Annotated in this window: 42 protein-coding genes (1 of these 42 cut by a window edge); 22 read left to right on the forward strand and 20 right to left on the reverse strand. The window is 54.9% G+C overall.

Annotation, left to right across the window (positions count from 1 at the left end):
* The 3 genes in view from B4A77_RS09685 to B4A77_RS09695 are tightly spaced (at most 25 nt apart) and all read left to right on the forward strand, a layout consistent with a single transcriptional unit that may run on beyond the window.
* Positions 1-428: the 3' end of a DEAD/DEAH box helicase gene (locus B4A77_RS09685; protein WP_173380894.1), read on the forward strand. 964 nt of this gene lie to the left of the window's left edge; 428 of the gene's 1,392 nt are visible here — the last part of the coding sequence; its start codon lies off the left edge, out of view; its stop codon occupies positions 426-428.
* Positions 429-453: 25 nt separating this feature from the next.
* Positions 454-1,215, forward strand: a complete 762-nt coding sequence (gene map / locus B4A77_RS09690; RefSeq protein ID WP_290740261.1) for a type I methionyl aminopeptidase — start codon at positions 454-456, stop codon at positions 1,213-1,215.
* A gap of 25 nt (positions 1,216-1,240) precedes the next feature.
* Positions 1,241-1,600, forward strand: coding sequence for a hypothetical protein (locus B4A77_RS09695; protein WP_290740265.1), 360 nt, complete (start codon positions 1,241-1,243; stop codon positions 1,598-1,600).
* On the opposite strand, the gene B4A77_RS09700 is transcribed toward B4A77_RS09695, so the two are convergent.
* Positions 1,597-3,534 (reverse strand): PEGA domain-containing protein, encoded by a 1,938-nt coding sequence (locus B4A77_RS09700; RefSeq protein ID WP_290740268.1) that lies wholly within the window; start codon positions 3,532-3,534, stop codon positions 1,597-1,599. The two genes, B4A77_RS09695 and B4A77_RS09700, sit on opposite strands and share 4 nt — an antisense overlap.
* Before the next feature lie 142 nt (positions 3,535-3,676).
* Here B4A77_RS09700 and B4A77_RS09705 point away from each other — a divergent pair, with 142 nt between their 5' ends.
* The 5 genes from B4A77_RS09705 to B4A77_RS09725 all read left to right on the forward strand — a co-directional run bounded on the left by B4A77_RS09705 (position 3,677) and on the right by B4A77_RS09725 (position 9,682).
* Positions 3,677-4,354 carry an EcsC family protein gene (locus tag B4A77_RS09705; RefSeq protein ID WP_173380890.1) on the forward strand — a complete coding sequence of 226 codons (678 nt, stop codon included), beginning with the start codon at positions 3,677-3,679 and terminating at the stop codon, positions 4,352-4,354.
* Entirely contained in the window at positions 4,351-5,862 is a 1,512-nt protein-coding gene (locus B4A77_RS09710; protein WP_290740272.1) for a hypothetical protein, read from the forward strand. The genes B4A77_RS09705 and B4A77_RS09710 overlap by 4 nt, the downstream gene beginning before the upstream one ends.
* A gap of 75 nt (positions 5,863-5,937) precedes the next feature.
* A complete protein-coding gene (gene fusA, locus B4A77_RS09715) occupies positions 5,938-8,067 on the forward strand; it encodes an elongation factor G (protein ID WP_290724310.1) in 2,130 nt (709 codons plus the stop codon).
* A gap of 351 nt (positions 8,068-8,418) precedes the next feature.
* Positions 8,419-9,111, forward strand: a complete 693-nt coding sequence (locus B4A77_RS09720) for a hypothetical protein (protein ID WP_290730825.1) — start codon at positions 8,419-8,421, stop codon at positions 9,109-9,111.
* A complete protein-coding gene (locus B4A77_RS09725; RefSeq protein WP_290740276.1) occupies positions 9,104-9,682 on the forward strand; it encodes a hypothetical protein in 579 nt (192 codons plus the stop codon). The genes B4A77_RS09720 and B4A77_RS09725 overlap by 8 nt, the downstream gene beginning before the upstream one ends.
* On the opposite strand, the gene mazG is transcribed toward B4A77_RS09725, so the two are convergent.
* Positions 9,663-10,463 carry a nucleoside triphosphate pyrophosphohydrolase gene (gene mazG, locus B4A77_RS09730; RefSeq protein ID WP_290740279.1) on the reverse strand — a complete coding sequence of 267 codons (801 nt, stop codon included), beginning with the start codon at positions 10,461-10,463 and terminating at the stop codon, positions 9,663-9,665. The genes B4A77_RS09725 and mazG overlap by 20 nt on opposite strands.
* Before the next feature lie 106 nt (positions 10,464-10,569).
* Between mazG and B4A77_RS09735 the strand changes: the two genes are divergently transcribed.
* Both B4A77_RS09735 and B4A77_RS09740 read left to right on the forward strand, forming a co-directional pair.
* The gene (locus B4A77_RS09735) at positions 10,570-11,490 is read left to right on the forward strand and encodes a DNA-processing protein DprA (RefSeq protein WP_290740282.1); all 921 of its coding nucleotides are present in this window, start codon (positions 10,570-10,572) and stop codon (positions 11,488-11,490) included.
* Positions 11,490-11,771, forward strand: coding sequence for an FtsB family cell division protein (locus B4A77_RS09740; protein ID WP_173365959.1), 282 nt, complete (start codon positions 11,490-11,492; stop codon positions 11,769-11,771). Before B4A77_RS09735 ends, B4A77_RS09740 begins: the two co-directional genes overlap by 1 nt.
* Here the strand turns inward: B4A77_RS09740 and B4A77_RS09745 are convergent, their stop codons facing one another.
* From B4A77_RS09745 to B4A77_RS09770, 6 genes are all read right to left on the reverse strand, one after another.
* Complete coding sequence (locus B4A77_RS09745; protein WP_173381575.1) at positions 11,772-12,983, reverse strand: PD40 domain-containing protein; 1,212 nt, start codon at positions 12,981-12,983, stop codon at positions 11,772-11,774.
* An 85-nt stretch (positions 12,984-13,068) separates the two neighbouring features.
* A complete protein-coding gene (locus B4A77_RS09750; protein ID WP_290740286.1) occupies positions 13,069-14,544 on the reverse strand; it encodes a glycosyl hydrolase family 8 in 1,476 nt (491 codons plus the stop codon).
* Positions 14,545-14,697: 153 nt separating this feature from the next.
* Positions 14,698-17,430, reverse strand: a complete 2,733-nt coding sequence (locus B4A77_RS09755) for a TIGR02171 family lipoprotein (RefSeq protein ID WP_290740290.1) — start codon at positions 17,428-17,430, stop codon at positions 14,698-14,700.
* 3 nt (positions 17,431-17,433) lie between these two features.
* The gene (locus tag B4A77_RS09760; RefSeq protein WP_290740293.1) at positions 17,434-20,163 is read right to left on the reverse strand and encodes a TIGR02171 family lipoprotein; all 2,730 of its coding nucleotides are present in this window, start codon (positions 20,161-20,163) and stop codon (positions 17,434-17,436) included.
* A 40-nt stretch (positions 20,164-20,203) separates the two neighbouring features.
* Positions 20,204-20,971 carry a transglutaminase family protein gene (locus B4A77_RS09765; protein ID WP_290740296.1) on the reverse strand — a complete coding sequence of 256 codons (768 nt, stop codon included), beginning with the start codon at positions 20,969-20,971 and terminating at the stop codon, positions 20,204-20,206.
* A 1-nt stretch (position 20,972) separates the two neighbouring features.
* Positions 20,973-22,967 carry an alginate O-acetyltransferase AlgX-related protein gene (locus B4A77_RS09770; protein WP_290740300.1) on the reverse strand — a complete coding sequence of 665 codons (1,995 nt, stop codon included), beginning with the start codon at positions 22,965-22,967 and terminating at the stop codon, positions 20,973-20,975.
* 86 nt (positions 22,968-23,053) lie between these two features.
* Between B4A77_RS09770 and rdgB the strand changes: the two genes are divergently transcribed.
* The 4 genes from rdgB to B4A77_RS09790 are packed head-to-tail and all read left to right on the forward strand — an operon-like array spanning position 23,054 to position 26,445.
* Positions 23,054-23,680 carry an RdgB/HAM1 family non-canonical purine NTP pyrophosphatase gene (rdgB, locus tag B4A77_RS09775; protein WP_290733532.1) on the forward strand — a complete coding sequence of 209 codons (627 nt, stop codon included), beginning with the start codon at positions 23,054-23,056 and terminating at the stop codon, positions 23,678-23,680.
* Between the two features lie 57 nt (positions 23,681-23,737).
* Positions 23,738-24,697: a tRNA-dihydrouridine synthase family protein gene (locus tag B4A77_RS09780; RefSeq protein WP_290730855.1), complete on the forward strand. Its 960-nt coding sequence runs from the start codon at positions 23,738-23,740 to the stop codon at positions 24,695-24,697.
* Positions 24,690-25,622 carry a radical SAM/SPASM domain-containing protein gene (locus tag B4A77_RS09785; protein ID WP_290740304.1) on the forward strand — a complete coding sequence of 311 codons (933 nt, stop codon included), beginning with the start codon at positions 24,690-24,692 and terminating at the stop codon, positions 25,620-25,622. The genes B4A77_RS09780 and B4A77_RS09785 overlap by 8 nt, the downstream gene beginning before the upstream one ends.
* Positions 25,623-25,674: 52 nt before the next feature.
* A complete protein-coding gene (locus B4A77_RS09790; RefSeq protein WP_290740309.1) occupies positions 25,675-26,445 on the forward strand; it encodes an FISUMP domain-containing protein in 771 nt (256 codons plus the stop codon).
* 47 nt (positions 26,446-26,492) lie between these two features.
* Here the strand turns inward: B4A77_RS09790 and B4A77_RS09795 are convergent, their stop codons facing one another.
* The gene (locus B4A77_RS09795; protein WP_290740313.1) at positions 26,493-27,641 is read right to left on the reverse strand and encodes a tetratricopeptide repeat protein; all 1,149 of its coding nucleotides are present in this window, start codon (positions 27,639-27,641) and stop codon (positions 26,493-26,495) included.
* Positions 27,642-27,722: 81 nt separating this feature from the next.
* On the opposite strand from B4A77_RS09795, the gene B4A77_RS09800 reads away from it, so the two are divergent.
* Together B4A77_RS09800 and B4A77_RS09805 are read left to right on the forward strand one after the other, a co-directional pair.
* Positions 27,723-28,553, forward strand: coding sequence for an arginase family protein (locus B4A77_RS09800; protein ID WP_290740315.1), 831 nt, complete (start codon positions 27,723-27,725; stop codon positions 28,551-28,553).
* Positions 28,554-28,880: 327 nt separating this feature from the next.
* Positions 28,881-31,613 carry a hypothetical protein gene (locus tag B4A77_RS09805; protein ID WP_290740318.1) on the forward strand — a complete coding sequence of 911 codons (2,733 nt, stop codon included), beginning with the start codon at positions 28,881-28,883 and terminating at the stop codon, positions 31,611-31,613.
* Between the two features lie 11 nt (positions 31,614-31,624).
* On the opposite strand, the gene B4A77_RS09810 is transcribed toward B4A77_RS09805, so the two are convergent.
* Entirely contained in the window at positions 31,625-32,422 is a 798-nt protein-coding gene (locus B4A77_RS09810) for an HAD-IIA family hydrolase (RefSeq protein ID WP_290730872.1), read from the reverse strand.
* Between the two features lie 49 nt (positions 32,423-32,471).
* Between B4A77_RS09810 and B4A77_RS09815 the strand changes: the two genes are divergently transcribed.
* Positions 32,472-33,182: an RsmE family RNA methyltransferase gene (locus tag B4A77_RS09815; RefSeq protein WP_290730874.1), complete on the forward strand. Its 711-nt coding sequence runs from the start codon at positions 32,472-32,474 to the stop codon at positions 33,180-33,182.
* Between the two features lie 159 nt (positions 33,183-33,341).
* On the forward strand, positions 33,342-33,884 hold the full coding sequence (locus B4A77_RS09820) for an LPP20 family lipoprotein (protein WP_173365842.1): 543 nt from the start codon (positions 33,342-33,344) through the stop codon (positions 33,882-33,884).
* Positions 33,885-34,006: 122 nt separating this feature from the next.
* Here the strand turns inward: B4A77_RS09820 and B4A77_RS09825 are convergent, their stop codons facing one another.
* The 5 genes from B4A77_RS09825 to B4A77_RS09845 all read right to left on the reverse strand — a co-directional run bounded on the left by B4A77_RS09825 (position 34,007) and on the right by B4A77_RS09845 (position 39,735).
* Positions 34,007-35,185: a hypothetical protein gene (locus tag B4A77_RS09825; RefSeq protein ID WP_290724357.1), complete on the reverse strand. Its 1,179-nt coding sequence runs from the start codon at positions 35,183-35,185 to the stop codon at positions 34,007-34,009.
* Positions 35,186-35,199: 14 nt separating this feature from the next.
* The gene (locus B4A77_RS09830; protein ID WP_290740321.1) at positions 35,200-36,183 is read right to left on the reverse strand and encodes a DUF6175 family protein; all 984 of its coding nucleotides are present in this window, start codon (positions 36,181-36,183) and stop codon (positions 35,200-35,202) included.
* 29 nt (positions 36,184-36,212) lie between these two features.
* Entirely contained in the window at positions 36,213-37,748 is a 1,536-nt protein-coding gene (locus tag B4A77_RS09835) for a FecR family protein (RefSeq protein ID WP_290740324.1), read from the reverse strand.
* Between the two features lie 175 nt (positions 37,749-37,923).
* Positions 37,924-38,460 (reverse strand): DUF4416 family protein, encoded by a 537-nt coding sequence (locus B4A77_RS09840; protein WP_173381561.1) that lies wholly within the window; start codon positions 38,458-38,460, stop codon positions 37,924-37,926.
* A 36-nt stretch (positions 38,461-38,496) separates the two neighbouring features.
* Entirely contained in the window at positions 38,497-39,735 is a 1,239-nt protein-coding gene (locus tag B4A77_RS09845) for a hypothetical protein (protein WP_290740327.1), read from the reverse strand.
* Between the two features lie 156 nt (positions 39,736-39,891).
* Between B4A77_RS09845 and B4A77_RS09850 the strand changes: the two genes are divergently transcribed.
* Positions 39,892-42,195: a DNA internalization-related competence protein ComEC/Rec2 gene (locus tag B4A77_RS09850; RefSeq protein ID WP_290740330.1), complete on the forward strand. Its 2,304-nt coding sequence runs from the start codon at positions 39,892-39,894 to the stop codon at positions 42,193-42,195.
* A gap of 25 nt (positions 42,196-42,220) precedes the next feature.
* On the opposite strand, the gene hisN is transcribed toward B4A77_RS09850, so the two are convergent.
* Positions 42,221-43,027 (reverse strand): histidinol-phosphatase, encoded by an 807-nt coding sequence (gene hisN / locus B4A77_RS09855; RefSeq protein ID WP_173381558.1) that lies wholly within the window; start codon positions 43,025-43,027, stop codon positions 42,221-42,223.
* Position 43,028: 1 nt separating this feature from the next.
* Positions 43,029-44,117, reverse strand: a complete 1,089-nt coding sequence (gene hisC / locus B4A77_RS09860; protein ID WP_173381557.1) for a histidinol-phosphate transaminase — start codon at positions 44,115-44,117, stop codon at positions 43,029-43,031.
* Positions 44,118-44,180: 63 nt separating this feature from the next.
* Between hisC and B4A77_RS09865 the strand changes: the two genes are divergently transcribed.
* A complete protein-coding gene (locus tag B4A77_RS09865) occupies positions 44,181-44,879 on the forward strand; it encodes a hypothetical protein (protein ID WP_290740333.1) in 699 nt (232 codons plus the stop codon).
* A gap of 77 nt (positions 44,880-44,956) precedes the next feature.
* On the opposite strand, the gene B4A77_RS09870 is transcribed toward B4A77_RS09865, so the two are convergent.
* The 3 genes from B4A77_RS09870 to B4A77_RS09880 form a co-directional block, all read right to left on the reverse strand.
* Positions 44,957-47,509, reverse strand: coding sequence for an ATP-dependent Clp protease ATP-binding subunit (locus B4A77_RS09870; protein ID WP_290740335.1), 2,553 nt, complete (start codon positions 47,507-47,509; stop codon positions 44,957-44,959).
* Positions 47,510-47,762: 253 nt separating this feature from the next.
* Entirely contained in the window at positions 47,763-48,179 is a 417-nt protein-coding gene (locus B4A77_RS09875; protein WP_290740338.1) for a putative toxin-antitoxin system toxin component, PIN family, read from the reverse strand.
* The gene (locus B4A77_RS09880; protein WP_290740342.1) at positions 48,176-48,430 is read right to left on the reverse strand and encodes an AbrB/MazE/SpoVT family DNA-binding domain-containing protein; all 255 of its coding nucleotides are present in this window, start codon (positions 48,428-48,430) and stop codon (positions 48,176-48,178) included. The genes B4A77_RS09875 and B4A77_RS09880 overlap by 4 nt, the downstream gene beginning before the upstream one ends.
* Before the next feature lie 178 nt (positions 48,431-48,608).
* On the opposite strand from B4A77_RS09880, the gene cas1 reads away from it, so the two are divergent.
* Positions 48,609-49,505, forward strand: coding sequence for a type II CRISPR-associated endonuclease Cas1 (gene cas1, locus B4A77_RS09885; protein WP_290740345.1), 897 nt, complete (start codon positions 48,609-48,611; stop codon positions 49,503-49,505).
* Positions 49,506-49,549: 44 nt separating this feature from the next.
* Positions 49,550-49,804 carry a CRISPR-associated endonuclease Cas2 gene (gene cas2, locus B4A77_RS12890; protein WP_414654948.1) on the forward strand — a complete coding sequence of 85 codons (255 nt, stop codon included), beginning with the start codon at positions 49,550-49,552 and terminating at the stop codon, positions 49,802-49,804.
* The last annotated feature ends 117 nt before the right edge of the window (positions 49,805-49,921 follow it).

The following is a 49,921-nucleotide window of genomic DNA, read 5'->3' on the forward strand; positions in this document are numbered from 1 at the left end:
TCCTCATCTGCACCGACGTTGCCGCCCGCGGCATCGACGTGGACCACGTGACCCACGTGATTGTCTACGACCACCCGGCCGACCACGAAGTGTACGTGCACCGTAGCGGGCGCACCGCCCGTGCGGGCAGGAGTGGCCTCTGCATCTCGCTCATCACGCCTGTCGAAGAAATCGAAATCCGGCAGACCGCGGCGGACTTCGGCATCAACTTCATCAAGAAAGAAATCCCGTCCAACGAAGACATTGCAAGGCGCGTCAGCGACCGCGCGCGCACCTCGCTGGAACAGGAACGCAGGCACTTCGGCGGCCAGAAGGCGACCGAACGCATCAGCCGCATGCTCCCGCTCGTGAAAGATTTGGCAAACGGCCCCGTCGAAGACCAGATGCTTCTAGCCTACCTCGTCGACCGCTACATTTGGAAAAATTAAGTTAGACTGGTTTTAGGTAAGCAAAATGGCAAAGATAAAGGTAAAATCCGCAAAGGAAATCGAACTCATCCGTGATGCCGGAGCGCTCGCCGCCGAGACGCTCATCCGCGCAGGCGAAATGTGCAAGCCGGGAGTCTCGACACTCGAAATTGACGAATTCATCGGCGACTACACGCGCGCCCACAAGGGCATCTCCGCCTGCATGGGCTACCACGGCTACCCGCGTTACGCCTGCATCAGCATCAACGAGGTCGTGTGCCACGGCATTCCGCGTGCCGACACCATTCTCAAGGATGGCGACATCGTGAACATCGACATCACGACTATCCTTTCGGGCTACCACGGAGACACATCTGCCATGTTCTGCGTCGGCAAGGTTTCTAGCCTCGCGCAGGAACTGGTCGATACCGCAAAGTTCTGCATGGAAGAAGGCATCCGCGCCGCCGGAGAACCGTGCGCCCGCTTCTCGGATATCGGATGCGCCATCCAGGACATCGCCGACGAACACGGATTCAGCGTAGTGGAAGACTACTGCGGACACGGCATCGGCCGCGGGTTCCACGAGGAACCGACCGTGCTCCACTTCCGCAACTCCGAACGCACCCCCTTCATCGAGATCGGCAACGTGTTCACCGTGGAGCCGATGATCAACGTCGGACGCCCGGGCACCAAGACGCTCAAGGATGGTTGGACTGCCGTGACCCGAGACGGAAGCCTCAGCGCCCAGTGGGAACACACCATCGTCAAGACGAAGAACGGAATCGAGATTCTCACTCTGCCCCGCTAAGGCAGGACTCCGGGAGTAAAGCGCGATGTCGTTTCTAGGGAACCTCCGGGACAGGGCGGTCGAATCTATCATCCGCAAGAACGAGACGGTTCTCCGCTTCGGCGAAATCCAGGAAGTTTCCATCGACTCCGAAGCGAGGATTGCCGAGGTCCGCATTATATTGCGTGGCGAAACCGAGCCCACGATGTTCCGCGGCTACTACGGCTTTGACGACGGCGACAAGGGCACCGAGCTCACCGTCGACAAGATCACCTGCGAAAGGACATGGATAAACGAAGCGCTCAGGATGGCGATGGACGGGCGCACGCTGCGATTCGCGATTGCCGACTACAGCGGTGACAAACTCGCGGGTATCGCCGGCGGAATTGCGAAAATCCTGTTCTAGTTCTTTTTCTTTGTATCTTTAAGCAATTCAGTGAGGTTCCCGCGCGTAGGGGCCCTGAGATAAACTGAAATGAAGAAATTCGTTCCCAGGCCTTCTGTATTCGTTCCACCCAATTCAATTCCGAACACATTCAGCCATTCAAAAAAGCCCGACATCCTAGTACTCGGCCAACGGGGTTCAAAGACGTACATGTAGCGGGCACCAAACGTATATTCCGTCCCCAAGGAGACCTCGAAGAATATGTTCGGAGCAAAATTCGCACCGGGGAGATCTTCATCAAGATTTTTGTCGTCCGTCGAGGACAACGTGTAGACTCCGATTCCTGCTCCCGCTCCAATTGTGAGGAAGCGGGCGAATTCCAGTCCAAGGAACAAATCAATATATCCATATAAGCCATCAATACTAGCTGTATCGGAATAGCCAGAGCATCGACCATAATAATCATCCCAGTAATCACAGCCGCCATTCATATTATCATAGAACGTCAGAACTTCTTCATCTTCAACGCCATCCTCGCGAAGAGCTTCGAGTCCAAATCCCATCAAGCCCTGAATAATGAATCTAACGGGTCCCTCGCTGTCCGAAGAAGAAACCACTTCATTGATGGAATAAGAACTTGAACTTTCGGAGCGCCTACGCGAGGAACTGCTATAGAACCCGGACTGATTGAATGTATATTCGCTGGAACTGGAATATTCATAACTGTCGTAAGATTCCTCTTCCTCGGGAATTTCGTAGACCCATTCCGTTTCCGCATGCGCCTGGATTGCATAGGGGAATCCCGCCTGTTCATCGCCCACCGTAACGGTAGCGCAGACAGAGACATCCTCGTCAAAGGGCGTCATCCCGGCCTTCTTGCCGTTGACATACACAGGCACCCTCTGGGGAGAGTCTCCCTGACGGGCGCGAATCGACACATGCCCATTCTTGGGAACAAGTTTCTTATCGAACCGGAATTCCTGACCTCGGGCTATATTTACATTAAAGAGCACATCCTCGTAGCACGCGTGTTTCAGTTCGACGCGATACCATCCCGGCGAAAGCGTATTTTCCAGACTTCCGTCTTCGTTATCAACTTGTACCGAGAGTCCATCCGCGCTCCCTAGACGATCGGGAAATTTCGGGTCAATGACAAGCGTTCCAAAATTCGGTTTCATCCGCACACCGAGACTAGTAGTATTGCCATTCACGTTCACGAGCGTATCAAGGTCGAAGTAACGGTCCAGCACAAATGTAAACTTATGATTTCCTTCAGTAAGTTCCACATTGCAGGGCGTACTCTGGCAGTTCGACTGCGGACGACCATCCACGCTTAGCAACGCACCCACAGGATTTGAGGAGACTTCTATCAGCCGTTTTTTTATTCTGGACGACGACCAGTGACTTCCCATCGACACGCTTGTGAATCCGCCATGACCACCGCCGTCTTTTTCCGCGTTTACCGTAATGGCTCCCGGAATGGTCCCGAACAGCATCGCCGAGCGGCTCTCGATTTCGGAGAGGAGTTCATCCACGGAAGAATTCCGGCTCGTATAGCTGGAAAGCATCCTGCCGCTCGCCGTCTCGTAGAGTTCGACCGTGAGGGTCAAGTCCGAACCGAACTGCCCCACGCGGGCCTGCGCCACGTAGTCCGCCGCGATATTCTTGCCCGTCTGCACGAGACATCCGCCTTCGCATTCCTCCAGCGACTTGTCGGGCGGCAAAAATGCGAGGATGTTTTCACGCGTCATGACGACAAAGTCCTTATACGAGGGCAGGACTTCCACCGCCTGGGACCGGAGCTTGTCCGTCAGGAACACCTTCTCGGCCCTGGACACGGAACTTCCCATGGTGACCGTCTCGAGAACCGCCACGAATACGTTTTTCGCAAGAGACGGCACAGCGAGAACCGCGACCACGGAAACCAGGAATATGATAGAACGGAACAGTCTCATTTCGCAACCAAAAAATAAACATTTTTTTACCTAAATGCAATCTTCGGCAATACCGACACGCTGTCAAGGGACATTTACCAAACATCCCCTGCCACCCCCCGCAGGATTTATTAAAATAGTCTCATCATTACAGGAGTCCCGAATGACCGAAGAAACCGAGAATACCAAGAAAAAGCTCAAGGAAAAGGCGACCAACATCCTTTTCGACCTCATCACGAATATTCCCGACTCCCTGTACGCCGAAAACCGGGAACCGGAAAAGAGGGCGAACCAGCTTATCCAGCAGGCGGCGTTCAAGGCGGCCACCATAAGCGCCACGCTCTCTATCCCTGCAGGAATCACGGGCATCCTCACCGCCATCCCGGACATCGCCGCCATCTGGCGCATCCAGGCGCAGCTCGTCGCCGACATCGCGGCAAGCTACGGCAAGCTCGCCCTACTAAGCCGCGAGGCCATGGTCTGGTGCCTGTTCCGCCATAGCGCGGCCCAGCTCATCCGCGACATCGCCGTGCGCACCGGCAGCCGCATCGTGGTACAGAAGCTCTCCACCACCGCGCTCAAGGCGCTCATCCAGAAAATCGGCATCAAGATTTCCTCGAAGTTCCTGAGCAAGTCGCTGCTCCGCGCCATTCCGGTCGTGGGGGCAGTGGGCAACGGAGCCTACACCTACTACGACACGTTCGAAGTCGGCAAGACGGCAACGGCCTACTTCAAGGCGCTCGCCGACCAGGACGGCAAGGCTGTGACCGACGCCGAGATCGTAGACGCGGAAGGCGCCGGACCTAGCAACAAAGAAGATTCCAGCTCCGAAGCGAAGTGAACGACTCCACGCATAAGCATTTGGCAGTCCGCACCGTCTACGGGCTCCTGTCAGCAATTCTCCTCGCCCTATTCGCCCTATCTGTCTGTGGCGAGACCATCCCGGTTAACGAAGGCGCGGGATTCGACGGGGAATTCTACCGCGAGGTCTTCCGCAACTTTTCCGCAGATTTCTTCGCCACCGGCTATGACAGCTTCCGCATCCAGCGCATCTTCCCGTTCTGCCTGATGAACGTTGTCTACAATCTGGCCGGCATTCCGCTCGACAATGCGCACATGATGGCCGGGATGTACGTGCTCCATTTTGTAAACCTCGCCCTCCAGCTCCTGCTGTTCTTCAAGCTGGCACGGTTGCAGGGATGGAAACCCGCCACAACGGTCGTCCTCTTTTCGCTATTCTTCTTCAATTACGCAACCCTGAAAAACTGCGGCTACGTTCCGTTCCAGACGGACGCCTTCGCCGTGACTGTCGCGCTCGCCTCCTACTACGCGATCCTCAAGGGCAGGGAGGCCTCGGGATTCGCGCTCTCGCTCCTCGGGCTTGTCACCTGGCCCACCCTCACCTACGTGATGACGCTGCTTCTTTTGTTCCCGCTCCGACCAGGCGTGAGCAAGTCCGCAGGCGCGCTCCCGGAACTTTTCGAAAAACCGGTTCCCAAGTTTTTCCTGGTTCTCCCGTTTGTCTACGGGCTTGCCGCCGGGACTCTCGTCATCCTGTTCCATGTCATGCACAAGCAGGAAATCCTCGACAACCTCCTGATGGGAAACTTCGGCACCGGGCACATCATCTTCTGCCTTATTGCATTCTCGGGCTGCGCCTGGGTTATCGCCTTGCTCCGAAAAGTCCCCGGCATTCCCTATTCCGCAGTGGATTTCGCCCGGTCTTTCCGCCCCAGGGTCTTCATCGGCATCGTGCTCTGCATCGCAGCCGTATCCCTGCTCCTCCGCATGCACACGAACAACGACTACTTCTTCGACGGCAAGGTGTTCCTGCTCCAGGTCCTCATCCGTCCCTTAAAGTACCCCCTCGTCACCCTGGCGGGGCACGTCGTCTACTGGGGTGCCCTTCCCGCCTTCCTGGTCTTGTTCGCGAGGGATTTCGTAAAGGTTTCCACAGCAAGGTCGCCCGGGCATACGCTAGTGCTTCTCGCCTTCCTCTTTTTTGCCCTCGACAGCGAATCGAGGCACATCGCTCCGTTCCTGCCGCTCCTGCTGGTGCCGCTGGGCCATGCCCTCGACAAGGCGGACCCTGCACCCAAATTTGCCATTTTCACCGTTATTTTGCAGCTTGTGCTTTCGCATTTTTACATTCCCATCAACGTGGATGGTTTTTCCGAGAGCCTCGAGGCGGGCAAATTCCTCACCCCGGAAGCACAGCGCCATTTCATGAATTACGGCCCCTGGATGACCGGAAGCAGCTATCGGGACTGGATTGCGGTTGCCATAGCCGCCCTTATCGGCACAAACGAAGTTTTCAAGCGCTCCAAACGCCCCCAAAGCGGCAAATAGCCCTTGAATACCCCCCGAAATTTTCTATCTTTGGGCGCAAACTTCAAAACATCAACTCCATTTGTGGAATAAAAAATGAAAAACATCCAAAATCACAGAAACATCGGTATTTCTGCCCACATCGACTCGGGCAAGACTACCCTTACCGAACGCATCCTCTACTTCACAAAGCGTATCCACGCTATCCACGAAGTTCGTGGTAAAGACGGCGTCGGCGCCACGATGGACTCCATGGAACTTGAACGCGAACGCGGCATCACGATTCAGTCTGCCGCCACGTTTGCAAACTGGACCCACACCAAGAGCGGTGAACAGGACTCCATCAACATCATCGATACCCCGGGGCACGTGGACTTCACGATCGAAGTGGAACGTTCCCTCCGCGTGCTCGACGGTGCTATCCTCGTGCTCACCGGCGTCGAAGGCGTCCAGTCCCAGTCTATTACCGTTGACCGCCAGATGAAGCGCTACCATGTGCCGCGCGTGGTGTTCGTCAACAAGTGCGACCGCTCCGGTGCAAACCCGCTCCGCGTTGCCGAAATGCTCAAGGAAAAGCTCAACCACAAGCCCTGCGTGATGCAGATTCCTATCGGTCTCGAAGACCAACTGAAGGGCGTGGTCGACCTCGTCGAAATGAAGGCCTACTACTTCGAAGGCGCCAACGGCGACGACATGATCGAAAAGGAAATCCCGGCCGAACTCGTCGACCAGGCCAACGAATACCGCACCAGGCTCGTTGACTGCTGCGCCGACTACTCTGACGAAATCATGGAAAAGGCCATGGAAGGCCAGTACGGCGTCGACGAAATCGACAAGGCCCTCATCAAGAAGACCATCCGCGAAGCCACCATCCGCCTCGACATCACTCCGGTGTTCATGGGTTCCGCCCACAAGAACATTGGCGTGCAGAAGCTCCTCGACGGTGTCATCGACTACCTCCCGTGCCCGACCGACGTTGAAAACAAGGCCCTCGACCTCGACAACAACGAAGCCGAAGTCATCCTCAAGAGCGAAGACAACGCACCGCTCGTCTGCTACGCGTTCAAGCTCGTGAACGACCGCTACGGCCAGCTCACCTACGTCCGCGTGTACCAGGGTACCCTCAAGAAGGGCGACATGATCACCAACATGGCCACCACCAAGAAGGTGTCCGTGGGCCGTCTCGTGCGTATGCACGCCGACGAAATGGTGGACATCACCGAAGCCGGTGCCGGCGACATCGTTGCCCTGTTCGGTATCGACTGCGCTTCCGGTACGACCTTCACCGACGGCAAGAACCACTACAACATGACTTCCATGCACGTGCCGAACCCCGTGATCGAGCTCGTGATTGAAGCCAAGAACCGTGACGACCTCGACAACATGTCGAAGGCCCTCAACCGCTTCACCAAGGAAGACCCGACGTTCCAGGTCGAAGTCAACAAGGAATCCGGCGAAACCATCATCAAGGGCATGGGCGAACTTCACCTCGACGTGTACATCGAACGTATGCGCCGCGAATACAAGGTGGACGTGCAGACCGGTGCCCCGCAGGTGGCCTACCGCGAAACCATCACCCGCGAAGCCAAGTTCGAATACACCCACAAGAAGCAGACCGGTGGTTCGGGTCAGTTCGCCAAGATGTCCGGCGTGATGCGCCCGATGCCTGTCGAAGGCGACTCCGACAAGGTCTACAACTTCGTGAACTCCGTCGTCGGCGGCCGTATTCCCAAGGAATACATCCCGTCTTGCGACAAGGGTTTCCAGAGCTGCATGGAAGCCGGTTCCCTCATCGGGTTCCCGGTCGTGGGTATCGAAATGGAAGTCCAGGATGGTGCGTTCCACCCGGTCGACTCCTCTGACATGGCGTTCCAGATTTGTGCCCGTATGGCTTTCCGCGAAGCTTTCGCCAAGGCCGGCGCCCAGATCCTCGAACCGATCATGAAGGTCGAAATCGCCACCCCGACCGAGTTCCAGGGCAACGTCGTCGGTAACGTCTCCCAGCGCCGCGGTTCCATCACCGGAACGAGCGAAGAAATGGGCACGACGACTATCACCGCCGAAGTCCCGCTTTCCGAAATGTTCGGTTACGCCACCGACCTCCGCTCCATGACTCAGGGTAAGGCCGAGTTCACCATGGAATTCGCGAAGTACGCTCCGGTGCCGAAGAACATCCAGGAAGAGCTCATCAAGAAGTACGGCGACAAGGCCAAGGCTCGCGCCTAAGCCCAAGCGACTTCAAGCAAGATTCAAGGTCCGGTGGCTCATGCCCCGGACCTTCTTGCATATTGCGGGAAGGGATAAAACAAAATCACCCGGCCATGAAGGCCGAGTGACTTTGGAATAGAAAGTGTACACCCAATGAGTCCTACCCCGCGGTTCGATCCGGCATCCCTTCTCCAGAACCAGGACTGACTGGAAGTACACCCTCAATATACTTCGCATCCTCCGGACGTGAACAAAATTTTTCACAAAGCACCATTCCCGTAAGGAACATTCCAATGTGGAATAGGGTTCCCGGCATGATTTCAGACAAAGTCTTTGCTATTTTATGCAAAAGGGAAAAAGGAGAAAATCATGCCAAAAAGAGCATTATCGGCCTTGACAATCGGGCTAACGATTGCCATCTGCATCGTAGCCTTCACGGCCTGCGGCTGTACCGACACCTGCGACGGGGTCTACCATCCGATATACAAGCTTGCCGACTGCCAGAAATCCACCAAAGTATTCAAGAAGGGAAACACTGTTCATTACGAGCATTCCGAAGGGTTCGAATTTGACCTGACCGTGAGCCAGGATTCTACCTTCATGGAGGACTGGAGCGATTTCTGCGTGGTGGCAAAGGAAGAGGACCGCTCTGTACTCCTCACGTCCACCTACCCCATCATGAGCGTCGAAGTCAACTTCTATGGCGGCATTAACGTCAGCGAGGAAGAAAACAAGAACAATCTTGTCATAAGCCACACCATGCCGATGCACATAAGCCACAAAAACACGGGCTTCTTTGTCGAACTTGATTCCACCGGAACTCCGGAAGAAAAGGGCATCGAGGGGACGGTCAGATTGCTCGATACAATCACTTTCAACGGAGTCACTTACGACAGCGTTTTCGCCATCATGGACATGGCTCACTACGACGCTCTCAACTACCATAAACAAATCGAAAGCGACACCGCTTTTCTCTACTTTTCCAAGACTGCGGGAATCCTGAGGCTCGAAACCACCGACGGGGCTTCTTTCACCATCAAGGAAAGGGGCGACAATGAATAAGTTTTCGACAGCAACGGCGCTAGTCGCACTCACCTTGACGCTCACTTCGTGCGGGATGTTCGACGTAGACGATCCGTATGTCGGCGGCGATTTCGCAAAACTGGTGCAGAAGGAACAGGAATGGGGCGATACAGTCAAGGTCATCGACAATTGGGGCATTGAGGATTCCTACAGAGAACGCATCTACAGCCACAAGCCCGAGTATTTTGAATTCGAGGCACATGGTTTCCTCAACGAAATTACCATCGGCGTGAGGGTTGAATGCGACGAAAACGGTGGCAAGATGACCGTTTCGTGTCTCAGGAATCTTCGCGACGTCAATTGGCCCTACGGCCCGGACATCGTATTCAAGGACCTCGACGGGAACAAGATGACAAACAGCGACGGCTATACCGTGCGTATGCTGGATTCGATGAAAGTCGGAAAGAGAACCTTCAAAGACGTTCTGGAATTCGACGCCACCGGCGCCGAAGAGAGCTCATGCAACTTCGACAAGTTCTATGTCGCCGCAAGCGACGGGCTTCTGCACATAGACCTGCAGGATTCGATTACTATCGAGCGGAAACCTTAGCCTGCTTCCATAGCTGCTGCAGGCCTTCCAGACCAAATTCGGGCAGGGCCTTCCCCTGCTCGCGGGCAAGGCGTTCCACCTCGCGGAATCGCTTCTCGAACTTCGCGTTTGCGCGGCGGAGTGCCACGTCGGCATTGAACCCGCTATGGCGCGCCACGTTCACGAGGCAGAACATGATATCGCCGAACTCGTCTTCCAGGCGGTCGGTGTTCGCGTTCTCCGGCGTGACCTTCTCCATCTCGGCACGGAATTCCGCAAATTCTTCCTGAGCCTTGTCGAACACGGGTGCGGCCTCTCCCCAATCGAATCCGACTTTCGCGACCCGGCGGATAATATCCTGGCTGCGAGCCAAGGTCGGCATGCTCTTGCTTACTTTGTCCATGATAGACTTTTCGGCATCCTTCTGGTGCAGCGTCTCCTGGGCCTTGATTTTTTCCCAGCGACGGCTCACTTCGGAAGCCGTATCCACCTGCGCATCGCCAAAAACGTGCGGATGCCTGCAAATCATCTTCTCGCAGATTCCCTGAACAACATCATCGATATTGAAGTCGCCACTCTCCTTCATGACCTGCGCATGGAAAACCACCTGCAGCAGCACGTCGCCCAGTTCCTCGCACATGTGAGCCTTGTCGCCTTCCATCGCGGCATCGATGAATTCACTGCTCTCTTCGACCAGGTAGGGCAAGAGCGTATGCGTGTCCTGGGCGCGGTCCCACGGGCAACCGTCTTCGGCACGGAGCTTCGACAGGATATCGACCAAATCTTCAAACTTGTACTTCATGGCCCAAAGATAGAAAGTCGCACGCACGCAGGTTCTCCCCCTTGTTTTTGACACTCGAATTCTGTATTTTTAGGCACGGGCAAACAACAACGCCCAAAGGGAAGCAATGAAAGACATCTACACCGTAAAGCCAGAAGAGTATCCGCTCTTGCTCGGGGAATCCATCTACAAGCCAAAACAGCTCTATGCCATGGGGACGCTCCCGCCGCCAGTTCACGCCCTCGACAGCGCGAAAGCTCGCAACGCAAACCTCCCCGTGGGAATCGCGATGGTCGGCACGCGAAGGCCGGGAAACAGCGCCCAGGAACTCTGCCGGAGGCTCGTGGGCGCACTATGCGGGACACAAGCCATCGTCGTCTCGGGACTCGCGCAGGGAATCGACAGTCTGTGTCACGAAGCCGCGCTCGATGCGGGAATCCCGACAATCGCCGTGCTCGCGCAGGGGCTCGGCACCAAAATCGAAGGCAGCCGCGGAAACCTTGCAAGGCGCATCCTCGAACACGGCGGCGCCATCGTCTCGGAATTCGACCCCGACATGCCTGCCTACAAGGGGAATTTCCCGGCAAGGAACCGCATCATCAGCGGCATGTCGCGAGCGACTGTCATCGTGCAGAGCAAGGCGAAGGGCGGAGCGCTCATCACCGCCGAATTCACCCGCAAGGAGGGAAAGCCGCTCTACGCCATCCCCGGCGACTTCGACAGCGAAGTGGCCGGGGGCACGAACGACTTGCTCGACCGGGAGCTTGCGAAACCAGTCTTTCGGCCCGAAAGTCTGGTTTCGGTTCTCGGACTCCCCCGGCGAGGAGGTCAGAGCATCACGGCCATCGAAAGTGCGGGCTGCACGCTCGGAAAAAATGCGAAAGCACTTTTCGCAAAAGTCAACGGCTACCGCAAAACATTTCCCGAGCTCCAGGCAGAATCGGGCTTTAATATCGGCGAACTTTTAGCTATATTGACAGAGCTCGAAATTGCGGGTCTCGCCCACACCGAAGACAACTTCATGTTCCACTTCAACGGATCGGCATAATGCACAAGAAAATCTACATCGCCATTGTGGTCGTCATTTTCTTTATCGCTATCGTTGTATCCCAGCTCCTGTTCAGCAAGGGGAACATTTTCGAGCAGCAGATGCTGATTCAACAAATCGAATTAAAGCAAAAGCAAATCGATTCGCTCAACACTGTCATCGAAGAGCGCAAGCTCATCATCGAGAGACTCCAGAACGACTCCCTCTACAAAGAAGAAATCCTCCGCACCCGTTACGGCATGAGCCGCAAGGACGAGAAGGTTTTTCAGATGGTCAAATAGCTACTCTTTCTTTTCGGCAGAAAGAGCCTTCACCGCTTCGGTCAGGCGGTCGATTGCCTGGATGAGTTCGTCCATCTTGGCATCGCTTACACCACCGGCAACGGCGGCAGGCGCATTTGCAACAGCGGCAGCGGCTTCGGCCGCAGGCTTCGGAGATTCCTTCACCGGGACCTTGCCGAGCCAGATATCCGGCCAGCGGTCGTTGCCGCTGTGATAGGTAATGCGGGTCGCAGTTTCCACCGGTTCACCGATCTTCCAGATGTAGAGCTCGTAGTCGAACAGGTCGTGGTCGTGGCCCTTGTCGGTCGCACCCCACACAAGCCACTTGCCATCGGGCGAGAGGCGTGGGAAGTATTCGTGGCTGCGGCGGCCGGGCAAGTCCATCAGCTTCACGTTCTTCGGGATGCCGAAGAAGCCGACCTTCTCAATCTGCTTGCCGTCCTTGGCAGAAAACCACAGGATTTCGCTCGGGGCTGCAGTACCGCCATTACCCGTGGGATTCACTCGGTAGAGCTTGGAGCCGTCGAAGTTCCAGTCAATCTGGCAACCGTCGCCGGACTTGGTCCAGACATTCTTCGAGAGGTCCCACACGCCCGTCTCGCGCATGGAGCCGCGGAGCGTAATCGCCAAATGCTTGCCGTCGGGGCTCATGTTCGGTTCCTGCAGAATCACGCCGGACTTGTTGAAGGCCTTTTCGCCATCGAGCACGAGCGTTTCGGCCTTGCTCGCGAGGTCCATCGTAAAGACCTTCCCTGCGCGACTGAACACGATGGACTTGCCGTCGGGTCTCCAGGTGCCCCATGTAGCGTTGTCCACCACCTTGCGCGCGTTCTCGCCCGAGATATCGACCATCCACAGGTCCCACTTTTCGGGATAGTTCGCGTCGTTTTCAGGAACCCAGCCGCCCTTGCTGCGATTAAAAAGCACCGTCGAACCATCCGGAGAGATTCGCGGGAACCAGTCCACGTTGTCGCCACTCGTAAGCGCACGGGCATTGCTGCCGTCGGCATTCATAATCCAGATATCATGATGCGAATTCGCGCGACTCGTCGCCCAGACAATGGCCCCTTCGAGCTTGCCCTTGAGGGCAGAAAGTGCCTTCTGCTCGTCGGCAGTCGGATCAACAGCGGCACCCGTCGGAGCTCCCTGCTGGGCAAAAACAGAAGTCACGGCAAATGCCGCACAAGCGCAAATCTTCACAAACTTTTTCATGCCCTAAAAATACGAAAAAAAAGCGCCCGCCTATCCGGCAAGCGCGTTTTTGTCTTTGGAATCGATAGAATTCACAAGCCGGGTTCTACTCCAGGCGTATTTTTTTCAACTGCGTGCCTCCCGCAGTCTGGACGCGGAGCACATAGACACCCGCAGGAATCCCCTCGAGGCTCACCGCCATGCCGCCAGAAACATTCCCATTCCAGAGAGTTTTGACCGCGGTTCCCGTCACGCCGAACACATCCATACGCACGTGGCCCGCAGCGTTCACATGCAGGGTGCGACCCAGCTGGGAGATACCCACCGCGGCCGGCAGGCGAGCCGCATGGATAGCGACGCTTCCATCGGAACTGGAACTCAAATCCGGCACACTGCTGGAACTTCCGGGCACGACTGCGCTACTGGAACTCTGCGGCGGCGGGTTCGAGCCCGCCGTCATGAGGTTTGGCATGTTGCCCGAAACCAAGAGCCCGTTCAAGAGCTTGAGCGACTGGTTAAAGTAATTCTCGTCACCGAGCGCCACGGCCTCCTTCCAGTATTCATCAAGCTTGGACTGGTACTTGGCATCCGAGATGAGAGAGGTCATCAGGGAAGTCACGAACGTACTGTTGTGGTCGTTGCCGAGACTTCCCGAAGAGCGAACCACAGGCCCCTTCATGTTCGATGCGGAAATCGTCGACACGAACTCCGCCATCTTCTTGTCGATGGCGAGCGCACGCTGATCGCCATGCCAGCAAACGGCCTTAGCGTTACGCCACGGGGCGCGCGATGCATCGTAGCTGTAGTAGTCATCCTCGCTCTTGCCGTTCTTGTCGGTCCAGTCATCCACCAGGCCCGTCTTGACTTCGTTAGAGCTTGACTCGTACAGTTTCATGTTCGCATCGTAGGCGGTCTTGCTCCAGAACTCGGAGTTTTCCGTATCGATGGCAGCAAAAAGCGGCATGTAGGCCGGATCGAAGTAACCCGGGTTCTTGCGGTTAAAACCGGCATCACCCCAGGAGTCTCCAGGCAGATGCAAGCCATTCGATTCGAACTCCGACTTTTTCATGGCCTGGATAAGCGTCTTCGCAGCGGTCAAATACTTTTCATCGCCAAACTGGTAGTAGGCCATCACGAGAGCAGCGGCGGCATCGATATCGCCATCGAGAGCAGCGCCCTTGTCCCAGACTTCGCTCAATTTGCCGATTTTCCAATGCATAAGACCATTGCCATCGTCAAATTTCTTATAGAAATTCCAAAGCTTGTCGAACTGGCTCTGGTAACTCGTGGTGTTGTCGCTGAAATAGACCATCAGGAGCATGCCGTAACCGACACCTTCCGAGAAATACTGATCAGAACCCGGATCGGAACGTACACCGGCAATATCGCCCTGTTCGTTGTACATATCCTTCATCCAAGCAGCGAACTGGCTTTTCAACTGTTCCGAGGCGGCAGCCTTGTCGCTCAGGAGAGTCGCGTTTCCACCGTAATCGGACATTTGCGGGAACGGGAAGTTTACCGCCGCCTGCGAAAGTCCAAAAGCCATAAGGCCCGCGAGGCCCATTTTTACCAAACAATTCATAAACACTCCTTGTGCCCACAGGGCATTAACTACTCTCTAAAAAATAACTTAATATCGACAAATCCAAAACTAATTAAAAGCTACGCGTGTGGACAAAGTGCGACCCGTCACGGAAAAAAGGATGACACGATACACTTTGTAGCGTTTTTCCGATTATTTGAGCGTTTCCAGTATGGAATCGAGACGGGCAGTCAGCTGCATCGCCCCCTCTGCGCTCAGGTGGTCCATGTTATAGGCCATATTTTCCGTATAGTCGTGGTCCCCCATTTTATTTTCGTCCATCCAGATGAGCCCCATCCCTTTTACACGGCTCAAAATGGAATCCGCGATGGAACGCTTGGGGCCATAGACACCATACGAGCCCGTTTCCCTATAGCCAGGATTTTGTGGCGCGATAAAGCATATAATGTTCAAATTTCTCTCCCGCGCCATCTTGATAATTTCTTCAAACAGCGAAAAATCGTATTTGTAGTTTTCATCCAAAGTCGAAAGGGCCGTCGTATCGCGGAATACGTCTATACCGTACCACCCCATGGTCGGCAACAGGAAGTCTTCCAAGTTGTAGGGATGCTGCAATACGGATTCTGGCTTGGGGCACTCCGAGACCAGGCTCAGGAACCCTTCCGGCACGCCGTCTTTCCAGAAAGAATGATCCTCGTCATACTTGAATCCCGGAACGCCGTCTATAATCGGGCCCCATGATGTCGACCGGTCGTACCACAACAGGTCCGGAGACATTTCAATCACCAGCGTCTTGAGGTTGGGAACGTGCTGCAATATGTAATTCTTGAAGAGGTAGTGCATGCCCCTCATGTCGCCTGCGGAATAGGCCATGTTCAAGAAGTTTTCCGATTTCACATTCTTCTCGTACATGCCGAACATCATCCTCGAACTTCCAAGGCCTACAACGGTCACCTCCTCGCGACGATACCAGAACCTCTCCATTTTCACGCGAAGTTCCAACGCGTTGTACCACACGCCTTCATCGTAATACACTCCAGCGCTATCGGCATTCAGCGTCAGATTCGGCCGTGCAGAAGCCTTGGCGTCCACCCAAAAATTCGGATGCCAAAGTTCATCGCCTTCGGCGATTTCCACGACACTTTCGTCTTTCAGATACACAAGGGCAATCTTCGAATGGGCCCCCTCCAGATTGGAAAGAGTCACAACGGCGAAATTTTCCCCGCCCAAAGACCATTCGCTATGGTCGAACGAATAACCCGCAGGGGCTGCCACAGCCTGCAGCAGTTTGCCCGTGCTGTCGGAGACAAGCAGGCGTTCGTGCATGCCGTATTTTTTTCCGACAAAGTCGACTCCCGGTCCCTTTCCGAAATCAAGGAACAAAGTGCGCTTAGAACCATCCCTCGCAAGCGACGCGTTACACGCCTGCGCGCTATCGTACCAGACGGTATCGCGGGCATGCGCCATCACCGTTGAACCAGAATCCGCCACATGGGCGCGCAAAAGCCTTGCACCCGAAACCGCAATAGAATTGTCTTCGCTGATGCCGCCGTGGTAGGCGCCGTCGAACAGTTTCTCGGGCGTTCCGAACTTGCCGCCCGCAAATTTCACCTGCCAAGTCGAAGCCGCCTTGAATGCGGAGGCATCCTTGTTGTTGCCCGCGTCGGTCACGTAAACGATTACCGTATCGCCGTTTTCGAGCACGCGCCAGCGCGGAATGGCGGCAGATTCCACATTGAGTTTCACGAGATTCGAGCCATTCGCATTCAAGTCGCGCACATACAGGGACGACTTGCCCGCCACTCCCTCAAGGCCCGTGCAGAAAGCCACCCTTTTTCCGTCAGGCGAAATTTCGGGATGATACGCTCCTATCGTATCCGCAATCTCCACCACCGATAAGCTGCCGCTGGTGTAATCGATAAAAGCAATGTTGCCCGAAACGTCGTTCCGGAAGGCGAGTTTCATCTTGCGGGTTCCCGTCCGCGACTGCAAAAACGAAGAACTTGCCATCGGGGCAATCCGACTCGAATTCGCCATTCCGTCTCCGCCCATCCACACAGGGTTGACAATGACGCCAAACGCCAGGCGGAACCCGACATATTCGGCACGGGTAGACGAGACGACCGTGTAGACATCACCGCGGCCATAAAGAGAAATGGAGGAAGCGTCGTTGCGGTAGCTTCCGCCTTTCAAGACGCGCTGTCCCAGGGCGCCCCCATCTGGAGCTCCGGCATAATTCAAAATAGTCGTATCGCGGAAGATTCCAAACCAGTCGTTCACCCATTCCATGGCGTTACCGAACATGTCGCAAAATTCATTCGCGGCGGCCTTTTCACAAACCGGATGCAGTTTGTAACCGGAATTACCTGCAGTCCACGCCTTTTCCACATTGCTGTTGCGGGACGCCACAAAGACCCATTCCGCCTCCGTAGGCAAACGGTAGCCCAAAATATCGGCATGATCCGAGAACCCTTCCATTTTCACGCAATGGCGCTGTTCGTCAAACGAGGCCATGCTATAGCTATAAACCGTATCGAAACCTTCCGCCTTGCTGCGCTCATTGGCAAACAGGACGGCATCGTAATAGGAAACATTCGTTGCCGGGAGAGCGCCATCTTCGCAATCCAGCGAAAGGCCCGTCGCAGATTCCATCAGCCCGTTGAACTCTCCGCACGTCACTTCGCTCCGGGACATCGAGAAGTCATATTCGAAACCCACCATCATTTCCGGGCGTTCGTTGATATTTGCCGAAGTCTTGTTCGTCCCGAGAGCCACCAACGATTCGCCCGTATGGACACGGATCATGCCGGCAAGGGAATCCTTTTCGAACTCCTTCGTCGAAGGACGACCCGAATCCCCGCCAACGGAGTTGGAGCAGGAGAAAAAGAACAGGGAGAGCAGCAAAAGTAGCGCTTTATACAGCATCACTCACCTCAACGTCTTCAATAGGGAATCGAGTCGGGCTGTAAACTGACGCGCCCCCAGATAGCTCAGGTGGTTGCTGTTGTAAGCCATTTCGGATGTGTAATCATGTTCTCCAAACTTATTCTCGTCAAAAATATAGTAGCCCGATTTCTCGAGTGCACTGACAATCTTTTTCGCGACTTCCATTTTGGGGCCGAACGATCCGAAGGATTCCGTCTTTGCGAAATCCGGATTCTGGGGAGTGATGGCCAAAATCAGCTTGACGCCACGCCGTTCCGTCTCCGCCCGCAGGGAATCCAGCATTTCCCGGTTTCTTCTCAATTTTACACTGCTATACGGCATTTTGGAAACATCGGCGTCGACATAGGTATCGCCCCAAGAAACCGAAGGTAACAGGAAGGTATCATCCATGTAGTTCTGGGCGAAAAGGGATCTCGGGTAAGAATACTCCTGGCTCAGGGCGGCTACAACATCCTTGGTTTCATGGCTCAAATGATGCTCGTCGTAAATAAGTCCCGGCGAGAACAGGCGCACATAGTAGAAATAGTCGTTTTCCTGCCGGAACAGGAACCCCGGGGAAAGTTCTACGACAAGGACCTTGATTTTTTCCGCATAGCGCAGAATGTATCTCGACGCAATATACTTGAACAGGAACAGATCGGCGAGCGTCACGCCCATATTCAATGTCTTAAAGGCGGTTATCGAAGTATCGATTACGGCGTCGAGCAACATGGAACTGCCCAGGGTAACGCACTCAATGTTCCGGTAGTTTTTCCAGAACATCTGCATCCTCATGGCCAATTCCACAGAAGAGCCCTGGAGCAGGTTGGCGGGATTGTAGTCGAAATACATGCCCGCGCTGTCCAAATCAAGCAGCACATCCCGATCAGCGTCCGATTTCCCTTTCACCCAGAAACTCGGATGCCACAGTTCATCCCCTTCGACAAGCTCGACTACGCTCGAATCGGACATATCGACAAGGACAATCTTCTTGTGCGCCCCATCCAGATTGGAAAGCGAAGCGACCACCAGATTTTCCCCTCCCTGCCCCCATTCGGTATGGTCGAAGGAATATCCCGCTGGCGCAGCGACTGACTGAATTAGCTTGCCGGTACTATCCGCCACAAACAGGCGTTCATGCATCCCGTAACTTTCACCGACAAATTTACGTCCCGGTCCCGCTCCAAAATCAAGGAACAGGGTCCGCTTGCTCCTGTCTTTAGAAAGAGAGACATTGCATGCCTGTGCGCTGTCGTACCAGACAAGGTCGCTTGCCTCCTTGAACACCGTCGAACCCGGTTTCGCGACGCGAGCCCTCAAGAGACGCGCTCCCGTTACAGCAAGCGACTTGTCTTCACTGATTCCGCCATGGTATGCACCATCCAAAATTTTGGTCGGCTTGCCGAACTTGCCGTTTGCAAACTTCACCTGCCAGGTAGAAGTCTCCTTGAAGCTTGTCTCGTCCTTATTGTTGCCCGCATCCGTCACGTAGATTATAATCGTGGTCCCGTTTTCAAGCACCTGCCAGCGCGGAATTACGGCCGATTCCACTTCGAGCTTTACAAGGTTGGTCCCCTCCACGTTCAAATCGCGCACATAAAGGGCGGACTTTCCCGAGACACCTTCAATCCGGGAGCAGAAGGCCACGCGGTTTCCATCGGGGGAAATTTCCGGATGGTAGACATCCAGCGTATCCTCGATTTCTACCACGGACGGAACGCCGCTGGAATAATCGATATACGCCAAGTTGCCCGTGATATCGTTCCTGAACGCAAGTTTCATCTTGTGGGTTCCCGTCAAGGAATGCAGCGCACTGGAACTCGCCAAAGGAACAACACGGCTCGTAGCCGCCTTGCCATCGCCTCCCATCCAGGTCGGTTCGGGAATTGCCCCTTTTGCCAAACGGAATCCGACATATTCGGCACGGGTCGAAGAAACGACCGTATAGATGTCACCGCGATTATAGAGAGTAATGAAAGAATTTGCGTTACGGTAGCAGCCTCCTTTTATGACACGCTGGCCCAACGCGCCGCCGTCAGGAGCCCCGACATAGTTCAAAAGGGTCGTATCCTTCAAATTACCGAACCAGTCGTTCACCCATTCTATCACATTCCCGAGCAAATCGCAAAATTCATCCTTTTTAGCCTTGCCGCACACCGTCTGGATTTTAAGTTTCGAATTTTCTGCCGTCCATCCCTTGTCAAAAGACCAGTTGCGACCCGCCACAAGAAGCCATTCCGCTTCCGTCGGCAAACGATAGCCTTCGCTTTCGGTCGAGAAAAAGAATCCTTCCAGATTCGTGCAGTGATGATTCTTGTCGAACGTAGCCTTGCTATAGGAATAGGCGGTATCGCGCCCCTCCCTCTTGCTACGTTCATTGGCAAACAGGACTGCATCGTAATAGGTCACGTCTGTCGCCGGATAATAGCCGTGGCAATTCAGAGACAAGCCAAAGGACTTTTTCATCAGACGGTTGAATTCGCCGCATGTCACTTCGCTGCGCGACATTGAAAAATCATAGCTGAACTTTACCTGCATCGCAGGGCGTTCGTTGGTGCGGGCGTTGTTGGAATTGGTACCCAAGGTAACCTCTTCTCCCGCCGCCGAAACCGAAATCATTTTTGAGAAAGCGACACTTTCATCATCTTCGGAAGTATATTCCGGCATTGCCATTTCTGAATTAGAGCAGGCGCAAAACAAAACCAGCATCGACAGGTAAAGGAACAATCGCATCGGCGGCAAAGATAGAAATTTTGCCTAGCTCACAAGGCTGCTAGCGATCGGGCAGACGGCTTTTAGCAATTTCCCTGTTTGCATCGATGCCTGGATATTCGGGAAAAAGGTCGTCTGCAAGCCTGTACCAGCGAAGCGCGCGGGGAGGTTCCGTTTGCAGGTACAAATTGCCCAAGTCGAATGCGGCAAGGCCCGCAAACTGTGCCGGAGTAAGCGGTTTGAATTCCAGGCCGGTCCAGCGACCCGCCTTGTACTTTTCGCGATATTCCTCATTGGTGTAGGTATAGCCGAGACGGTTCGGTTCGAGGTTCACCGTCCTTGGCGCAAATCCCACCTGTGCGCGGCCGTCATCCTTGCCGTACCGCAAATACACATGCCCCGGCAAGAGAATAACATCAAGCGGAATTCCGCGGGCTTCGGCGACCATCATCGCAAGCCACGCAAGCCCCATGCAGCCCGATTTCCGGGTTTCAAGCACCCGCAGCGGTAGAATCGCATCGTGGGCTATGGACGCCTCGCCCTCCCCCGCAAATTCAATGTTCCAGAATTCCCACAGGAGCGATTTCAAAGAGGCGAGCGTATCGCCCGTTACAGACAAACTACTGTCATAGAAGGCAAGGCCCTCGCGCCAATCGCGAACGCTGTCTATGCACGTGGGAGCTCGATTCTCAAAGGTACACGCCATCTCGGCATACCGTACGTTTTCGGGCCGGCCCGTCCACAGCACAAGCGTGAGCGAAACCGCCAGCAGCACGACTAGCAGCGGCCAGAAATATCGGGAAAACATCGACGAGAGTCGTGCAAGCATCTTACCTTAGCGCGTCCCATTCCATCGGGGACTGCCAAAAATCGCGGGCGGTCATCATGTATATCACGAGCCTCTTACTCTGCATATCCTTCTTCATCTTCATCATGCGGTGGTACACGCCCGGGCCTCCGCCCCAGCTGGTAAGTACCTGCACGTCGAGCCCCGTGGCAAAAGCAAGGAGCGATCCCGGGCCACCGCTCTTCTGGTCCACAGACTCGAAAACGCCCGTGAACGAATCGCCCATCAAGAGAATCGGCGCATTCTTGCCGCCCTTGTAAGGTTCTGTACCCTTGAAGATTTTCATCGCGGGCAACGTATCTGCAGTGTACTTCGCCTTCTCCGCATCGGGCAGGTGCGCCACCAGGTCGCCCTCGCGCATTGTTGTCGTCTCCTGCATGTTGAGCGAACCCGGCTTCGCTCCGGCATCGCCGTACCAGCTGTACTGCGTCACGCGGGCGGCAAGCTGTTCCATGGCGGCAAGCATGCCGGGGAGTGACCAGTGCGTATCGTAGCGCTGGTAGCTAAAGTGCGGGGGTTCGTCGCCCGCCTTGGCCGCCATGAGCGCCGGGTAGATATCGAGTACGTCAAGCCCGGCGGCAAGCATCTCGCGGGTAAATTCGCGGCCCGCGGGGTTCACGCAGAGGTCGGCAGGCGTCCCTGCCACAAGGCGCTCGGCGTAAATTTCTTCCTTCACGGGAACGGGAACCACGAGCAGCTGCACCCCGATGGAATCCAGGTAGTGTTTAAGTTCCAGCAGGCGCGGGAGCGGGTTGTGCAGGCTATCCTGCCCGGTTATCTTGTCTGCAAGCAGGTAGTTCGCATTGCGGCGGAACCAGAGGAAGCTTTCCGCGGGTGTCGCTCCCGCTGTCGCCCAGGCGTTCTGCTCCTTCGGGAGCTTCGCGAGAGTCTTTTCGAGCGTAGCGCGGAACTTCGCGGTTTCCGCATTCGCGGGGCAAGAGCCTTCCAGCGAGGCAAGCGTCTGCAGGCGCGCATCGGAGGTCGTGTCGAGTGCGCGGTTCACCGGCACCACCTCGCCCGCCGCAGCAAGCGAATCGGCAACGGCCTGTGCGCGAATCTGTTCTTCGGACAGGCGGAATGCAGGAACATCGAACGCGACCCACATGGGTTTCCCCATCGGGTTCCCGCGCATCACGGCAAAGGGCTGCATCTTGGAGCCCTCTGGCCAGAAACTTCCCGGTGTATGCGGTTCCAGGTCGGTATTGAGCGTCGGGTACCAGTAAGAAGAAAGCGTGCGCGCCCAGTTCATCGCATCTTCGAGCGTCAACTCTGCCGTAATGTAATGATTGAGCACCTCGGCAGTCTCACCGTGCGATGCGAACTTCAACTTCGCAAAAAACACGGTACGGCCCGTCCAGGTGGCCGGCAAAATTTCTGCCCACCACTCGACGGAACCGTCGCTCATCGGCACGCCCCAGAATCTGCCTACCGTCTGGAACGCCCTGAAGACATCGGGTTCGCTCCACTTGACGGCCTCCACGGCACTGAGCACCCGGGCAAGAGAATCATTGCCCGTCTGCGCATAGAGAATCTTGGAAAGCGGTTCCCACGCCAATGGTTGCCTGCCAGCCACAACGGAGGGTTCATATTCCGAAAGCGAATCGAGCATCGGGAACGGATATTCGGCAAGCTTCGCGCTAGCCATCACCCCCTTGTAATTCCCCGGCTTTTCGTCCTTGCCTGCAAGGCGGATGGGATTGTCGTAATAGGCGGCAAAATCAAGCGCGGCGAGCGTCGGCTTGTCGATTACACGCACCTGCTTGTCCCTGGATTCGACATGTAATTCGAACACCGTCACCGGAGTCGAAGGAGCGGGCGGAAGCGCCCTGGACGCAGAAAGTTGCTTTTCGGAAGACGCAGTCGAAACATCCGTGGCAGGATCCGGCGTCCCGGAAGCACAGGAGCAGAGGCCCAGCGAAACGCAAAGAGATGCGGCAGCAAGCCCCATGCGCCTGCAAGTATACGGGATAATATTCATACGCTACCGAATATACAAAAAGCACATGTGGTCCAAAGCCCGCCGCACCGCATATTTTCTAGATTTGTTCCGCAAAAAAGGGCACCATGAAAAACCTATTTGTAATCGCAACCGCAAGCGCCGGGAAAATCCGGGATTTCGCGCACATTTTAGGCACCGACCACTACGAATTCAAGACGCTGAAAGACATCGGCTTCGACGAAGAAATTGTCGAGGACGGCAATTCATTCGCCGAAAACGCCATCATCAAGTCGAGCACTACGGCCCGCTGGCTTGCCAAACGCGGCATCGAGGCAACCGTCCTCGCCGACGACTCGGGACTCGAAGTCTTCTCGCTCGCTGGAGCCCCCGGAATCTACAGCGCACGCTACAGCGGCATCCACGGCGCAGACGAAAGCAACAACACGCTTCTCCTCAAGAACCTCGCGGGAATAACCGACCGCAAGGCGCGCTACTTCTGCGCACTCGCCTACCAGACAATCACGCGCAACGCCGACGGCGAATTCGTCGTGAGCGAACCGCAGATTTTTGAAGGCGAATGTCGCGGCAGCATCAACTACGCTCCCGTGGGCGACATGGGATTCGGCTACGACCCGTTATTCGTCCCCGACGGAGAAGCCCGCACCTTCGCGCAGATGGAGCTTGAAGAGAAGAAGGCCATCAGCCACCGCGGAAACGCCATCCGCGCCCTGAAAAAAGCACTCGGGAAATAAGGAAGCCGCCAGACGCCATGGCGCCACGCCCCGTCTAGATTCTGCAAGAGCAGCAACATGTTGAAGGTCCTATTCGCTCCGCTACAAGGTTACACGACGGGCATCTATCGGGCAGCCCATGCAAAAATCTTTGGCGGCATCGAAGCATATTACGCTCCATTCTTGCGGATTGAAAACGGGCACCCGCGCGAAAGGGACCTGCGCGACCTCGAAACCCCAGCAGGCGTGCCGGGTTCTCCACGGGTCATTCCGCAGGTCATCGCGAATAGCGTCGAAGAATTCAAGGTTCTCGCCGACGCCATCCTGCAAAAAGGCTTCACCGAAATCGACTTCAACATGGGATGTCCCTTCCCCATGCAAGTCAACCGTCACCGTGGCGCAGGCCTGCTGAACGACACCCGAACCGTCCAGGAAATCATGAACGAAATCGCGCGGCTATCCGCAGCGGGAACCGCAAAGTTTTCCGTCAAGATGCGGCTCGGACAGGAATCTCCCGATGAAGCGTTCGCACTCCTCCCGATTTTAAACGATACTCCGCTCACGCACATTACGCTCCACCCGCGCCTCGGCAAACAGCAATACAAGGGCGCAATTGATATCAAGTCATTTGAGAAATTTTACAGCGAATGCCGCCACCCGCTTGTATATAACGGGAACATCACAGACGTTTCGCAAATTCAAGAAATGGAACGCCGCTACCCGAATCTCGCCGGAGTGATGATCGGCCGCGGATTACTTGCGCAGCCAAGCCTCGCAGCGGAATACAAAGCAGGGAAAGCGAACATAACAGGAAAAGAATTTACAGACAAACTTCTCCAAATACACCAGATTATTTTCGAACACGCGCGGCAAACATTCCAGGGTGACAGCCAGATCCTTGCGCACGTGCAAAGTTTCTGGGATTATCTGGAGCCGAGCATTCCCAAAAAGACGTTCAAGAGAATCAAGAAAGCAGGCAAGCTCAGCGTATACGCCGATGCAGTTTCTACATTGCTCCCCGAGAACCAGCATGAATAGCGTTTATATCGAAATCACGAACGCCTGCAACTTGCATTGCAGCTTTTGCCCCAGCAGTGATTGCGGGCACGAGGCCGGTTCGGGAGCATCGCGCTCGTTCATGCCGAGCGCACTTTTCGAGAAGTGTATCGCGGGAACGGTAGAAGCAGGCATCGAGAACGTATATCTGCACGTCCTGGGCGAACCGACGCTGCACCCGGGATTTGCACTCTTTCTCAAGGATATAAAGGCCGCGGGCCTCACCGCGACGCTCACCACGAACGGCACGACCATCAGGCGAGTCGCCCACCACATATTGAACTGCCCCGCCGTGCGCCAGGTAAACTTTTCGACGCACGCATATGCGGAACTCCCGCCCGACGATGCGCACGGGTATCTACAGGACGTCCTCGACTTCTGCAAAATGGCCTTGGCCGCAAGGCCCGACATGTACATCAATCTGCGGCTCTGGAACATCGGTGTAACAACCGCCGGAGACTGGAACGAGTTTGCGATTTCTCGCATAAACGAGACGTTCAACACGCAGGTCGCTCCGGGAAATTTCTGCAGCAGGCACAAGAGTTTCCCTATCGCGGGGAGGCTCTACCTGCACGAAGACTCACGATTCGAATGGCCGGGAACGAGCAAGGTCACTGCTAGTGCTGAGCATGGTCAAAGTGAGCCCGCCGAAGTGACCGCCAGCAAATACCCCGCAGGCACGTGCCATGCCCTCGACACGCATGCCGCCATCCTGCACGACGGCCGGGTAGTCGCCTGCTGTCTCGACTACAGCGGGCAAATCACCCTCGGGAACATCGCCAACCAGGGCCTGCCCGAAATTCTCGGCTCGCCTGCCGCCCGCAATTTACGCGAAGGCTTCGAAAAGCACGAACTGCGCCACCCCTTCTGCCAAAAATGTTCCTTCTGCAAGCGGTTCGGGAAGTAAACTCCAGACAAATTGCTATATATCCTGCTAGAAATAGAAAAGAGATTGAACCGTGAAAAAGTTGTTCTTTGCATTGACTGCATGCGCCGTTCTTTTTGCCGCGTGCGAAGACAGTTCAAGTTCCCCGAGTTCAGAAAACAATTCAAGCGCAAAATCCAATAGCTGTTCCAATGCCGACGAACCGCTTACCGACCCCCGCGACGGCAAGGTTTATAAGACCGTCAAGATCGGCAACCAAGTCTGGATGGCCGAGAACCTGAACTATGACGTAGAAGGCAGCTGGACAAACGACAGCCTCGACAAGGATGGTTCCATTTACGGGCGTTTTTACACTTTTGGGAGAGCAAAAAAAGCTTGTCCAGATGGATGGCATCTGCCCACCTTTGACGAAATTGACGAACTTCGCGAAAACACGGGCGGAGTCGGCTTGGCCGGAAAGAATTTAAAAGCGACCTCCGGCTGGGATAAAGATGAAGAAGGCAAAGACGGAAACGGCACCGACAAGTACTGTTTCGGCATCAAGGCTAGCGGGAAATCGTTGAATGCAGCAGATGGCGTCTATAGCGTCGGTAAAGCTGCTCAATTATGGACTTCATCCTCTTTCACCGACTGGCGTTACGACAGTTACGGGAACCGCATCAACAACGATGATCTAGGTTATTACTTGTCTTTCACGAGCAGCGATTCTGTGCAAATCGAGTCTTACAGTACAATCTATGCTTGGAATGTACGCTGCCTCAAGGGCGATCCCGAGCCCGAACCGATTGCTCCAGAAAATTCGTCGGGATACGATGACGGTGCTTTTACGTCCAAATCGGATTAGAACTACGTGAAAACTGCACCAAAGAAGGGCTGTAGGAATAATTTCACCTAGTTCGGACGATCGATAAGCACCGGAGCCTTCAGGCTAGCTTCGCCTTCCCAGAAAGGATACACAACCTTTTCGTAGAACTGTTCGAAGCGTTTCCTGTTCATCATCTTCCAGCTTTCAAATGCAATATCGTTCACACCCCTGAAAACAACCCGCATAAAAACATCCTCGAAGCCACCATCCACAATCTGTCTATAGAACGGTTTCAAGTCAAATTCGTAAGGCAGCATCACGGACTCACGCATCGCGAATGTTCCCAGCGCTACCAGAGTTTCAAAGTCATTTTCGCTGCCATCCAGTGAATCCAGGCGGTCAAAGTTCAACTTTTCGAATTTCGATTCGCTCTCGGCAAAACGATACACCGTAGACCTGGCCCATTCCCTGTGGATATCGAGCAGCGGGTGGTCCTCGAAACGTTCCAGCACTTCCTTAAAGATAAGCATCAACTTTGCAAAATACTTTCTCACATATGCAGCACGATCCCTTGTATCCCCTACAAAATTCGCATAAACACCATTCACAAAGAAATCAATCCACATCCTCCTATTCGCCGAAATCTGCGTGAGCAGGAAATAGGAACCTTCGTGCTGGCGTGTCGACTTTACGGCAAGTTTCGCAGCCGCATAAGCTTCGTCCGTACGTTTATGGAAAAAGAGCGCAACTCCCTTGTTGTACAGAAGGTGGTAGGATTTCGGATAAAATGACAGGCCGAGATCATAATACTTCAATGCAGAATCGATTTTTTCCTCAAAATCGTAGATGTCGCCAACAAGCGAAAACGCCAGCTCGGCCGGTTCTATCTCAATGGAGCGTTTTGCATACAAGGCGGCACTGTCAAGCTGTCTAAGCATCATGTAAGAATAGCCCAGTTCGTAGTTGACCGTCGCATTTTTCGGGGAGAGCGAATCGGCCTGCTTGTAGCACTTGATGGCCTCACGGAACATCCTATTGTCGTGGTAAGCGTTTCCCTTGGCAATCAGCTGCACAGCTTCGCGTTCATTGGCCGAAAGGGAATCGCCTCCCATCGCATTGGTTGCAGCCACATTCGTATAGCGGATGGTCGAGGACTGCGCAAAGGACTGTTGCAAGCCCAGAAGGACAAATCCAAGGCCAAGAATCAACGACAAAGGAAGGCTTTTGACTTTCATGATTCCAATATATATTTTTATTTTTCCTATGTGCAAACGACTATTCTCGATTTCACGGGTGTTTACAGTTTTCAGCCCTTTATGCAAGGTCTGAAAGGAAGTTCGCGTCAGGTTTCCGCGGCAGCGAATGCGGAAACCCGCTATATTGACTGCGCCGATATTCCGGGCACCGACTGCTACTGCGACGACGAGGCAGTCGAAACCATCCGCAAGCGCTTTGCCGACGCGGGCATTAAAGATGCGGGCGGCATTCACTTCTTCGACAACGGCAATTACCACTACATGAGCAAAATCTGGACCGACATGGTCCAGGAACCGTTTTCGCTTGTCGTTTTTGACCATCATCCCGACATGCAGGAACCGCGATTCGGAAACATCCTCAGTTGCGGCGGCTGGGTCAAGAAGGTTTTGGAAGAAAACAAGTTCATAGGCAACGTTGTCATTATCGGAGTTGCCGACCACCTCGTGGAAGAAATCCGCGAAGAACTTTCGCAGGCGGGCGATACCAGTACTTTAGACAAAGTAACTTTCATCAAAGAAAGCGAAATACGCGAAACCGGTTCACCCACGTCATTCTCGCGAACACCCTCGTCATTCTCGCGAATGCGAGAATCTTTAAGATCCCCGACCGAGTCGGGGATGACAGAAGGCCGAATCTACCTCTCCATCGACAAGGACGCCCTCTCCCCCGCCTACGCGGCCACCAACTGGGATCAGGGTTCGCTGGACGTAGCAGCACTCAAAGATATCATCGCCGGTCTCGCCACAAACCACAAAATCATCGGCGTAGACATCTGCGGGGAACGCGCCCGCGACTTTGCAGGCGCCGAGCACCACACCATGCAAGAAGCGGATGCGCTCAATAGCGGACTCAACCGGGAACTGGCGGAGTTCCTGGCGCCACTCCTCTAAAAACAGCGGGTTTTCAGTCCTCAATCCCCAATTTTTGAATATCCGGCCCCTTTCATAAAAATAAAACTTGCTTTTCTCCAGAAAAAAAGGTATTTTAAAAAAAATTTAAAACAGGAAGCCACTATGGGAAAACTCATCAAGATTGTCGTATTTGTCGCCGTATGCGTGATTTCTGCGTTCGGCATCTACAGCCTCATCAAGTACAACAAGGTCGACGAAAACACCGCCGACTAGCCAAAACGCGCACAACGCTGTCGGACCGCGGGTTCGACGTTTTTCGCCATACCGCAAGGCATACTCGCCCGCGGTATTTTTATATTTCCCAGCATGAATCTTTTGAACAAAAAGCCCATTTTCTTTGCGACAGCAGCCGCGCTCTTCATAGCCATTCTCTTCATCGTTTTCCGCGGATTCGTCTTTGACGACTCGCAGCTGATGCTCAACAGCGACCAGCTGAATGGCATCGGCAGCCGCATATTGCGTGCCGAAAACCCAATCGTCACCGAATGGGACGACAGCCGCCTGGGAGGGGTTCCCACCATCGATGCGCTGTTCGCCGACGCCTACCACCCGCTCGTATGGACGCAGTTCCTGATGGACCCGGCACGCGCCGTGGGCTTCAAGTTCATCCTCACCGTGTGGGTCGCCTTCATGAGCGCCATGCTTTTGGCCTGGAACCTCACGGGCAACCGCTGGTGGGCCGCCCTCCTCGGGTTCCTCTACGCCTTCTCGCCGGAATACTTCACCTACATCTACGGCGGCCACGACGGAAAGATGATGGTTTTCGCCATCGCCCCGCTCGCGCTCCTCGCCATCCGGAAGGTTGTCCGCAACGGAAGCCTCCCCTACCTTATCGTGCTTGCGCTTGCCATCGCGTGGATGATTCTCGGAAGCCACCTGCAGCTCACCTACCTCTTCCTGTGGGGAGCCGGGTTCTACACGCTTTATGAGGCCGCCTTCCACTGCAACACGTTCAAGACGCGCGGCAAGCGCATCGGGCTTGCCGCCGCAGGCCTTGCTTTCGGGCTTGCGCTCGCCTGCTTCCAGCTGGTGCCGCCCTACCTGTACACCACCACGCAATCCGTGCGCGGCGAAGGCGACCATACCAACATGGGCCACGCCGTCAGCTGGAGCCTGCACCAGGAAGAACTCGCGCAGATGATTCTCCCCGGGTTCATCGGCGTGGACGTGTACGAACAGGATCCCAAGTCTGGCGATATCGTCGGCAGCTCTTTCATCTCGTATTCGAGGGGCGAACTGCAGAAGATGCCCGGAGGCTCCCCGTTCTACTGGGGCCACAACAGCTTCAAGCTCGACCACAACAGCGCGGGCACTCTCCTCACCTTCCTCGGATTCCTCTGCCTCTTCTTGCCCGGCAAGCGCCGCTGGGCAACATTCTGGGCCATGGGCATGGTCGTCGCCCTCAGCTACGGCATGGGAGCGCACTCCCCGCTGTTCAAGCTCTGGTACGCCATCCTCCCCGGCGTCAAGAACTTCCGCGCGCCCGGCATGGCACTGTTCTGGCTTCCGCTGCTGCTCGTGATGATGGCAGGGCCCGTGCTCCGCGCCATCAGCGACAAGGGAGAAGATGCGGCAAGGAACCTCCGCGCGCTCAAGCACGGCGCCGCCATGTTCGTCGTCCTGCTTTTGCTCACCGTCATCGCACGCTACAACTGGACGCTCTTCATCGGACCGTTCGGGCTTGTCGCCTGCATCGCCTATGCGCTTGTCTGCATCGGAATCATGAAGGTAGACGACCAGGGCAAGGCTCTCAGTTTCGAAAGTTTCATCGACGCCTACAAGACTGCCTTCAAGGACAAGGGTAGCATCACAAGCCGTGTGGCACAGGCTTGTTTCGTCCTCGGGTTCACCGCCATCGGTGCATTCCTCATGAGCGGACAGGACCTGCTCGCAGACCCGATCACGGCGCCCTACTTCAAGCCGCTGAACGAAATTATCATGCAAGCGACCGCCGCGAAGATCATCCCGAGCTTCGTGCTCGCGCTCGCGACCATCGTCGTTGCACTCTTCCTCTTCTTCTGGAAGGGATCCACCGTCGCGAAGGCGTGCATCTTCGCCGTCGTCGCCGCCATCGAGCTGTTCTTCATCAACGGAGCCTTCATCCAGAACGTTCCCGCGGCTCAGTACCTCCAGCCGAACAACGCCGTGGTCGCCGCCATCAAGGCTCCCTACAAGGCCGATTCGCTCAACACACCGCGCGTGCTTTCGCTATCGCGCCAGCCGTCGCTCGGTGCAAACGCATTCCCGCAATACCACCTGCGTAACGCCGACGGCTTCCACGACAACGAGCTTGCCTCCTACCGCGAATTCCGCGGCGGCCAGCAGAACGCCAACTACCTCCAGAACATTAACGACCCCGATGCAGCACACCCGTTTCTCGACCTCATGAACGTGGGAGCAATCGTCTTCGACACGCGCCAGGGCACCACCTACATGCCGATTTCCACGGCCATGGGCGAAGCCTACATCTATGGCCAGTCCGTGACGATGGACGATGCAAGCGCCATCAAGACCTTGCGCGAAAAAGCAGCCATCCGTAAGCCCAAGGCCGAAGAGAGCGCCCCTGCCGAGGCAACAGACTCGACAGCCACAGTCGATTCCACGACAGCAGAAGCTGCCGCGGAGGTCTCTCCAGCAGCAGAACCCGAAGATGACAGCTTCTACTACCGCGAAACGGTCATCCTCTCCGAAAAGCCCGAACACGAAGGCGAAGGCGGAGTCGCGAACGGGCACGCGAAGCTTATCGCAAGCCCCAAGATGGACACCCAGGTATTCGAGGTAGAAAGCGACCGTGCAGGATTCATGGTTGTCGCGGGCAACTACCATCCCTACTGGAACGCGACCGTGAACGGCAAGCCCGCAAAAGTCTACAAGGCTTTCGGCACGCTCCGCGCCGTCGAAATTCCGAAGGGCAAATCCGAAGTCCGCATGGAATACCGGAGCCGTCCGTTGCACGCCTGCATCAAGGTGAGCGCGGTCGCGGCGCTGTTCCTCGTCGCTATCGGGGTGCTGGTTCTTATCCGTCGCAAAAAAATCTAGCCAAGGCCAGTCTAGGCACGACCTTCGAAAAAGGCGTCGAAGTCAATATCGCGGACGCTTTCAACTATAAACTCGGGCTTGGTCTCGAGTTTTTCTACATCTTCGCGCTTGGTTTCGCCACAGAGCGGAAGCACGAACCTGCATCCGCTGCGCTTCGCAAGTTCGAAGTCGGTATAGAGGCGGTCGCCCACAAAGAGGATCTCTTCGGGTTCGTATTTTTTGAGTACGCCCGCAAGCATCGCAGGATTCGGCTTTCCGAAACTGCGTTCCGGTTCCACGCCATAGGCCGTCTTGAGAAGCGCCATGAAGCTTCCGATATCGGGCACGGGCCCGTTTGCATCGGGGCACACGAAATCCGTATGCGTCACCCAGAACGGGATCCCGCGCTGGACGCGGAAACTGAGTTCGCAGAGTTCGCGGTAGTCAAAACTGTTGTGATAGGCGACGAGCACGAGTTCGGTCTCTTTTACCGACGGGCAAAGATTCAGGCTCGGATCCTGCGCCGCGAACCATTCATGCACTTCGGGATTCGCAAAGAAGAACACGTTCCTGATGCCCTTTTCGTGAATCGCTTCGAGCGAGAGGTAGAGCGCAGAGATGATGGAATCGTCACGCAGCGGAAGTCCCATCACATGTAGGCGATTCTCGTAAAATACAGGCGACTTGCTCGTGTTGTTGCTCAGGTAATAGACCGGCACGCGGGCTGCCACGCGTTTCACCGTCGCGACAGCACCTGGGTAAGGACGCCCGCTCAAGTAGAGCGTGCCATCCAGATCAAATACGACTGCCTTTACCGGTTTGTGTTCCACGATGCGGTAAATGTAGCAAACACCCGCAAAAAGTTTTATATTCTACGCCATGAAGACTCCCGACAGCCGTTTCTACTGTCCGCGAATTGACGTGGGCGAATTTACCCTCGACGAAAACGAAAGCGGGCACGCAGTCCGCGTTTGCCGCGCCACCGTCGGCGACACTCTCGAACTCTGCGATGGGCTCGGGCATTTTGCCGATGCGACAATCGTCAAGGCCGATCCGAAGGCCTGTGAAGTCCGCATCGACAGGTTCGAAACCGTATCGGTCGAGCGTCCCAAGTTGAACCTTGCCATCGCATGCCTCAAGGACGACGCGCTAGAAGAAGTCGTATTTCACGCGGCACAAACAGAAATTGACACTATCTATTTCTTGCGCACCGACTTTTCGCAGGAGCCGAAGAACTCCGACCTGCACAAGCTAATCCGCCGCGCCGAACTCAAGAGCCTGGTCAGCCTCAAGCAGTCGAAAAAACCATGGCTGACCCGCATCGAAGGTCCAGTCGAATTCGACCGCTGGCTCGAAAGCGAAGGCGGGGACCTCGTCCTCTGCGACATCGATGGCGAACGCAAAGCACCCGTCCTAGACCGTAGGACAACACTCCTCATAGGTCCCGAAGGCGGATTTTCCCCCCGGGAAATCGGGGCCGTCAAATCTTACCAACAGGGCAAGACGCACCTCCTGAATTTGGGAAACACCCGCCTCAGGGCAAGGACTGCCGCCATAATCGCCCTTGGATGTTTAATTTATCACATCTAAAACCATGCCAAAAAGCCTCTTGTCCCTCAAAAATCACATTAAATCACTTTTTTGTAAGAAATACCGAATTTGACTTGACTTTCTTGTTTCTTTAAGATATTTTTGTTTACAGACTTCATATCATCCCATTTTGGGAAAAACAACAACAAGGAGTTTACTATGAAGAAGTTGATCGTTGCCGCACTCGCAGCATTCCTCATGATCGGTTGTAGCTCAACCCCGCAGGAAAAGTCTGCCAGCAAGCTCATCGAAATGCAGATGCTCAAGAAGAAATACCTGAAGGACCACGTGCCTGCCGGTATGGGTATCGGTGTTTCCACCGACGAACAGATTGCCATGGAAAAGGCCGATCAGAACGCCCGTGTCGACCTCGCCAAGGAAATCGACGCCCAGACCAAGGCTCTCATCAAGAACTTCAAGGAAGACGTGAACGACCAGGTTGCCGAACACTTCCAGAGCACTTCCAAGACTGTCGTAAACACCCACATGAGCGGTGCTACCCTCACCGACGTGCAGGTTGAAACCGACGAGAACGGCCACTTCAAGATCTACGGCATCATGACCCTCGACGCCAACCTCGTCGAAGAACTCATCAAGAGCCTCCAGGCCGCCGGTTCCTATGACGACGCTGTCGCCAACAAGATCCGCGCTGCTGCCACCAAGGCTTACGCTGAACTCGATGCCGAAATCGAAAAGCAGTAATTCCTAGCGGAATCCGCATTTGAAAAGGACCCGGCCGCATGGCCGGGCCCCCTTTTTTTACCTCAACAAAAAGAAGAAGCCGACGCAGCCGTCAGCCTCTTCCTCTATACGTTCCTTCACGCCTACTTTTTCTGACAGGCCTTGCCGAACATCTGGTTCAGCTTGGTCGCCGGGAGTTTCTTCACCGCGGTCGCCTGCGCAATGCCCTCGTCACGGCCGACACCCTGGACGGATTCAGTCGTCTGCTGTTCAAAAGCACCGAGCGTCACGGTACCGCGCGACGTGCAGAGGGTCTTGCTCGTATTCATCTTATCGGTGAACTGGAGCTTTGCATTGAGCGCCGGGAGCGACTCCTTGTCGAGGAGGGTGATTCCCGCATCGGCCAAGAAACTCTTGAGAGCGCCACAAGCCTCCACCGGTCCGTCGCAAACTAGCCTGTAGGTGCAGGCGGCCTTCTCGGAATCGTAGCGCACAGTCTGCGAAAGGAGGACCGCAGCACGGACGTAGCGGAAATTCAAGTCGGCATGCACCGTCACCTCGCCCGCCGGATGCAGTTTCTTCACTTGGGCAAGCGAGAACACGGCCTCGCCTTCATCGTTCGTTTTCTCATGCGCGATATCCCTGCTATCCTGAGTCAATGCAAGGGGGAATCCCTTCACTGGGCCCGCGAAATCCGTCACGGTCACCATCAGGGCTTCACTTGTGAGGTCGGTTTCAATCTTCAGGCTACTCATGCCCGAGATAAGGTATTCCTTCAGTTCGCCAAGGGTGCTCTCGAGCTTCATTTCCTTCGGAATCTTCTGCACGCAGCTCAAGTCTTCCAGGAGCTCGGTATAGGAATCGGCAAGTTTCTCGAGAGCGACCATGTCGACGCCCATCTTGCGGTAATCGCGGTCCACCATGTCGAAGCGGATGATGGAGTCCTTGGACTTCATCTGAGCACGGATGGAGTTCAAGTCCATGAGGATCTTCGATGCCATCAGGTCGGTATCGATGGTCGCTGTAGACTGGAACGCCCCCTTCGACTTTGGTCCCTGGGTCAGCTTCGCGCCCTTGAGCGTCATGCTGGTAGAGGTGCTCTTCATGCCCTTGGCCGTCGATGTCACCTTGCCCTTGGAATCTTCCTTCACGGTAGTCTCAAATTCGCTGGAGACCTTTGTCCGCAGCTGCTTTGCAAGTCCTTCCAACGCAAGCTGGTCAGCTTCCTTCTGCGACTTTTTCGAAGTCGCCGTGTATGTCAGCACCTCGGCCGAGGCGAACGCCGTCATAGCAACCAGCGAGGCGAGAAATAGTTTATTCATAACGTCACTCCGGATTACTGGATTTCCAGGATAATCAGTTTCTTCGTGATGTTCTGCTTGCGGACCTTTGCGAGTCCATCAAGGCTTTCGACAAATTCGCCGTAGACCATCTGCGCATCTTCGTACTTGTCCGGATCCACATAGATTAGCAAGTCATAGGTGTTTCTGCTCATCGAAATCACCTGCATCTTGTTGAATTTCTTCCTCATCTTGATGGAGACGATGTTCGAGATTTCTTCGGCTTGGTCGTCGGTAAAGTCCCCGGTCAAATGCGCAACCACCTTGTACTGCACACCTTTCTCGAGTTCTTCGGCGAGACGGTCGCGGACCTTGTTTTCGAGTTTCTTGATAGCCCTCTGCACGGCCTTCTGCACAAGCACGCGCTGGCTTTCGCCGTTATCCTTGAGGCGCATGGATTCGCTAGCAAGGAGGTTCGCCGTGGAAGCTTCGCTTGCGTTCAGGTCAATCACGATGTAATCTTCCTGGATGCTACCCGCAAAAGTGATGTTGATGTCGGCTCCCACAGAGAGACCCGCCACATAGGCAAGGTCCTCGTTGTTGCCAGCAATATCGGACTGGAGCTGCACCACTTCATCGAGCTGGGCCTGGCTTTCGAGTCCCATGACCGTATAGTCGCGGCTCGTGAGATAGGTATTGATGACTTCCATCGCCGTCTTCGCAAGCGGATTTTTGCGGATAACGTCAATGCTTCCTGCCATTTTTGCGCCCATCGCCGGAGCGACAAGAACTGTAGGACGGACCTTGAAGCTCACCGTCGAAACCTTGATATCGTCGTCGGCAGTCTCAGCAGCGTCAGCCGTTTTTGCAGAGAGTTCGCCCTGGGCCCTATTTTCCTTGCTCCTTGCAGAGGCGGCCGCGGAGCCGTCATCCTTCGCAGGGGGATTCGATGCGCAACCCGCCAGCACAAAGGCAACCGCAAAGGCACAAAGAACAGAGCCCAGACGGAGACCGAGCACACCATTTTCATTTTTCTTCATAATCTGTCCTTTATAGGTTCCTAAACCTACTATTCGTTTTCAAGGCCAGCCTTGGCTGCCTCGTATTCTTCTTCCGGAGTCTTGTACTGGATGAAGTTGCGAGCATTGCCCATGTGGTTTCCGCGCACGCAGTAGACTTCGTAAGTCTTGGTCTTGCGCATGCTCTTGCCGTTCTTGAGGACAACCTTCACGTCAAACTTCGCAATCTTGTTGAGACCGATCGTGACGGGCACGGCGTATTCCATTCCATCGAGTTCAGCACCCGAGAAGGACTTGACAACCTTGCCCTTGCGCGTCACGACAATTTCCTTGATTTCGGAAAGGTCCGAACGGGTGATGCCACCGAGACTGAACTTCAGGTCCGTAGAGTATTCCGTCTTCGGCAAGTCGAGATGCTTGCGTTCGACGGATGCGCCCATTTTCAAGGTAAGGCTCTTGAGGTCCCTGCCCGAAGGAGCCTCTTCCTTCTTGGGTTCGGCCTTCGGTTTTTCCTTCTTGAGTTCGGCCTTCGGTTTTTCCTTCTTGGATTCCGCCTTGGGCTGTTCCTTCACCGGAGCCGGAGCGGGTTCAGCGGCAGCCGTATCGGCAGCGGGTTCTTCTGCCGGGGCAGATTCCTCGACCGGAGCCGGAGCTACGTACTCCGTCACCCACATGTAGCACTGGATTTCCACATCGCCTTCGCTACAGGTCGCAAGGAAGCGTTTGGTCCCGTAAGCATCGTCATCCCATTCGAACGTGCGCTGATAGACGCCGTTTGCACCCACCGTATCCGATTCGCCGAGGACCGTCACCACGACACCAGGGTTAACGCGGGCCTGCAGGGTCACGTTGGGGAAGAACACCTGAGGCGAGAGCGGGGAGGCCTGGAAGCGAAGTTTCTTCTCAAAGGCGTCCGCGCGTTTCGAGTAATCCTTGTCGAAATCGTTCAAGGTCTGTTCGAGGGAATCGATCATCCCGTCGCCAAAGATGTTCACGTTGGAAAGCTGCGTCGAAAGGGCCCTCGTACCGGAACTTCTCAACTGCAGTTTCTTCACCCTGCCGTTTTGGTCCACAAGCACGGTCTGGTTTTCGACAATGTTCTCGGACGCACCGTTCGCGCCGGTAACATCGACCTTGCCTTCCTTCAGGGAGGCCACCATCTGACCGTTGTACCCGCCAACAAAGCCGGCGGTACCGCGAATGGCTGCAGTCGCCGTTCCCGTGCGGAACATGAGCGTATTTCCAGATTTCTGTTTCTGCACATCAAAGTGCACGCCACCATTATTGACTACAATGGAGACCTGTCGGCTCAGGGAATCGAATATTTCCACATCGAGCGTCACTTCGGAGAGTTCCGTAATCCACAGCGAAGAACCGTCGCTCACGGACAAGACCGCTTCGGATTCGGCTCCCGTGCGGATGCGGTCCTTCTCGATCACCGACTGCCCGATGCGCAGTTGCGACCAGTCACCTTCACTCTTGCGCTGCAAGTTCGCATCGCCCAGTGACTTGCGGACCTTCGCTTTCAACTTGGCATGTTCCGGCTTCACGGTTTCGACCTTGGCCGGGGCATCGGTCTTTGCCATGGTTTTGGGATTAGGCTCGTCATTGCAAGCCCAGAAAAAGGCGGCACACAAGGCAGCCGACATGAGGGGAAGTCTATTGGATACTCGCATATATTGCAAATATATATACGTTGACATAGAAAAATAAGATTCCGGCATCAAAAACACATGCAGAACCGGATTTCGGCATTCGCCGTTATCCGCGGACACTTTTCCGCCAGCGTTCACGGATAAGCTGGAGGTCGTGCTGGTAGGGATTGCGCCTAAAATCCTCAAAAGCCCAGGCTGTCGGATGGAAAACGCCCTTGGAATAGGTCAATAGCATGTCGAGCCACACCCCCTCCCCCGCATAGAGCTTGTAGGGGCCGCGCTTGTAGCTAGGAAGCACGACCTTGTCCAAATCCATGTAGCCGATGTCGATGTTCACGTGCCGCGCCCCAGACGCCGAGGAGACGTCTGCCGCAAGTTCCAGCGCATTGCTGCGGGCCTTTTCGAGGGCAATCGATTCCGGCGGGATGCACTTTTCAAACGAGACCACGCCACGGTAAAGATTTTCGCCCATTTCGGGCACATAATAGTCCGTTTGGTCGAATGCAAAGAGCTTGCCCCTGTAACGGAGTGGGCCCCAGGCATCTTCCAGAATCTCGATTACCCGCGTATCCCATTCCGCACCCTGCTGAAGCACAAAGGCTATCAGCTGCACATCTTCCGAAAATTGTTTTTTTTCTGCCATACAAGCACCACAAAAGCAAGCAAAAAACTGACCGGCCTAATGAGGGAACACCGTCAGGTTCTTGCGGACATGTTCCAGTTGCTGTTCGGAAAAGCCCTCGAATTCCTCGCCCGTCACGCTGGGGAACATGAGGTTACGGTGGTCCGGACAGTCCGTCACGCTGAAATCCGCGGCCGCAGCCAAATCCAAGCGGTAGGCGGGCACGGCAAAATCCGAATGCCCAACAGAGTTCTTCTTGAGAAGCCCGCTCAAAAGCAAGTCGCGACAGAACGGCGTATCCGTAAATCCGTCTTCAAGCACCGAGTAATCCATCGTCTCGCTCATATCGCTGCGAGTCGAAGTCGTGTGGCGCAGCCCGAGAAAATGTCCCGATTCGTGGACAGCCGTTTCAAGGATTTCCCCGACCGTGACTTCCGATTCTCCGTAGGGAGTCTTCTCGCGGGTGCCAATGACGACCGTGCTGCCATCTCCTCCGCCAAAGTTTCCTGAGTACAAATAGGAGTACCCGAGCACATGGTCGGCCTCGATACGGTGCACCAGGACCAGGTCCAGGGATTTTTTCAGTTCTTTCTCGGGCCAGCCCCCGAGTTCCGAAACAAACAGGTCGTCCGACGACCTTCCCGCAAGCCAGGGTTCGTCCGCCGGATATTTTTTTCCAAGATCCGGATGCTCATGGGCGTAGCGTACATACAAAGTATCAATACCGATTCCCTTGAAGAACTTGCGGAACGATTTGAGCATCGAATCGGCAAAAGCCTGAACCGTCATGGAGGAATCGGGGAAAACCACTTTACCCACGACAATCAGGTTGATGGAGAAGTTTTTCGAATACGGGCCTTCGGCGTCGAGCCGCACATTTTTCACATTGCCCATATAAAAATCGCCGTTCAGGGCTAGCGTCGTCACCCATCTCGCCCTGTCATTCTCCTCGCAGACAAAATCATAGTAGTAGCGGCCATCCTTTTCGACGGCATCCAAGGACCTCACATGTCTTATGGAATACCTCTGGTCGTCCAGCGCACCCCCCACCCTGAAAAGCTGCAAGACAGGAGCTTCATCCAGCGAAGAATCCTTGTCAAAAGACAATGTGTACGAGACTCCCGGATGAAGGCTCAGGACAGCCCCCGAAGTCAGGTATGCAGCCACAGAATCGCTTATGGCAGGATCGTTCGGGAAAAGGACGTATGGACTCATGAACGACGGTTGCAGGACAGGTTCGCCCGGGTCGACCTCGGAGCACCCGAGCAACATCACCAAATTCACGAGAAAAATCAAACTGAAAATTTTTTTCATCGATTTTGGCTCATTTTCCGTTTTCAACCGTTTTTATAGATAGAGACATCCTTTTAACCCAAAAGTAGATAAAAGATGGTCATAAAGACAAGAAAAATTTCACTTATTTTAGCCAGCCTGCAAGAACTGGCCGCCCCATTGGCCGGAAAACCGGCCCTCGTCAGCGCACTCACCCTGATGGCCGTATACGCAAGCCTCGATTTTCCGGGTTATGCGCCGTTCCTGCTCATCCCCATAGCCGTCGTCGCCAGGACATTCCACAGGAGTGTCCAATGCGCCATCCTGTTCACGCTCATCTGCGGTTGCGTAAGCCATACCGCGCAAGCCCACCGCGAACATCTGCATGCCGGCCACGAACCCAGCGAAATTCCGGCCAAAGCTTGCGGCAACATCGAATCGCTCCTTCCGAGGCCTAGCGGGACCGCCTTTATCGTGAAGGCGGACAGCGGCTACCGATTGCGCATTACCGAAAAACGAGCGTTCGAATCGCTCCCCGAACCCGGAGACAGCATCTGTTTCGAGGCCCAGTGGTACCCCGTCACGCCCCCGACAGTGCCCGGGGCGTTCGACACCCGCGAATGGCTCAGAAGCCAAGGGTTCGCCGCATACGGCAAGTTCAGGCACTGGACATCCTGGCGCGGCAAATGGACCGCCGAACGCAGCTTCTACGCCTTCCGCCAATGGATAAAGCGCCGTTTCGAAGCTCACCTCGACCCCGCCGAAACCGGACTTTTGCTCGGACTCCTCGCCGGAGACCGAAGCGGAATCCCCGACGCCATCCGCAACGACTTCCAGCGAACAGGACTTGTCCATGTTCTCGCCATTTCGGGCTTTCACGTCGTGCTACTCGCCGGCATCCTGAGCGTCTTTTTAAAGGCGACACGGCTGCCGCACAAGGTGGCGAACCTCATCGCCATCGCGCTACTGTTCGTCTATGTCCCTGTCACGGGTGGTTCCCCCGCCGTCAAACGCGCGGTGCTGATGTTCGCCATCCCGCAACTCGGCACCATGTTCGGGAAGCCCGCCAACACGTTCAACAGCCTGGGCGTCGCGCTACTGTTCATCCTGCTTCCCGACCCGTCGCAACTCTGGAACCCCGGATTCCAGCTTTCGGCAACGGCCACGGCGGGAATCCTGCTCGGCAACAGCTGCAACCCCTTCAAAAGCATCCCCGAAGGCCTCCGCAAATCCAGCCTCTGGAAACTTACCGAAGGCTACGTGCTCTCCCCGACATACGTCACCCTGTGCGCGACGCTTGCGACCGCCCCGTTCCTGATTCACCATTTCAAGACACTTTCGCCGCTCGCCTGGCTCGGCAACATCATCATCGTACCGCTCGTCTCGTGGGGCATGCAGGCCGGACTTTTCGCGCTACTTTCGCCAATCGAATTCCTGTGCGACACCTTTTGCGCTGCAGCCGGATTCTTCTTGCGCATGGCAAGTTTCCTCACTCGCCTGCTTTCGGATTCGTCGGGAGCCGCCATCACCGTCGGTCCATTTTCCCCGGCCATCCTCCTGCTGCTGGGGACCCTTTTTGCACTCCTTCCCGCCATTCGCAAAAATGCGGTTGCAAAAAAATTCGGACTATTGTGCCTGCTCCTGTTTTCGGCCATCTTCTGCGTCCAGGGTTACATGCGGATTTCGCATCCGTCCTGGAACCTCACGCTTATCGACGTGGGCCAGGGCGACAGCATTTTGCTCACGACGCCTTCCGGCAAGCACATCCTCGTCGATTCCGGAGACAGAAGCAAGAGGGATATGGGTAAAGACGTCATCGTCCCCTTCCTGCGTCACTCGGGAATCCAAAGACTCGACGCGCTCGTCATCACGCATCCCGACCTAGACCATTTCGGCGGAGCCTCCAGCATCCTGCGTACCTTTCCTGTCAAGGAACTGTGGATAAACGAATGTTCGCGCACGGAAGCGAAGGCAGATTGGCAAAAGACAATCGCCACCGCTGCCGACAGGGAAATTTCCATCCGCGACATAGGCCGCGGATTCACATGGAGGGAACACCGTTTCGAAATTCAAGCGGTCCATCCCAACCCGAATTCGACAGCAGGGCTCAAATGTAGCGACGCAAACCAGGGCAGCATCACGCTTCGGGCGCACGGGCTCGGGCACTCGGCGATGCTCACCGGCGACCTGACTGCCGCAGGCGAAAAGGAAATTCTCGCATCCGATGCCAACATCCGAAGCGACATCCTAAAACTCGGACACCACGGAAGCAAGACTTCGAGCAGTGCGCCATTCCTGGACGCCGTTGCGCCGCAACTCGCGCTGATTTCGAGCGGGAGAAAAAACAGGTTCAGGCATCCGAGCAAACAGGTCATCGAAAGGCTCGACTCCCTGCACATTCCCTACCTGAACACGGCGACAAGCGGAACCGTCTTCGTGACGTTTTCCGCGGATACTGTAATTGTCGAACCGATGCTGAAATGAAAGCGGACTATCTGCAAACAAAATGCTAGGAGTTCATGCAGTCGAGGCTCACGCCATGCAGGGCCCCGTTCGTCGCGACACTAGAGAACCCTTCATAAATCGGGGCCACAGGTTTGCCGTCTTCACCGAAAAGTTCCGTCTTGCCGTCGATGGTGCTGAACTTTCCGCCCGCTTCTGCAAAAAGGAGCGGATACGGCGCGATATCCCAGAGAGAAACGACCGGGTCCACCATCACTTCGGCACGTCCCGCCGCCACAAGGTAATATCCGTAGCAGTCGCCCCACCCGCGGTGGAGCCTTGCCCCGCGGCGGAGCTTCGCGAAACCTTCGCCATAGCCCTGGGATTCCATCGTGTTCACCGTACCCGAAAGCACGAGCGCCTCGTTCAACTGCGAAACGCCAGAAACACGCACCGGACGGCCATCCAGGAAGGCGCCACCGCCGTTCACCGCCCACACGGCCGTATTCATCGCCGGGATGCGGATAACCGAACACACCGGGACATTCTTCTTGTAGAGCGCGATGAGCGTCCCGAACAGCGGAACCCCATGCACGAATGCTTTCGTACCGTCAATCGGGTCGATGACCCACTGGTATTCTGCATCGGGGCTCTCGATTCCGTATTCCTCGCCAATCACGCCAAAGCCAGGAGTCTCCTTCGCCCAGAATTCACGGGCCAGTTCTTCCGTACTCTTGTCGGCGACCGTCACCGGCGTGTTGTCCTTTTTCCACTCGACTCCAACGCCGGACTGGAAATACTTCAGGATATTCTCCTGGGCCATTTCCGCTGTCTTGAGCGCAATCTGCAGCAGGTCGTTATATTCCCGGACCATATTACGCCTCGCACCATTTTTTCACGAGCGTGAGGAGGAAAGCGTTTTCTTCGGGTTTTCCAACCGTGACGCGCACGTGCTCGGGCATGCCGAAGCTCGTAAGCCCGCGAATAATCATGCCGTTGCTTTCCAAAAACGCGACCAGTTCCTTCGCGCGTTCGCCAATGCGCACGCAAATGAAGTTCGCCTGTGTCGGGAGGACCTTGAATCCGAGTGCTTCGAATTCGCGGGTAAGCAATTCCACGCCCTCGGCGTTCATCTTGCAAGTCGCCTCGACATGCGCAGTATCACCGAGAGCCGCAATCGCCGCCACCTGCGCCGCCTGGTTCACGTCGAACGGGGGCTTGATTTTCCAGAGGGCACGGACAACCTCGACACTTCCCATGGCATAGCCCACGCGGAGCCCGGCAAGCCCGTAGATCTTGCTGAAGGTGCGGTTGACAAACAGGTTCGGGAATCTATCAAGGGCGGCGGCCATATTCGGATAATCGCTTGCGGTCGCAAATTCGGCGTAGGCCTCGTCCAAAAACACGAGCACATCCTGCGGCACCTTGCCCATAAAGTCGCAAATTTCTTTTTCCGTGTAGTACGCACCCGTCGGGTTATTCGGGTTGCAGATAAACACCACGCGAGTCTTGCCGTCGATTTTCTTTGCAAGGTCGTCAAGCGACGTACGCACCTCGCCCTCGCCCACACCGATAAAGTCGGCGCCATTCGAAAGCGTCGTGAACTTGTACACAGAGAACGTCGGCGTAATGCCCACGCAGTTGTCGCCCTGGCGGATAAAAGCCTTGCCCACCATGTCGATAATCTCGTCGGAACCGTTCCCTATGACAATCTGGGACGTTTTCACACCGTATTTTTTTGCGATGGCGTCGATAAGCTTGGGCGCATCGCCACGCGGGTAGAGGTGCAGGCTGTCCGCAATCTCATGAAAAGCCTCGACCGCTTTCGGGGAGGCTCCCAACGGGTTCTCGTTGGACGCAAGTTTGACAATACGCTTCAATCCGTAGCGTTCGCGGATTTCCTCGATAGATTTTCCGGGAACGTAATCGGACAATTTCGAAAGTTCTGGACGCGGTTCGACCATAATTACCTCTTGATTCGCCCCCAAATATAGAAAATCGCCGCAGGATTATTAAATTTAGGGCGTATGAAACGACTCCTCGCCCTCATCGCCGTAGCTCTTGCGACTAGCGCTTACGCTGTCGATCCCATGTGGGATATCCGCTACACGCTCGGGCCAGACACGAGACCATCTCCGAGATGGGGAATCGGCGTCGGAGCCGTGAGCAACTACGGTCCGAACATCCTCTTCCCCGTAAACCTGACCACGGCACTCTCCAAGGAATGGAACATCGGCGGCAAGCTGAATGTCCGCAGCAAGGACAAGTTCGACGAAGTCATCGTCACGCTCGACATTGGCGGGCGATACCTGATAAACGAGAACAACTTCCTCGAACTCGACGGTTTCTTCGGGCTCAACCGAAACAACAGCACGGCCATCGTGCTCACCTACGGAAACGAGCAATTCATATCCAAGAATTTTGCCAACTTCTACGAAATCCGCGCAGGCGTCCTAGAAGGTGTCACCGGAGAAAACGGATACGTCAAGTTCGCCGCGGGAATGACCCCGACACTCTACTTCAACAAGTATTTCCGCACCTTTATCGAAATCAACATGTCCGGAAGCATCGGCAACCTGACCGACGACTTCATGGTCGACATTATCCCGAAATTTGAACTTACCTTCGGATTCATCCGGTTCCGCCTCGACTTCGACATCGGAATCTTGCAAGAAAAGAACAACGACAACGGGACCATAGCGCTCTACGTGATAGCAGCACTATAAAAACCAAGATTTTTCAGAAGCAAAAAGCCCGCTTATAAAAGCGGACTTTTCGTTTAGGATGGAGGGATCATGAAGACTTACTTGACTACGAATTTCTCGCCGTCGTAGTCGATGACCACGGGCTTTGCCGCACTCACGGTACCGGCGAGAATTGCGTGGCTCAGCGGGCGTTCCACGTTACGTTCCAGGTAACGCTGAATCGGCCGTGCGCCAAATTCCGGCTGGTAAGCACCATCGGCGATGGCGTCCAGGGCGGCGTCGGTCAGGGTCAGCTGCAAATCCTGACGGGCGGCGCGTTCGGCGAGTCCCTTGAATTTGAGCCTTACGATGTCACGAATCTGCGGCTTCGTCAAGCTCTGGAACACCAGCACTTCGTCTAGCCTGTTCAGGAATTCCGGCCTGAAGAAGCTGCGGAGTTCCGGCTCGATTTCCTTCAGGGTCACGGGCTTTGCATCACCCGCGCGATTCTGGAAGTGAGCAGCACCCAGGTTTGACGTCATGAGAATCAAGGTGTTCTTGAAGTTCACCGTACGGCCCTTGCCGTCGGTCAGTCGACCGTCGTCAAGCACCTGCAACAGCGTGTTGAACACGTCGGGGTGAGCCTTCTCGATTTCGTCCAGCAGAATCACGCAGTACGGATGCGTACGCACGGCTTCGGTCAATTGGCCGCCTTCTTCGTAGCCCACGTATCCCGGAGGCGCACCAATGAGTCTCGAAACGCTATGCTTTTCCATGTATTCGCTCATGTCGATACGCACCAGCGCGTTCTCGTCGTCGAACAGTTCCACGGCAAGCGCCTTCGCCAGTTCCGTCTTGCCCACACCCGTGGGGCCCAGGAACAAGAAGCTTCCAATCGGAGCATTCTCGCGGCTTAAGCCGCTACGGTTACGCAAGATGGCTTCAGAAACAGCTTCCACAGCCTCGTCCTGGCCAATCACGCGGGCATGCAGGCGTTCGTCCAGGTGCAACAACTTCGCCTTTTCGCCTTCGCAAAGCTTGGTCACCGGAATTCCGGTCCAGCGGCTCACCACGAGGGCAATGGTCTCTTCGGTCACCTCTTCGCTCAAGTCGCCGTCGCCTGCGGACTTCTTGATTTCTTCCGTCTTCGCGGCGATTTCCTTTTCGAGGTTCACAATCTTGTTGTACTTGAGTTCGGCAGCGCGGTTCAAGTCGTAGCGGGCTTCGGCCTGCTCCATCTCGTCCTTCGCCTGCTGCAAGGATTTCTTAAGCCCCTGCAACTCGGCGTTTTTCGCACGCCTCTCCTGCCAACGGTCCTGCATCAGCTTTACAGCCGCATCGGTCGTCGCGAGTTCTTCGCGCAATTCTTTCAGGCGCTTTACGCTGGTGTCGTCGGTTTCCTTCGCCAAGGCCTGCTCCTCGATTTTCATCTGGAGTTCCTTACGCTGCAAGGTGTCCAAGGCTTCGGGCACGGTGTCCATCTGCGTCTTCACAAGGCTTGCGGCCTCGTCAATCAGGTCAATAGCCTTGTCCGGCAAGAAACGGTCACTGATGTAGCGGTTCGAAAGTTTCACCGCCGCCACGAGCGCATTGTCGTGCAGACGCACGCCATGGTGCGCATCAAAGCCATCCTTGATGCCACGGAGAATTGAAATCGATTCTTCTTCGCTGGGCTCGTCAACCTGCACAGGTTGAAAACGGCGTTCCAAGGCGGAATCCTTCTCAATGTACTTGCGGTATTCCTGCGTGGTGGTTGCACCGATGCAGTGCAGCTCACCACGGGCCAGTTTTGGCTTGAGCATGTTGCCCAAGTCCATGGAGCCTTCCGTCTTGCCCGCACCCACGATGGTGTGGATTTCATCGATGAACAGCAACGTGTTGCCGTCTTCTTCGAGCGCATCGAGCACGGCTTTCAAACGTTCCTCAAAATCGCCACGGTATTTTGCACCCGCCATCAAGGCAGACAAATCCAGTGCGAACAACTTCTTGCCCTTCAATGCGTCAGGCACGTCGCCGCGGTAAATACGCTCGGCGAGCCCTTCCACAATGGCGGTCTTACCCACGCCGGGTTCACCAACCAGGCACGGGTTGTTTTTCGTCTTACGGCTCAAAATCAAGATGACACGGCGGATTTCCTCTTCACGGCCAATCACCGGCGAAAGCTTGCCGTCGGCGGCCATTTCTACGAGTTCACGGCCATAGAGTTTCAGCGGAGACTGTTCCTCGGCATTCGCGGCACCCGCAAACGGGTCCGACAGCCAAGTTTCCACGACCTCGACGCTACCGAGCGCATCTTCAAAAACCTTCGCAAGGCCACGGTCGCCCGAGAACTTCATCAAGGCCACGAGCATGTCGCCCGGAGTCACCATGCGGTTCACCTGACGCGCCGCCTGCACGGAGGCACGCAAAATGCGGTTCAAGTCGTTATCGGATTCCACGTCAGGGTTCACGCCTTCCATACGCGGAATCTTCTGCACGAACGGTTCCAGCTTGCCGCGGAGTTCGTTGGTCTTCGCGCCTTTGGATTTATACAGTTTCTTCAAGGTGGCATCCGGGCCTTCGACAAGCCCCACCGCCAAGTGCGCCGCACCCAAGTAGGAATGCGAGCAACGGTCACGCAGGCTCTGCGCCTTCGCCAAAACTTTTTCTGCATCGTTGCTAAAATCGGACATAAATGAACCTTCTTTTTATTTTTACCGCTCTCTAGATGCAAAACCCGTGCCAAGGGCCTCGCTCGGCAAAAAGCGCCCCAAACACCGTAAAAACGGCAATTTCCGCCCTTAATAGCAAAAAAATGTCGCATTTTTCAGCAACCTTTTTTCAAAATAAGACGCGCGGGTGTTTAATTCCGCATAAATAAAGGTATATTTAAAAAGTGGGTCCGATAGGGGCTCTTTATGAGCAAAAATAAGACAAAAACGGAAACTAACCTTCAGCGATGTCAAATTCTGGGTGGGCGTCGAAAAACTGATTCACCGTGATAATCGGAATATCCTTGATTTTCTCCAACACAAGCAGGTCCGAATCACCGCTCACCAAATAGTAGGCGTTCGCGGCAATCGCACATTCCAAAAACATATTGTCTTTAGGATCTCTGCAGACATTCACAGCCGCATTCTTTTCGATAATGGTCATTACCTTTGCAATTTGGCTTTTCCACCTTGCTGCGATATCGGGCCTTTTGCTGGCTACTTTATCAATAATACGGCAATACTCTGCCATTATGTCGATAGTTGCAAAGGGCTTTATTTCTTGGCGAAAAATAAGCGACAGGAATTTTCGAGGCGAACCATTCCAAAAAATACCCGAAACAAGTACGTTGGTATCTACAACGACGTTCATCGATTTTCCTTGATGAACGCGCTTAGCATATCCGGAGTCGTTTCCAGTTCACTTGTGATTTTATCCGTCTCTTCCACAAGAGTCTTGAATTCAGACATGCTGGGCATAAGTACCGGCTTGAGCAAAATATTCGTACCATCGCACACGACAATCAGCTTATCCCCGGTATCCAGGTTCAGTTGATTACGGATACTCCTTGGAATGACGATTTGCCCTTTTGTCGATAGGCTTGTTATTTCTAGAGTGTCCATAGCGCCTCCGGTAAGATATTCTTACCACAAATATAAATAATAGCGACGAGGCAGTCAATAGGCCAAATTGTGAAAAAATCGTCAAGAACACGCGTATTTTCAGCATTTTTTAGAAATTTCTCGTTCGAGACTTAAATTTTAGCATATTTCAAATACACACAGCAACAAAAGGATAAACATGCCCAAACAGACTCTCGTATTCGAAAGCCCCGTCCAGCTTTCGGTCCAAAATTCCATGCTCAAAATCGCATACAAGGACGATCCTGACAACGTCACGCTCAGGGCAATCGAAGATATCGCCATCATCCTCATCGACAACCATTCGGCATCGCTCACCACGCCGCTCATCGGCAAACTGGCAGAGCAGAATGTCGCCGTCGTATTCTGCAACGAAAGGCACATGCCGTCATCCATGCTCATGAACCTGGACGCAAACACCCTGCAAGAGAAATACTTCCGCCTGCAACTGGACGCACCCCTACCGCTCAAAAAACAAATGTGGAAAAATGTCGTGGAGGCAAAAATCAAGAACCAGGCGCAGCACCTAAAGTCCCTCGGCAAAAAACACGACAGGCTACTGAAATACGCCACCGGAGTCCTTAGCGGGGATTCCAGCAACCGCGAAGGACTTGCCGCGCAATACTACTGGAGGGAACTTTTCGGCAAGGAGTTCATCCGCGACAGGTTCGGCGAACACCCCAACGACTTTTTGAATTACGGCTACACGCTCCTGCGGGCCGCAACGGCACGCGCTCTGATGGCGAGCGGATTACTGCCCTCCCTCGGAATTTTCCACCGGAACTATTACGACGCATTTCCGCTAGCAGACGACATCATGGAACCCTACCGTCCCTTCATCGATCAGATTGCATACAAATTACATACTGCCAAAAAGAAGACGTTGGACAAGGAAGTCAAGGCGTCCTTTCTGGAACTGTTCTATACCAACATTCCCTTCGGGGAACAGATGGTGCAGCTAGGTACATGTCTCACCTACACCACTGCCTCCGTCGCAAAATTTTTCATGGGCGAAACAAAGAACATCGCCTACCCGAGGGTAGCATGTGGGTCGTAACAATTTTTGATTTTCCAAGACACAGCAAGAGCGGCCGCCAAAACATGGCCAGGTTCGTCAAGGAACTAGAAAAAGAGGGATTCTGCAAGGTGCAACGGGGAATGTACGTCCGCTACTGCACCACTGCGGACAACGGCAGGACACACCGACGACGAATCGCCAATATAATCGAGCCCCGCTCCACGGTCTGCCTGCTGAGCGTCACAGACAGAGAGTTCCTGGAAATCTACAGCCATTTCGGCAGTACCAGGGCTCCGAAAAAATGGCCCAAATCCCAGAATTTTATCCAATATTTCTGATTTTTTCAGCGTCTAACCGCTTGCGAACCCGCATAAAATAAGGTATATTCAGAAAGTAGATCTTATAGGGGCTCTTTATGAGCCGAGATGAAACTGAAATTCGACATCCAGCTCGAA

This window comes from Fibrobacter sp. UBA3718 (genome assembly GCF_002371935.1).
GTDB lineage: Bacteria > Fibrobacterota > Fibrobacteria > Fibrobacterales > Fibrobacteraceae > Fibrobacter.

What these genes read in the sequence shown, in the direction of transcription:
- map (WP_290740261.1), top strand. Translation starts at nt 454, where the DNA reads ATGGCAAAGATAAAGGTAAAATCCGCAAAGGAAATCGAACTCATCCGT.
- B4A77_RS09695 (WP_290740265.1), top strand. Translation starts at nt 1,241, where the DNA reads ATGTCGTTTCTAGGGAACCTCCGGGACAGGGCGGTCGAATCTATCATC.
- B4A77_RS09700 (WP_290740268.1), bottom strand. Translation starts at nt 3,534, where the DNA reads ATGAGACTGTTCCGTTCTATCATATTCCTGGTTTCCGTGGTCGCGGTT.
- B4A77_RS09705 (WP_173380890.1), top strand. Translation starts at nt 3,677, where the DNA reads ATGACCGAAGAAACCGAGAATACCAAGAAAAAGCTCAAGGAAAAGGCG.
- fusA (WP_290724310.1), top strand. Translation starts at nt 5,938, where the DNA reads ATGAAAAACATCCAAAATCACAGAAACATCGGTATTTCTGCCCACATC.
- B4A77_RS09720 (WP_290730825.1), top strand. Translation starts at nt 8,419, where the DNA reads ATGCCAAAAAGAGCATTATCGGCCTTGACAATCGGGCTAACGATTGCC.
- B4A77_RS09725 (WP_290740276.1), top strand. Translation starts at nt 9,104, where the DNA reads ATGAATAAGTTTTCGACAGCAACGGCGCTAGTCGCACTCACCTTGACG.
- mazG (WP_290740279.1), bottom strand. Translation starts at nt 10,463, where the DNA reads ATGAAGTACAAGTTTGAAGATTTGGTCGATATCCTGTCGAAGCTCCGT.
- B4A77_RS09735 (WP_290740282.1), top strand. Translation starts at nt 10,570, where the DNA reads ATGAAAGACATCTACACCGTAAAGCCAGAAGAGTATCCGCTCTTGCTC.
- B4A77_RS09740 (WP_173365959.1), top strand. Translation starts at nt 11,490, where the DNA reads ATGCACAAGAAAATCTACATCGCCATTGTGGTCGTCATTTTCTTTATC.
- B4A77_RS09745 (WP_173381575.1), bottom strand. Translation starts at nt 12,983, where the DNA reads ATGAAAAAGTTTGTGAAGATTTGCGCTTGTGCGGCATTTGCCGTGACT.
- B4A77_RS09750 (WP_290740286.1), bottom strand. Translation starts at nt 14,544, where the DNA reads ATGAATTGTTTGGTAAAAATGGGCCTCGCGGGCCTTATGGCTTTTGGA.
- B4A77_RS09755 (WP_290740290.1), bottom strand. Translation starts at nt 17,430, where the DNA reads ATGCTGTATAAAGCGCTACTTTTGCTGCTCTCCCTGTTCTTTTTCTCC.
- B4A77_RS09760 (WP_290740293.1), bottom strand. Translation starts at nt 20,163, where the DNA reads ATGCGATTGTTCCTTTACCTGTCGATGCTGGTTTTGTTTTGCGCCTGC.
- B4A77_RS09765 (WP_290740296.1), bottom strand. Translation starts at nt 20,971, where the DNA reads ATGCTTGCACGACTCTCGTCGATGTTTTCCCGATATTTCTGGCCGCTG.
- B4A77_RS09770 (WP_290740300.1), bottom strand. Translation starts at nt 22,967, where the DNA reads ATGAATATTATCCCGTATACTTGCAGGCGCATGGGGCTTGCTGCCGCA.
- rdgB (WP_290733532.1), top strand. Translation starts at nt 23,054, where the DNA reads ATGAAAAACCTATTTGTAATCGCAACCGCAAGCGCCGGGAAAATCCGG.
- B4A77_RS09780 (WP_290730855.1), top strand. Translation starts at nt 23,738, where the DNA reads ATGTTGAAGGTCCTATTCGCTCCGCTACAAGGTTACACGACGGGCATC.
- B4A77_RS09785 (WP_290740304.1), top strand. Translation starts at nt 24,690, where the DNA reads ATGAATAGCGTTTATATCGAAATCACGAACGCCTGCAACTTGCATTGC.
- B4A77_RS09795 (WP_290740313.1), bottom strand. Translation starts at nt 27,641, where the DNA reads ATGAAAGTCAAAAGCCTTCCTTTGTCGTTGATTCTTGGCCTTGGATTT.
- B4A77_RS09800 (WP_290740315.1), top strand. Translation starts at nt 27,723, where the DNA reads ATGCAAGGTCTGAAAGGAAGTTCGCGTCAGGTTTCCGCGGCAGCGAAT.
- B4A77_RS09805 (WP_290740318.1), top strand. Translation starts at nt 28,881, where the DNA reads ATGAATCTTTTGAACAAAAAGCCCATTTTCTTTGCGACAGCAGCCGCG.
- B4A77_RS09815 (WP_290730874.1), top strand. Translation starts at nt 32,472, where the DNA reads ATGAAGACTCCCGACAGCCGTTTCTACTGTCCGCGAATTGACGTGGGC.
- B4A77_RS09820 (WP_173365842.1), top strand. Translation starts at nt 33,342, where the DNA reads ATGAAGAAGTTGATCGTTGCCGCACTCGCAGCATTCCTCATGATCGGT.
- B4A77_RS09825 (WP_290724357.1), bottom strand. Translation starts at nt 35,185, where the DNA reads ATGAATAAACTATTTCTCGCCTCGCTGGTTGCTATGACGGCGTTCGCC.
- B4A77_RS09830 (WP_290740321.1), bottom strand. Translation starts at nt 36,183, where the DNA reads ATGAAGAAAAATGAAAATGGTGTGCTCGGTCTCCGTCTGGGCTCTGTT.
- B4A77_RS09835 (WP_290740324.1), bottom strand. Translation starts at nt 37,748, where the DNA reads ATGGCAAAGACCGATGCCCCGGCCAAGGTCGAAACCGTGAAGCCGGAA.
- B4A77_RS09840 (WP_173381561.1), bottom strand. Translation starts at nt 38,460, where the DNA reads ATGGCAGAAAAAAAACAATTTTCGGAAGATGTGCAGCTGATAGCCTTT.
- hisN (WP_173381558.1), bottom strand. Translation starts at nt 43,027, where the DNA reads ATGGTCCGGGAATATAACGACCTGCTGCAGATTGCGCTCAAGACAGCG.
- hisC (WP_173381557.1), bottom strand. Translation starts at nt 44,117, where the DNA reads ATGGTCGAACCGCGTCCAGAACTTTCGAAATTGTCCGATTACGTTCCC.
- B4A77_RS09865 (WP_290740333.1), top strand. Translation starts at nt 44,181, where the DNA reads ATGAAACGACTCCTCGCCCTCATCGCCGTAGCTCTTGCGACTAGCGCT.
- B4A77_RS09870 (WP_290740335.1), bottom strand. Translation starts at nt 47,509, where the DNA reads ATGTCCGATTTTAGCAACGATGCAGAAAAAGTTTTGGCGAAGGCGCAG.
- B4A77_RS09875 (WP_290740338.1), bottom strand. Translation starts at nt 48,179, where the DNA reads ATGAACGTCGTTGTAGATACCAACGTACTTGTTTCGGGTATTTTTTGG.
- B4A77_RS09880 (WP_290740342.1), bottom strand. Translation starts at nt 48,430, where the DNA reads ATGGACACTCTAGAAATAACAAGCCTATCGACAAAAGGGCAAATCGTC.
- cas1 (WP_290740345.1), top strand. Translation starts at nt 48,609, where the DNA reads ATGCCCAAACAGACTCTCGTATTCGAAAGCCCCGTCCAGCTTTCGGTC.
- cas2 (WP_414654948.1), top strand. Translation starts at nt 49,550, where the DNA reads ATGGCCAGGTTCGTCAAGGAACTAGAAAAAGAGGGATTCTGCAAGGTG.